A 46,407-nucleotide genomic window follows, 5' to 3' on the forward strand; every position below is an offset into this window, starting at 1 on the left:
AGAACCCCCGCCCGAAAGGCGGGGGTTTTTGCATTTGCAGCGCAGAAATGCGCGATCTCAGCGAATGTCAGGACGGCCGATCGATCAGATCGGATCCCGGAGTCCTGCAGTTTGCCGATTTGCAGGCATGTCGCAGTTCAACCGATCTGCGATCCATGTCCTGCGACGACACGCCAGCCGCTGCCCGATCGGCGCCACAGGCGCGTGTAGGCGAACGTGCCGTTGAATGCGGTGCCGTCGAAACAACCGGCAAGCATGGCCTTCGTCGTGGTGAGGATCATCTCGCCGATCGCTTTTGCCTGCGTTTCCCGAATATCGAGTGTGTCGAGACGCAGCAGTTTCGCGCGATGGGCGGTCAGATCGTCGTGCTTCGAGATGACCTGCCCACTCGGAACGGTGAAGACCAACTCGTCATCCAGCAACGTGTCCAGTGCGTCGACGCCGTTGGCGAGCATTGCCGCTCGAAGTGCGGTTTCATAGGGTTCGATGACTGCACGAACGGTATCCATATCGGGGCCTCGCATCAGTTCGAAGGATCAGGATTCCACGGATGGTCGGCGGGCGTGCCGCGGTGCCGACAAACGGTACGGTGGTTGCGGGTTCGCAGCCGAATCGACTGCATGGCCGTCGAACGAGCAACAATCGCCGCCTCAAGCAGAGGAACACGGTTCTTCCATACCTTGCATGACGGCCGCACCCGTCAGCGCGCTCGCACCGAGCGTGGCGCCCGCGCCGCAATTCAATGCTCCGCCTGCGCCCCGTTGACTTCCCGCCGAAACGCCCCCGGGCTCGTCCCCGTCCATTTCCGGAACGCACGATGAAACGCGCTGGGCTCGGTAAAACCGAGTTCCGCCGCGATTTCCGCGACGCTGAGCGTGTGTCCGCGCAGCAGCGACTGGGCCAGCGCGCCGCGCAGTTCGTCCTTGATCGACGCGAAGCTCTGCCCCTCGCTGCGCAGGCGTCGCCGCAGCGTCGCGGGCGTCGTGCCGAGGCGCACGGCCAGCGTGTCGAAGTCCGGCCACTCGCTGGCTGGCAGCGCCTTCAGGCGTGCGCGCGTCTTCGCCACCCAGCCGGTGTCGTGTCGATAGCGCACGAGCAGGTTGCCGGGCGCGCCGCGCAGGAAGGTCTTCAGCGCCTGCGCGGAGCGGATCGTCGGCAGCGCGAGGTACGTGGCGTTGAACGCGAGCCGGCTGTCGGGACGGTCGAAATGCACGGGCACACCGAAGAACTGGTGGTAGTCAGCGCGCTGGTCGGGGCTCGGGCACGCGAAATCGATGCGCTGCAGCGGAATGCGCCGGCCGATCAGCCAGCAGGCGACGCCGAGCAGGATCAGCCAGAACGTCCGGTAAGCGAACGCCGAATACGGTGCGCCTGCCTGCGTGAGGACGATCTGCGCCTGGCCGTCGGCGACCACGAGCTCGCCGTGCGGTTCGTCGAGCACGACACGCAGGAACTGCAGCGCACGCCGCAGCGCCTTCTCGAGCGTGCCCGCGTGCAGCACGGCATGGCACAGCAGCGTGAAGCTGCCGCGCCGCATCGGGCGGGCCGCGAGCCCGAAGAATTCGTCATCGATCGCGCTGGCGATCGCCAGCCACAACCGGCCGTACTGCTGCGGCGTGACGGGCTCGCGCACGGCGGCCGGCAGGCCGGCGGCATGCAGCACGGCCTCGGTCGACATCCGCCGCCGGCGCAGGCTCTCGAGCGCATCCTCGACGAAACCCGGCGAGATCATCTGTGGCCCCATTTTTTCATGCCCTCCAGACATGGCAAAAGCGATCACGATTCTAGATTCTGTTTGTCATTGATTGCAATGTGACGGCTGTCTACCATCATCGATATACCCCCGGTTCGCCGGCGGTCATAACGAACAGGAGACACGCATGCGTGATGGAGCAACCGCCCGGGTGGTGCCGGCCTACGCCGACGCCGTGGCCGGCTTCCGTATCGAGACTGCCGCCGCACAGCTGCACGGCGACCTGGAGCAGGGCCTGAACGCCTGCGTGGAATGCTGCGACCGGCATGCGGCGGCGGATCCGGATGCGATCGCGCTCGACTGGATCGACGTCGGCGGCCGGCACCGCAGCTTCACGTTCGCGCAGATGCAGGCGCTGTCGGCGCGGGTCGCGAACCTGCTGGTCGAGGAGGGCGTGAAGCCGGGCGACGTGGTCGCCGGCCTGTTGCCGCGCACGCCCGAACTCGTCGCGACGATCCTCGGCACGTGGCGCGCAGGCGCCGTCTATCAGCCGCTCTTCACCGCGTTCGGACCGAAGGCGATCGAGCACCGGCTGCGCATGAGCGATGCGCGTCTGGTCGTCACCAACATCGCGAATCGCGCGAAGCTCGACGAGATCGTGGATTGCCCGCGGGTCGCGACGGTGCGCGAGGCGGGCGACGCGCTGCCGGCGCGCGACATCGATTTCCGTGCGGCGCTCGACGCACAGTCCGCGCTATTCGAACCGGTGCCGCGCAAGGGCACCGACCTGTTCATGATGATGTCGACGTCGGGCACGACGGGCCTGCCGAAGGGCGTGCCGGTGCCGCTGCGCGCGCTGCTCGCGTTCGGCGCATACATGCGCGACGCGGTGGACCTGCGCGCCGGCGATCGTTTCTGGAACATCGCCGATCCGGGCTGGGCATACGGCCTCTACTACGCGATCACGGGCCCGCTGCTGCTCGGCCACGCCACGACGCTGTACGAGGGCGGCTTCACGGTCGACAGCACCTACGACGTGATCGAACGGCTCGGCATCACGAGCCTCGCCGGTTCGCCGACCGCGTACCGGATGCTGATGGCGGCCGGCACGGAAGCGGCATCGCGCCTGAAAGGGCAGCTGCGGGTCGTCAGCAGCGCGGGCGAACCGCTGAATCCGGAAGTCGTGCGGTGGTTCCACGCGGCGCTCGGTGCGCCGATCTACGATCACTACGGCCAGACCGAGCTCGGCATGGTCGTGAACAATCATCACGGGCTCGCGCACGTCGTCCATGCCGGTTCGGCCGGCCTCGCGATGCCCGGCTATCGCGTCGCGGTGCTCGACGACACCGGTCGCGAACTCGGCCCCGGCGAGCCCGGCAACCTCGCGATCGACATCGCGCGCTCGCCGCTGCTGTGGTTCTCCGGCTACTGGCAGCAGGACACGCCGGCCATCGCGGGCGGCTACTACCGGACCGGCGACAACGTCGAGCTCGAGGCGGACGGCACCGTGAGCTTCATCGGCCGCGCGGACGACGTGATCACGTCGTCCGGCTACCGGATCGGCCCGTTCGACGTGGAAAGCGCGTTGATCGAGCATCCGGCCGTCAGCGAGGCCGCGGTGATCGGTGTGCCGGACCCGGAGCGCACGGAGATCGTCAAGGCGTTCGTCGTGCTGTCGAAGGGCTTCGACGGCACGCCGGCGCTGGCCGACGAACTCAGCCAGCACGTGAAGCGACGGCTGTCGGCCCACGCCTATCCGCGCGCGATCGAGTTCGTCGACGCGCTGCCGAAAACCCCGAGCGGCAAGATCCAGCGCTTCGTGCTGCGCAAGATGGAAGCTGAGAAGGTCGCTCAATCCTGACTATCGAATACTGACTACGGACTGCGAATGAACATCAAGGATCGCGTTTTTCTGATTACGGGCGCCGGTTCGGGCCTCGGTGCCGCGGTGGCGCGCATGGTGGTCGCCGAAGGCGGCAACGCCGTGCTGCTGGACGTCAATGAAGACGCCGGCGCGAGCCTCGCGCACGAACTCGGCACATCCGCACGCTTCGTGAAGACCGACGTGACGAGCGAAGCCGACGGGCAGGCCGCCGTTGCCGCCGCGCGCGCCGCGTTCGGCCGCATCGATGCGCTCGTGAATTGCGCGGGCGTCGCACCGGGCGAGAAGGTGGTCGGCCGCGAAGGCCCGCATTCGCTCGAGCGCTTCGCGCGTGCGGTATCGATCAACCTGGTCGGCACGTTCAATATGATCCGGCTGGCGGCGGATGCGATGTCGAAACAGGACGCCGACGCGGAAGGCGAGCGTGGCGTGATCGTCAACACCGCGTCGGTCGCGGCGTTCGACGGACAGATCGGGCAGGCCGCGTATGCGGCATCGAAGAGCGGCGTGGTGGGCATGACGCTGCCGATCGCGCGCGAGCTCGCGCGGTTCGGCATTCGCGTGGTGACGATCGCGCCGGGCATCTTCGCGACGCCGATGATGGCCGGCATGCCGCAGGACGTGCAGGACGCGCTCGGCAAGAGCGTGCCCTTCCCGCCGCGGCTCGGCCGCCCCGACGAATTCGCGGCGCTGGTGCGCCACGTCGCCGAGAATACGATGCTGAACGGCGAAGTCATCCGTCTCGATGGCGCACTGCGCATGGCACCGCGCTGACACTGGAGGAATGCAATCATGACGACACAGGATCCGATCGTAATCGTCGGCGCGGCACGCACGCCGATGGGTGGTTTTCAGGGCGACCTGGCCGCGGCCAGCGCGAGCGAGCTCGGCGCGGTGGCGATCCGCGCGGCGCTCGAGCGCGCGAACGTGCCCGCGGAGCGCATCGATGAAATCGTGTTCGGCTGCGTGCTGCCGGCCGGCCAGGGTCAGGCGCCGGCGCGGCAGGCCGCGCTGAAGGCCGGCTTGCCGCTGGGTACCGGCGCGACCACGGTCAACAAGATGTGCGGCTCCGGGATGAAGGCCGCGATGTTCGCGCACGACCTGCTGCTGGCCGGATCGGCGGACGTGGCGGTCGCGGGCGGGATGGAGAGCATGACGAATGCGCCGTACCTGCTGCCGAAGGCGCGCGCGGGAATGCGCATGGGGCACGGCCAGGTGCTCGACCACATGTTCCTCGACGGTCTCGAGGATGCGTACGACAAGGGCCGGCTGATGGGCACGTTCGCGGAGGATTGCGCGCAGGCCTACCAGTTCACGCGCGAGGAGCAGGACGCGTTCGCGATCGCGTCGCTGACGCGCGCGCAACGCGCGATCGCGGAAGGGCGCTTCGTGTCGGAGATCGCGCCGGTGACGGTGAAGGCCGGCAAGACGGAAGCCGTCGTGTCGATCGACGAGCAGCCGGGCAAAGCGAAGCTCGACAAGATTCCGACGCTCAAGCCGGCGTTCCGCGAAGGCGGCACGGTGACGGCCGCCAATTCGTCGTCGATTTCCGACGGTGCGGCCGCGCTCGTGATGATGCGCCGCTCGGAAGCGGACCGGCTCGGCCTCGCGCCGAAGGCGGTGATCGTCGGGCATTCGACCTACGCGAACAAGCCGGGGCTGTTCGCGACGGCGCCGATCGGCGCGATCCGCAAGCTGTCGGAGAAAACCGGCTGGAACCTGCGCGACGTCGACCTGTTCGAGATCAACGAAGCGTTCGCGGTGGTTGCGATGGCCGCGATGCGCGATCTCGACCTGTCGCACGACAAGGTGAACGTGCACGGCGGCGCGTGCGCGCTCGGCCATCCGATCGGCGCATCGGGCGCACGCGTGATGGTGACGCTGCTGGCCGCGCTCGAAGCGTATGGGCTCAAGCGCGGCGTCGCATCGCTGTGCATCGGCGGCGGCGAGGCGACGGCGATCGCGATCGAGCGCGTCGCGTAACGCGCGCCGGGAGGACGCAGGCGGTCTGGTCCGGGGCCATACCGCCGCATCGGCGAAGCGCGTCACGCGCGCTTCGCCGAACCCGCCGTCATTCGACCGTTTCGCCTTTCGCCTGCAGGTCGGCGTGATAGGACGAGCGCACCATCGGCCCCGATGCGACCTGGCTGAACCCGAGCGCAAGCGCGCGCTGCCGCAACTGCGCGAATTCCGCGGGTGGAACGAAGCGCTTCACGGGCAGGTGGTGGCGGGTCGGCTGCAGATACTGGCCGAGGGTCAGCATGTCGACACCATGCGCGCGCAAGTCGCGCATCACCTGTTCGACCTCGTCGATCTCTTCGCCGAGGCCCAGCATCAGGCCCGACTTGGTCGGCACGTTCGGCGCCGCGGACCTGAATGCCTGCAGCAGGCCCAGCGAGTGCCGGTAGTCGGCGCCCGGCCGCGCCTCGCGATACAAGCGCGGCACGGTTTCCAGATTATGGTTGAACACGTCCGGCGGGGACGCCGCGAGCAGGTTCAGCGCGACCTCGTGCCTGCCGCGAAAATCCGGCGTCAGCGCCTCGATCCGGAGTGCCGGGTCGATCCCGCGTGCGGCGCCGATGCAGGCCGCAAAGTGTGCGGCGCCGCCGTCGCGCAGGTCGTCGCGATCGACCGACGTGATCACCACGTACTTGAGCTTCATCGCTGCGATCGTTTCGGCGAGTCGTGCCGGCTCGTCCGGATCGAGCGGAAGCGGGCGGCCGTGCCCGACATCGCAGAACGGACAACGCCGTGTACAGATGGCGCCCATGATCATGAAGGTCGCCGTGCCGTGAGCGAAGCACTCGCCGAGATTCGGGCAACCGGCTTCCTCGCATACCGTATGCAGCTTCTGCTCGCGCAGGACCTTCTTGAGCGCCATCACCTCGCGCGAGCCGGGAAAGGCGGCACGAATCCATTCAGGCTTGCGCGGCATGTCGGCCGGTTCGGTCGCGACGATCCTCACGGGGATGCGAGCCATTTTTTCGGCGGCGGAGAGCCGGGTTCCGGCGGCCATCGGCGTGCTGCGGGTATTCGTGTTCGCCATGGCTTACCCGCGGTAGTAGCGTTGCGCGACGAACGGGGTTCTCGCGACTTCCATCGGAACCGGTTTGCCGCGGACGATCGCATGCAGTGCCGTGCCCGGTGTCGCGAATTCGGCCGCGACATGGCCGATGGCCACCGGGCCGCCGTACGTCGGACCGAAGCCGCCGCTCGTCACCGTGCCGATCGAGCGCCCGTCGGCGTCGACGATGTCGGCGCCCTCGCGCACCGGCACCCGGTCTTTCACGACGAAGCCGACGCGTCTTCTTTTCACGCCCTCGGCGATCTGCCGCGCGACGACATCCGCGCCGGGATAGCCGCCGGCGCGTGCACCGCCAGGGCGTCGCACTTTCGAGAGGGCCCACAGCAGCCCGCCTTCGATCGGCGTGGTGCCGGTGTCGATGTCGTGGCCGTACAGGCACAGGCCGGCTTCGAGACGCAGCGAATCGCGCGCGCCGAGACCAATCGGCTCGACGGCAGGGTCGGCCAGCAGCAGGCGTGCGAGCGCTTCCGCCCGATCGGCCGGCACGGAGATCTCGTAGCCGTCCTCGCCGGTGTAGCCGGAGCGGCTGACCATGCACGCCGCGCCGGCCAGCTCGACACGCGTGCTTTGCATGAAGACCAGTTCGGCCAGGCGGGGCGCCAGGCGCGCCAGAATCGACGCGGCGGCCGGCCCTTGCAGGGCGAGCAGCGCGCGGTCGGCCAGCTCGACGACGTTACAGCGGTGGCCGATCCGTTCCCTCAGATGGCGGAGGTCGCGGTCCTTGCACGCGGCGTTGACGACCGCGATCAGCTCGGCGTCGCCGAGGCGGGTGATCATCAGGTCGTCGAGAATGCCGCCTTGCTCGTTCGTGAACAACGCGTAGCGCTGCATGCCCGGCGGGAGGTCGATCACGTCGACCGGCACCAGCGTTTCGAGCGCGGCGGCGGCATCCGGGCCCGACAGCAGCACCTGTCCCATGTGCGAGACATCGAACAGCCCGGCCTGCTCGCGCGTATGAAGATGCTCTTTGAGTATGCCGAGCGGGTACTGGACGGGCATTTCGTACCCGGCGAACGGAACCATCTTCGCGCCGAGCTCGACGTGAAGGTCGTGAAGTGGAGTACGAGAAAGTGGGTTCGTCATCGTTGTTCCGGATCAACAGGATTTTAGGAGATCGCGCGCGGCACAGCTTCGGAGTACGGAATGAACGACTGGAACGATCCCGTATCCGGAGGCGTGTCCCGTTCTCCGGAGCGACGTCGAAGTCGCTCCCGAAGAACGGTCAGGCAATGGCCCGAGCGGCCGTTACTTGCCGTATACCGGGAATGCGCCGCACAGTTCGGCGACGTGTCGCCGAACGCGGTCGATGACCGACGGGTTCTCGATATCGGCCAGGATGTCGCAGATCCAGCCGGCCACCGCGCGCGCTTCCGCTTCCCTGAAACCGCGGCTCGTCACGGCAGGCGTGCCGATGCGAATGCCGCTGGTGACGAACGGGCTCTGCGGGTCGTCGGGCACCGCGTTCTTGTTCACGGTGATGTGCGCGCGGCCCAGCGCCGCATCGGCCGCCTTGCCGGTCAGCCCCTGGCGGATCAGGCTGACGAGGAACAGGTGATTGTCCGTTCCGCCGGAGACGATGTCGAAGCAGCGTGTGACGAACGTATCGGCCATGGCCCGGGCGTTCGCGACCACCTGCTGCTGATGGATCCGGAACCCGGGCGACAGCGCTTCCTTGAACGCAACGGCCTTGGCGGCGATGACATGCATCAGCGGGCCGCCCTGGATGCCGGGGAACACGACGGAATTGAGCTTCTTCTCGATCTCCGGGTTCGTCCGGGCGAGAATCAGGCCCCCGCGCGGGCCGCGCAACGTCTTGTGGGTCGTCGTGGTGACGACGTCCGCGTGCGGCAGCGGATTCGGGTACGCGCCGGCCGCCACCAGGCCCGCGACGTGAGCCATGTCGACGAACAGGTATGCGCCGACGGCGTCGGCGATCTGCCGGAAGCGCGCCCAGTCCACCACGCGGGAATAGGCGGAGAAGCCGGCCGTGATCAGTTTCGGCCGGTGCGCGATCGCCAGCGCCTCGACCTGGTCGTAATCGATCTCGCCGGTTTTCGCGTTCAGGCCATACTGCACCGCACGGTAGAGCTTGCCCGAGAAATTCACATGCGCGCCATGCGTCAGGTGACCGCCGTGCGCGAGGCTCATGCCGAGAATCGTGTCGTGCGGCTCGAGCAGTGCCATGTAGACGGCGGCATTGGCCTGGCTGCCGGAATGAGGCTGCACGTTCGCGTAGTCGGCACCGAACAGCGCCTTTGCGCGATCGATCGCCAACTGTTCGACAACGTCGACGAATTCACAGCCGCCGTAGTAGCGCTTGCCCGGATAGCCCTCGGCATACTTGTTGGTCAGCACCGAGCCTTGCGCCTGCAGCACGCGCGGGCTCGTGTAGTTTTCCGAAGCGATGAGCTCGATATGGTCTTCCTGGCGAACGCGCTCGCGTTCCATCGCCGTCCACAGTTCGTCATCGAAGCCTTCGATCCGCATGTCTTTGCTGAACATTTTTCCTTCTCCTGGTATCGGTGCGGCGCGCACGTCGGGTGCGCGGCCGCTCAAGCAGGGTTGAGTGTCGTTACGAGTGGGTCGGCCGGCGCGTCACGATCGATACGCTTCCATCGGCGGACACGAACACACGAGGTTGCGGTCGCCGTAGACGTTGTCGACCCGCGAAACCGGCGGCCAGTACTTGCCGCCTGCCGTCGCCGCGACGCCGAGCGGATAGACGGCCTGTTCGCGCGAATACGCGTGAGGCCAGTCGCCCACGAGTTCGGCCGCCGTGTGCGGCGCGTGCTTGAGCGGATTGTCTTCGGCATCCAGCGTGCCCGTTTCCACGGCTGCGATTTCGGCGCGGATCGCGATCATCGCGTCGATGAACCGGTCGAGTTCGGCCTTCGATTCCGATTCGGTCGGCTCGATCATCAGCGTGCCGGCGACCGGGAAGCTCATCGTCGGCGCGTGGAAGCCGAAATCGATCAGGCGCTTGGCGACGTCGTCGACGCTGATGCCGCTGCTGTCCTTCAACGGCCGCAGGTCGATGATGCATTCGTGCGCGACGCGGCCGTTCGGCCCCGTATAGAGAATCGGGTAGTGTGGCGAGAGGCGCGCGGCGATGTAGTTGGCGTTGAGGATCGCCACCTCGGTTGCACGCTGCAACCCGCGCGACCCCATCAACGTGATGTAGGTCCAAGTGATCGGCAGGATGCTCGCGCTGCCGAGCGGCGCCGCGGACACCGCACCGATCCCCGGCACGCTGCCCTCCCGATGCCCGGGCAGGAACGGCGCGAGATGCGCCTTGACGCCGATCGGGCCGACGCCGGGGCCGCCGCCGCCGTGCGGGATGCAGAAGGTCTTGTGCAGGTTCAGGTGCGACACGTCGCCGCCGAACGCGCCCGGCTGGGCGAGCCCGACCAGCGCGTTCATGTTGGCGCCGTCGATGTAGACCTGGCCGCCGTGCGCATGGACGATGTCGCAGGCGTCGCGTACGCGGGCCTCGAACACGCCGTGGGTCGACGGATAGGTGATCATGATCGCGGCCAGCCGGCTGTCGTACCGGGCGGCCTTGGCGGCGAGGTCCTCGATGTCGACGTTGCCGTCATCGTCGCAATCGACGACGACGACCTGCATGCCGGCCATCTGTGCGGATGCCGGGTTCGTGCCGTGCGCCGACGACGGAATCAGGCAGATGTCGCGCCGTGCCTCGCCGCGGCTCGCGTGATACGCGCGGATCGCGAGCAGGCCCGCGTATTCGCCTTGCGAGCCCGCATTCGGCTGCAGCGACACCGCGTCGTATCCGGTGATCGTGCACAGCATTGCCTCGAGTTCCCGCGCCAGCACGCGATAGCCGTCGGCCTGTTCGGCCGGTGCGAACGGATGCAGCCGGGCGAACGCCGGCCACGTGATCGGTATCATTTCCACGGTGGCGTTCAGCTTCATCGTGCAGCTGCCGAGCGGAATCATCGTGCGGTCGAGCGCGAGATCCTGGTCGGCGAGCCGGCGCAGGTAGCGCAGCATTTGCGTTTCCGAATGGTGGCTGTTGAACGCCGGGTGCGTGAGGAAGGCGCTCCGGCGCAGCAGCGGGGCAGGCAACGCATCGGCGGTGGCGGCGTCGACGGCCGCGAAGTCGGGAACGGCGCGCCCTTCGGAGAAGATCGACCAGAGCGTGACGATATCGTCGGACGTGGTCGTCTCGTCGAGCGAGATGCCGATCCGGCGCGCGTCGATGGTGCGCAGGTTGACCCGGCGGGCCCGTGCCGCCGCGTGCACGGCATCGGTGCGACTGCCGCTGTCGACGGCGATGGTGTCGAAGCAGTATTCGGTTGGCACGGCATGGCCGAGCCGGCGCAGGCCCGCGGCCAGGATCGCGGTGAGGCGGTGGATGCGGCGCGCGATCGCGGTCAGTCCGTGCGGGCCGTGATAGGCCGCGTAGAAGCCGGCGATATTGGCGAGCAGTACTTGCGCGGTGCAGATGTTGCTGGTGGCCTTCTCGCGCCGGATGTGCTGTTCGCGCGTCTGCATCGCGAGGCGCAGCGCCGGGCGGCCGTGCGCGTCGATCGACATGCCGACCAGTCGTCCCGGCATCGTGCGCTTGAACGTGTCGCGCGTCGCGAAATAACCGGCGTGCGGGCCGCCGTAACCCAGCGGCACGCCGAAGCGCTGCGTGGTGCCGACCGCCACGTCGGCGCCGAATTCGCCCGGCGGCGCGAGCAGGGTCAGCGCGAGCAGGTCGGCGGCGACCACGGCCAGCGCGCCGTTCGCATGCAGGGTGCCGACCACGTCGCGGTAATCGTGGATGTCGCCGAAGGTGCCCGGATATTGCAGCAGCGCGGCGAAACAGCCGGTGGCGGACAGATCGCGGCGCGGATCTCCGACGACGATCTCGATGCCGAGCGGCTCCGCGCGCGTGCGAACGATCTCGATCGTCTGCGGATGGCAATCATGTGCGACGAAGAAGATCCGGCTGTCCGACCGGGCGAGGCGCCGGCAGAACGTCATCGCCTCGGCGGCCGCGGTGCCTTCGTCGAGCATCGACGCGTTGGCGATCTCGAGGCCGGTCAGGTCGGCGATCATGGTCTGGAAGTTGAGCAGCGCCTCCAGGCGGCCTTGCGAGATTTCCGGCTGGTACGGCGTGTAGGCCGTGTACCAGGCCGGATTTTCCAGCACGTTGCGCTGAATGACCGGCGGCGTGTGGGTGTCGTGGTATCCCATGCCGATGAACGAGCGGAACACCTGGTTGCGGCCTGCCAGTGCAGCCAGCCGGTCCAGCGCGTCGGCTTCGGTGCAGCCGGGAGGCAGGGCGAGCGGCGCATCGCTGCGGATCGCCGCGGGGACGACCTGCTTCACCAGCTCGTCGACGGAGTCCACGCCGAGCACGGCCAGCATCGCGGCCTGTTCGTCTGCATCGGGGCCGATGTGGCGGCGGACGAACGACTCGCGCTGCGCGACGGAATCGAATGCGTTCATGGCCGTCTCCGTCATTCGCCGATATAGGCGCGATACGCGGCGGCGTCCATCAACCCGGTCAGCTGCTCCGGGCTGTCGATGCGCATCCTGAAGAACCAGCCGTCGCATTCCGCCGAATCGTTGACGAGGCTCGGCGTGTCGCCCAGGGCGGCGTTCGCTTCCAGCACGGTGCCGGACACCGGCATCTTGACCTCGCCGGCGGCCTTGACCGATTCGACGGTGGCGGCCTCGTCGTACTGGGCAAAGGCGTCGCCTTCGTTTGGCAGTGCGACATAAACCAGATCGCCCAGCTGCGATTGCGCGTGGTCGGTAATGCCGACGGTGGCGCTGCCGTCGTCTTCGACGCGCAGCCATTCATGGGATTCGGTGTATCGGACCTCGCTCATATGCTCTCTTCCTGACAGGGTTGCGTTGAGTGATGCGGCACACGCAAGCCGGAAGTGCACGGGCGGGAGGATGATCGACGAGTCGGCATCCGGACGAGACCGGGGCATTCCAGGCTGCGTGCCTGATGCCCCCTCTGTCCGTTTGCCTGAGAGATTGCGCGCCCCGGCGGGGCGCTTCTCCTTCGGCGAGGCTTGGTCGACGACCAGAGGCCTACTCTCCAGAGCGCTAATCGATGCGTCAGTCCTTTTGCCTGAGAGTTTCTGGGGCGATTCCCCTTCGGCGCCGCCGGACGGCGGTCTCTCCTGACACATCCCGATAGCTGGCGACAATCTAGTCGCACGCCCGCGGCGGTGTCAACACCTCGTTCGACTGCCCATGCGGCGAGGCAGATGCCGCGGCACGGCGCAGGCGCGCCGAAAACGGCGCGCGGCATGGCGGAGCAAGGCCGCGCCGCGATCGCGGCCGGTCGATACTTCGGTGGAGACCGAAATGAATATCCGATATCGACTATCTGTCCGCCGGCGGGGGGCGGTTGCCCGACTGGGCCATCAGGTCGTCGAGGAACGCGCGAAGCACGGTCGGCTGTGCGGCGCCGCGACGCGTGATCGACGAGAACGGCCACGCGGACGTGAGCTGTTCCGCGGCGAGCTGGCGCATCTGGCCGGCGTCGACCCACTGTCTCGCGTAGTGCCGCGGCAGAAAGCCGATATACGCGCCCGTCAGGATCAGGATCGCCTGTGCCTCGACATTGTCGACGGTCGCGGCCGCGCTGCCGCTCTCGAGCAATTGCAGGTCGCGCTGCTGCAGGAACGCGCGCGCGACCACCTGGCTTTGCCGGACGCGCTCGATCAGCGCGTCGCCGGTGGCGTCGGTCGAGAACAGCGGATGGTAGCGGCTGCAGTAGAGGCCGTCGGGCTCCTCGTACAGCTGCGTGTAGGACAGGCCGGCGACGGTGAGCGGGAAGTGGCCGATCGCGAGGTGCAGCCGCCCGTCGAGCACGCGCTCCTCGAGCTCGGCCGGCGTGCCGATGTAGATGTCGAGCTGGACGTCGTGACCGCGCGAGACGAACCGGCGCAGCGCGAGCGGCAGGATGCTGTCGGTGTCGGTGACCGTGTTGTCGATGATGCCGAGATGAAGCCGGCCCGAGATGCGCTGCTTGAGCGCATGTGTGTCCATGCAGAACGCTTCCACCGCGAGCGCGAGGCGCTGCGCGGATTCGTAGGTTGCGACGCCGTGTTCCGTCAGACGAAAGCCGCTGCGGCCGCGTTCGCACAATTTGACGCCGAGGCGCGTTTCGAGGCTGGTCATCTGCTCGCTGATGGTCGACTGGCTCACGTTCAGCGCGGCCTGCGCGGCGGAGAAACCGCCGCATTTCACGATGGTCATGAAAATCCTGAGCAGTTTCAGGTCGATGTCCTGCAGCTGTTTCACGTTCCGTTCTCCTCCGTCCGTCACATCGGAATATCCGATATGGACATCTGATGCCTGCTATTTTTCCGGAAAAAATTTTTGCCCATAGTGACCGCAAAGGCAAGCGCATGGACGGCCGTGCGCCCGAAGACGAATCCGCATACGGATGGAGACGGAGACAATGCAGAACAACAGCTATGAAAAGGGCAGGCTCAACCTGCCGTTCGTCGGTCACTGCACCTTTGCGAAGGCGCCGGTGTGTCTCGACTGGGAGAACATCGACGCGGACGTCGCGATCCTGGGTGCGCCCAACGACATGGGCACCCAGTGGCGCTCGGGCGCGCGCTTCGGCCCGCGCGGCATTCGCGAGGCGTCGACGCTGTTTTCGTTCGGGCACGCGGGCGCCTACGATCACGAAGACGACGTGCTCTACCTGACCGAGGACCAGGTTCGCATGGTGGACGTCGGCGATGCGGACATCGTGCACACCGACATGGCCACGAGCAACGCGAACATCGAACTGGCCGTGCGCAAGATTCTCGCCGGCGGGGCGATGCCGGTAGTGCTCGGCGGCGATCATTCGGTGCATGCGCCGGTGATCAAGGCGTTCGAAGGCCGCGGGCCGATTCACATCGTGCATTTCGATGCGCACCTCGACTTCGTCGACGAACGCCACGGCGTGCGATACGGACACGGCAACCCGCTGCGCCGGGCCTCCGAGATGGACCATATCGCCGGCATGACGCAGCTCGGCATCCGCAACGTCTCGTCATCCAACCGCAGCGACTATGACGCGGCCCGCGCCGCGGGTTCCAACATCCTGTCCGTGCGCGATGTCCGGCGCCTCGGCACCGACGGCGTGCTCGAGCAGATTCCGCAGCGCGGCGCCTACTACATCACGATCGACATCGACGGCTTCGATCCGTCGATCGCGCCGGGAACCGGCACGCCGAGCCACGGCGGTTTCCAGTACTACGAAGTGCTCGAGATCATCCAGGCGCTCGCGAAGCGCAGCCATGGAAGCATCGTCGGCATGGACCTGGTGGAAGTGGCGCCGGCTTACGATCCGACCGGCACGACGTCGATCCTGGCCGCGCAACTGCTGATGAACAGCATCGGTTTCATTTTCCACGCGCGCAGCCTGGCCCGCGCCCGCTGAGACGTTCATTTCAGGAATCGGGCGCGACGTCTCGCGGGACGCCCGAAGTCACTACCGTACGGCCCGGGGGACCTCGCCGAGAGGCGCCGGGCAGGCTATCAAGGAAGATCAACATGGATGCCGTAGTCGCGCAATATCTCGATCGTCACGATGTTTCCCAGGCGACCCGCAACTTTCTCGCCAAGCCGATGAAGATGTTCATCGGCGGCGCGTGGGTGGACGGCAGCGACGGCCAGTTCAGCGCCGTCACCGAGCCGTCGACCGAGGGCGTCATCACGCAGATTCCGTTCGCGACGCCGGCCGATCTCGACCGTGCCGTCGCCGCCGCCCGCCACCAGTTCGATCACGGCGAATGGCGCCGCCTCAAGCCGCTGGAGCGCGAGCGGCTGCTGCACCGGCTGGCCGACCTGATCGAGGCGCACGCGGACGAACTCGCGGAGATCGAGTCGATCGACATGGGCAAGTCCGTCGCGCAGGCCCGCGCGATCGACATCCAGGGCACGGTCGACACGTTCCGCTATTTCGCCGGCTGGGCATCCAAGCTGCACGGCCGCACGGTCGAGCCGTCGTTGCCGGGCAACTATCTGGCTTATACGCGCAAGGAGCCGATCGGTGTCGTGGGCGCGATCGTGCCGTGGAACTATCCGCTGCAGACCATGGCCTGGAAGCTGGCGGCCGCGCTGGCGGTCGGCTGCACGACGGTCGTGAAGCCGGCCGAACTCACGTCGCTGTCGACGCTGCGCTTTGCCGAACTGGTGCAGGAAGCCGGCATTCCGGACGGGGTGGTCAACATCGTGACCGGTCGCGGCAGCGTGATCGGCGCCGCGATGGCGAGCCACCCGGGCATCGACAAGCTGACCTTCACGGGTTCGACGCCGGTCGGGCGCGACGTCGGGCAGAACGCGGTGCGGCACATCAAGCGCGTGACGCTCGAACTCGGCGGGAAGTCCCCGGTCATCGTGCTGGACGACGCCGATATCGATGCCGCCGCGCAGGCCGTGGCCAACGGCGTGTTCTTCAACTCCGGCCAGGTGTGCGACGCGGGCACGCGGGCCTACATCCACCGCGACATCCATGACCGTTTCCTCGCGGCGCTCGCCGACTACACGGCGACGTTGAAGATCGCCCCCGGGCTGGATCGCGATTGCTTCATCAGCCCGCTCGTGTCGGCCAGGCAAAAGGACACGGTCCTGTCGTACATCGAATCCGGCATCCGGGAAGGCGCCGAATGCTACTACGGCGGCCGCGCCCATGTGGGCCCGGGGCACTTCGTCGAACCGACGATCTTCGCGCATTGCCGTCCCGACATGCGGATCGTCCGCGAGGAAATCTTCGGCCCGGTGCTCGTGACCGCGCCGTTCGACACGCTCGACGAGGCCGTGGCGCTCGCGAACGATTCGTCGTTCGGCCTGGCCGCCGCGATCTACTCGAACGACCTGGGCCGCGTGCACGGCCTGATTCCGCGGTTGCAGGCGGGCACGGTCTATGTGAATGCGCACAGCACCATCGATCCGGCGCTGCCGTTCGGCGGGTTCAAGACGTCCGGGTTCGGCAAGGACCTCGGGCCGGAACAGCTCGACTATCTGATGGAGACCAAGTCAGTCTGCATCACGCTTCCCTGACCGGTTGCACGTGATGTGCCGCCTTCGGCCAGCATGCACGGCAAAAGCCTGCAGCCGGCCGAAGGCGGCCTGATTCCGATGCGAAATCTTCTCGACCCGTTCGTCCGGACCGGTCCGGGGAATTCGCTCTGCTTAGCCCTTTGCGATCATGGGGTACGACATGCAGGCAGAAACAAACGTATTGAAGGCGCCGCGCGGCGACCACGGTGCCATCGAGGCGCACTCGATCGACTTCGTCCCGGAAAGCGAGCGTACCGACCGGCTGGCCAGCCAGGGGCCGTTCTGGTTCGTCGGGAACTTCACGTTCTTCACGATGACGATCGGCTTCGTCGGGCCGAGCGTCGGTCTCGATTCGTTCTGGACCACCGTCTCGGGCACGCTCGGCATCATGTTCGGCACGCTGTTCATGGCGTTCCACGGCTCGCAGGGACCGCATCTCGGCTTGCCGCAGATGATCCAGTCGCGCGCGCAGTTCGGTTATCGCGGCGTCGTGCTCGTGCTGCTGGCGACGTTGTTCGTCTTCGCGGGCTTCAACATCGTCAACCTGGTATTGATGATGCAGGGCCTCAGGACGCTGTTCCATTGGGATCCGCTGCAGGTCGCGCTGGTCGTGACGGTGCCGGCCACGATCCTCGCGATCCTCGGACACGACTGGATGCACCGGACGTTCAAATGGTCGTTGTATCTTTCGCTGCCGCTTTACGGCCTCGTGACGCTGGCGGTGCTGGCCGGCTGGATCCATGACGCGCCGGCGGCGGCCGGTGCGCCGGTCGCGAAGCTGGGCTTCAACTGGACCGGCTTCATCGCGCAGTTCGCGGCGGCGGCCAGCTACAACATCGCGTATGCGCCGTACGTGTCGGACTATTCGCGCTACCTGCCGAAGAACACGCCGAGCGGCAGGCTGATCGCCGCGGTGTTCGTCGGGGCATCGCTGTCCGGCGCGTGGATGATCGCGGTGGGCGGATGGCTCGGTGCGCACCTGCATGCGACCGATGTGCTCGTCGCGCTCCACGGCGTCGGTGCCGGAATCGCGCCGCAGCTGGGCACGGCGGTCGTGGCCATCACGATCGTCGCGTTCCTGCCGGTGATCGCGATGAACATCTACAGCGCGAAGCTGACGGCCATCACCAGCGTGGACTCGTTCCGGAAGGTGGAGCCGACCGCGAAGGCACGGATCGCGGCGATCGTCTTCGTCGTGCTGCTGCAGTTCGGCGTGGCGATGCGCATCTACGCGTCCGGTTCCGGCCTGTCGGTGCTCAACATCTATCTGGTGGTGATGCTGTATTTCCTGGTGCCGTGGACGGCAGTCAACCTGACCGACTACTTCTTCGTGCGCAAGGGGCGTTACGCGGTGCCGCATTTCTTTCGCCCGCGCGACAGCCTGTACGGGAACTGGGGCGGACGCGGCCTGCTTTCGTACCTGATCGGGTTCGTGTCGATGGTGCCGTTCTTCTGCATCTTCGACGGCGACCGCGAGGTCTATGTCGGCCCGCTCGCGAAGGCGATGGGCAGTGTCGACCTGGCCTGGCTGGTGGGGCTGATCGTCTCGGCGCTCGCGTACTACGTGCTGTGCCGGTCGCTCGACCTGCGGCGCGAGGAAGCGGAAATCGCGCACATCGAAGCGCACATGCCGGAGTTCACCACCGGCGAGAAAAAGCGCGGCTGACCCGGCACGCCAGGATCATTCATCGAGCAGGATAATCAAGATGACTAAATACTACGACTACATCATTGTGGGCGCCGGGTCGGCGGGATGCGTGCTGGCGAACCGCCTGACCGAGGATTCGAACGTCAGCGTGCTGGTTCTGGAGTACGGCGGAAGCGATCGCAGCGTGATCATCCAGATGCCGAGCGCGTTCTCGATGCCGATGAACACGAAGCGGTTCAACTGGCACTACGAGACGGCGCCGGAACGGAACCTGGACGGACGCCGCCTGCATTGCCCGCGCGGCAAGGTGCTCGGCGGCTCGTCGTCGATCAACGGGCTGGTCTACATTCGCGGGCATGCGTGCGATTTCGACGAATGGGAATCGCTCGGCGCGCGCGACTGGGGATACCGCAACTGCCTGCCGTATTTCCGCAAGGCCGAGAGCTACAAGTTCGGCGGCGACGAATATCGCGGCGCGGACGGCCCGCTGAGCACCAACAACGGCAACAACATGCAGAACCCGCTGTACGGCGCATGGGTGGAAGCGGGGGCCGAGGCCGGCTACATCAAGACCGACGACTGCAACGGCTACATGCAGGAAGGGTTCGGCGCGATGCACATGACGGTCAAGAACGGCGTTCGGTGGTCGACCGCGAACGCGTACCTGCGCCCGGCGATGCAGCGACCCAACCTGACCGTCCTCACCCATGCGATGACGCGCCGGATCGTGATGGAAGGCAAACGCGCGGTCGGCGTGGTCTACGAGCAGGGCGGCGTCCAGCACACGGTGCGCTGCACGCGCGAAGTGCTGGTGTCGTCGGGGCCGATCGGCTCGCCGCATCTGCTGCAGCGCTCGGGGATCGGGCCGGCCGACGTGTTGAACAAGGCAGGGATCGAGGTCGTGCACGACCTGCCGGGCGTCGGCGAGAATCTTCAGGATCACTCGGAAATCTACATTCAGTACGAGTGCAAGGAGCCGGTGTCGCTCAACGGCAAGATGGGGCTGCTCGGCAAGGCGATGATCGGCCTGCGCTGGCTGCTGTTCAAGGACGGGTTGGGTGCCAGCAACCATTTCGAGGCAGGCGGGTTCATCCGTTCCGAAGCAGGGCTGCGCTGGCCCGACATCCAGTTCCACTTCCTGCCGGCGGCGATGCGTTACGACGGCGACAAGCCGTACAAGGGGCACGGCTTCATGGTGCTCACGGGGCCGAACAAGCCCAAGAGCCGCGGGCACGTTCGGGTTCGCTCCGCCGATCCGTACGAGCATCCGGAGATCCGGTTCAACTATCTCGACCGCGAGGAAGATCGCGAGGGGTTCCGTCGCTGCGTGCGCCTCACGCGCGAGATCGTCGGGCAGCCGGCCATGGATCGCTTCCGCGGCGTGGAGCTGGCACCCGGCCCGGACGTGACGACGGACGACGAGATCGATGCGTTCGTGCGTGCCAACATGGAAAGCACGATGCATCCGTGCGGCTCGTGCCGGATGGGCGAGGACGCGATGGCCGTGGTGGATTCGGAATTGCGCGTGCGCGGCGTTCAGGGCCTGCGCGTCATCGATTCGTCGGTGTTTCCGACCGAGCCGAACGGGAACCTGAACGCGCCGACCATCATGCTGGCCGAGCGGGCGGCCGATCTGGTGCGCGGGCGGAAGACGCTCGCGCCGTCCGATGCGTCGGTCGGCTTCGTCGAGAACTGGGAAGCGCAGCAGCGCACGGGCGTTCCCAAGCGCAAGGTGGCCGCTTAAGCGCGGCGCACGGCGGCGCGCGTTCGGCGGTCACGTCACCGATCGCGCGCCGCCTCCGGCGACACCGCGCCGCACGCGCGGATCACGAGCTGCACGACCTCTTCGGTCGTCTCGGCGAAAGCCTTCTGCGTGAGCGCACGCTTGCCGCTCAGCGCGCGGATCTGCGCATCGAAATCCGCATAGTGCTGGGTGGTCGCCCAGATCAGGTACATCAATGCGTGCGGATCGATCGGCGCGAGCAGGCCGCGCGCGATCCAGCCTTCGATCACCTTCACGCGCGTGTCGAACCACGGCTTCACGCGCTCCGACAGGATGTCCTGCATGTGCGCGGCGCCGTGGATGATCTCGTTGGCCCAGACCTTCGAGCCGAGCGGGCGCCGTCGCGACAGATCCATCTTCGCGCGCACGTAGCTGGCGATCGCTTCGACCGGATCGTCGCCGGTCTCGAACGATCCGGCCGCGCGGTGCCAGTCTTCGAACAGGTCGTCGAGCACACGGCGGTACAGCGCAAGCTTCGTCGGGAAGTAGTAATGCAGGTTCGCCTTCGGCAGGCCCGCGCGCTCCGCGATCATCGCGGTGCTCGCGCCGTCGAGCCCGCGCTCCGCGAACACGGCTTCCGCGCAGGCCAGCAGATGCGCTTCGTTGGACTCGCGGATGTGTGCCTTGCGTCGCCGCAAAGGCGTGCCCGTTTCGTCGTCGCCGATGGTGTCGGCGGCCGCCTGGTCATGTCTCATCGTTGCCCTCGCGCGGCATGCATGCCGCGTTGGGCTTCATTCTAGCCGCTGGTTCGCATCGAACGCACGCGCTGGCCCACATCGGCGCGCGCGGTGCTGCGATGCGGTGGCACGTTTCTCGCTCGATCGATTCACGCAAGAAAGACATTGCGCTGCGCATTTTGATCGTCTAAAACCTGTCCAATCGGACAGGATTCGACGAGCGGCGGAACGTAGTGCCAACCCTGACGCCGTTTGATCGGACGAATCGCGCGAACGATGCGCATTTGCACCTCGCAGGTGCGGGTTTGCCCCGACGGCTGCAATGCGCGCACCGGCATCGGCCGGGATGACGGCATGACCGACCCCACAGGAGCGATACGAATGGACACGGTATCGGAAACAGTGAAGCGGGCAGGATTCGACACGTCGATCAAGGTCGACGGCAGGCGGTTGTGGGACAGCCTGATGGAGGTCGCGAAGATCGGCGCCACGCCGAAAGGCGGCGTCTGCCGCCTCGCGCTGACCGATCTCGACAAGGCCGGCCGCGACCTGATCGTCGGCTGGGCGAAAGCCGCCGGCTGCACGGTGACGGTCGATACGATGGGCAACGTGTTCATGCGCCGCGCGGGCCGCGTGGCCGACGCGGCGCCGGTCGTCACCGGGTCGCACGCGGACTCGCAGCCGACGGGCGGCCGCTTCGACGGCATCTACGGCGTGCTCGGCGGTCTCGAAGTGATTCGCACGCTGAACGATCGCGGCATCGAGACCGAACACCCGGTCGAGGTCGTGATCTGGACCAACGAGGAAGGCTCGCGCTTCGCGCCGGCGATGGTGGCGTCGGGCGTGTTCGCCGGCGTGTTTACGCTCGAGTACGGGCTGTCGCGCAAGGACGTCGACGGCAAGACGATCGGCGAGGAACTCGCGCGCATCGGCTACGCGGGCGACGTGCCGTGCGGCGGCCGCAAGCTGCACGCGGCGTTCGAGCTGCATATCGAGCAGGGGCCGATTCTCGAGGCCGAGTGCAAGACGATCGGCGTCGTGACGGACGCGCAGGGGCAGCGCTGGTACGAGATCACGTTCACCGGCCAGGAAGCGCACGCGGGGCCGACGCCGATGCCGCGCCGCCGCGACGCGCTGCTCGGGGCGTCGCGCGTGGTGGATCTCGTCAACCGGATCGGCCTCGATCACGCGCCGTTCGGCTGCGCGACGGTCGGGATGATGCAGGTTCACCCGAACTCGCGCAACGTGATTCCGGGCCGCGTGTTCTTCACCGTCGATTTCCGTCATCCGGACGACGCCGTGCTCGCGAAGATGGACGCTGCGCTGCGCGACGGCGTCGCGCGCATCGCGGGCGAGATCGGGCTCGAAACCGAGCTCGAGCAGATTTTCTACTACGAGCCGGTCGCGTTCGATCCGGCCTGCGTGGCGGCCGTGCGCGACGCGGCCGAGCGCTTCGGCTACTCGCATCGCGACATCGTGTCGGGTGCGGGGCACGACGCGTGCTACCTGGCGCAGGTGGCGCCGACGTCGATGGTGTTCGTACCCTGCGTCGACGGCATCAGCCACAACGAGATCGAGGACGCGACGCCTGCGTGGATCGAGGCCGGCGCGAACGTGCTGCTGCACGCGATGCTGTCGCGTGCCTGCGAGCCGGCTTCATGACGGACGGGATATAGCGCGGCCGGCAGGCTGCGCACTGCGTGATATTGGCATTCCAAAGCATGACCGCCCCGACTGTGCAATCGCAGCCGGCGGGGACGGCTTTGTCTCCACCCAGTCGAAGGAACGCGTATGACCACCCAGCCAACCGGCGATATCGCCGCGCATCGCCTGTCGTCCACGCAACTCTCGTGTGAATTCGCCGATATCGCGCCGCTGCTCGATCCGACTGCCGCCGCGGCCGCCGCCAGCCGCTGCCACTACTGCTACGACGCGCCGTGCGTGCAGGCCTGCCCGACGCAGATCGACATCCCGGGCTTCATCCGCAAGATCGGCAACGGCAACCTGAAGGGCGCCGCGACCGACATCCTGTCCGCGAATCCGCTCGGCGGGATCTGCGCACGCGTGTGCCCGACCGAGATCCTGTGCGAAGGCGCGTGCGTGCGCAATCACCAGGATGCGCAGCCGGTCGCGATCGGCGCGCTGCAGCGGCATGCGACCGACTGGGCGATGGCGAGCGGCGCGGTGCGCTTCACGCGTGCGCCCGATACGGGGCGGCACGTCGCGGTGGTCGGCGCGGGGCCGGCCGGGCTCGCGTGCGCGCACCGGCTCACGCTCGCCGGGCATCGCGTCACGCTGTTCGATGCGCGACCGAAGGCGGGCGGCCTGAACGAATACGGGATCGCCGCGTACAAGACCGTCGACTATTTCGCGCAGCGCGAAGTCGAGTGGTTGCTGTCGGTCGGCGGCATCGCGCTGGAGACGGGCGTCGCGCTCGGCCGCGACGTGACGCTCGACGCGCTGCGCGAGCGGCACGACGCGGTGTTTCTCGCGATGGGCCTCGGCGGCGTGCGCACGCTCGCGATCGACGGCGAGCAATTGACCGGCGTGATGAATGCGGTCGACTTCATCGAGCAGGTGCGGCAGGCCGACGCGCTGGAGAACGTGCCGGTCGGGCGGCGCGTGGTCGTGATCGGCGGCGGCAACACGGCGATCGACGCGTCCGTGCAGAGCCGCAAGCTCGGCGCGCAGCGCGTGACGATGGTGTACCGGCGCGGCGTGGACGCGATGAGCGCGACCTGGGCCGAACGTGAGTTCGCGCAGAAGTGCGGCGTCACGCTCGTCACGCACGCAAAACCGGTGCGCATCGCGGGCGCGAACGAGCACGTGACGGGCGTCGAATTCGAGGCCGCGTCGGGTGAGCGCTTCACCGTCGATGCGGACATGGTGCTGAAGGCGATCGGCCAGACGCTGGTGCCGGACGGTGTCGCGGCCACGCTGCTGACCGAGGACGGGTCGCGCATCGCGGTCGACGCGGACGGGCGCACGGCCTTGCCCGACGTGTGGGCCGGCGGCGATTGCGCGGCGACGGGCGGCATCGACCTGACGGTGCAGGCCGTGCAGGACGGCAAGCGCGCGGCGGCGGCGATCGACGCGGCGCTCGCGCAGCGCGACGCCCGGGCCGCGTGAGCGCGCGATACGCACCTGCGCCGCGGACCTCGCGCGCACCACGATAAACGCTCTCACCGACACGGAGCCGAACATGGCCGACCTTCGCTGCACCATCGCAGGCATCACTTCGCCGAATCCGTTCTGGCTGGCCTCCGCGCCGCCGACCGACAAGGCATACAACGTCAACCGCGCATTCGAGGCGGGCTGGGGCGGCGTCGTGTGGAAGACGCTCGGGCTCGATCCGCACGTCGTCAACGTCAGCTCGCGCTACGGCGCGGTGCAGTGGAACGGCCAGCGGATCGCCGGGCTGAACAACATCGAACTGATCACCGACCGGCCGCTCGACGTGAACCTGAAGGAGATCGCGCAGGTGAAGCGCGACTGGCCCGACCGCGCGCTGATCGTGTCGCTGATGGTGCCGTGCAACGAGCGCGACTGGAAATGGATCCTGCCGCTCGTCGAGGATACGGGCGCCGATGCGGTCGAGCTGAACTTCGGCTGCCCGCACGGGATGAGCGAGCGCGGGATGGGCGCGGCGGTCGGCCAGGTGCCGGAATACGTCGAGATGGTCACGCGCTGGGTCAAGGAAGGCACGAAGCTGCCGTGTCTCGTGAAGCTCACGCCGAACATCAGCGACATCCGGATGGGCTCGCGCGCCGCGTACAAGGGCGGCGCGGACGGCGTGTCGCTGATCAACACGATCAACTCGATCGTCGCGGTGGATCTCGACCAGATGGCGCCGATGCCGACCGTCGACGGCAAGGGCACGCACGGCGGTTATTGCGGCCCGGCGGTCAAGCCGATCGCGCTGAACATGGTCGCCGAGATCGCGCGCGACCCGGAGACGCCGAACCTGCCGATCTCCGGCATCGGCGGGATTTCGTCGTGGCGCGACGCGGCCGAGTTCATGGTGCTCGGCGCCGGCAGCGTGCAGGTGTGCACCGCCGCGATGCATTACGGATTCCGGATCGTGTCGGATCTCGTCGACGGGCTGTCGAACTGGATGGACGAGAAGGGCTACGCGACGCTCGACGACATACGCGGCCGCGCGGTACCGAACGTCACCGACTGGAAATACCTGAACCTGAAGTACGACATCAAGGCGCGCATCGACCAGGACCGCTGCATCCAGTGCGGGCTGTGCCATATCGCATGCGAGGACACGTCGCATCAGGCGATCACCGCCGTGAAGGACGGCGTGCGGCATTTCGAAGTGGTGGACGCGGCGTGCGTCGGGTGCAATCTTTGCATACATGTGTGTCCGGTCGAGCAATGCATCACGATGGAGCGCGTCGATGCGGGCGACTACGCGAACTGGACCACGCATCCGAACAACCCGGCGCGGGCTGATGCGGGTGCGAGCCCGGCGGAACCCGCAAAACACGAGAAGCACGCGAAGGCGGCCTGACCGACGTCCGGCGGCGCGGTATCGCCCGCGCTGCCGCTTGTGTCCTGTTCTGCCGGCATCGCACGATGCCGGCGTCGACGTTTACGTGGAGCGCATTCGATGAAACCAGCAGCGATTCCCGCCGAACCCGACAGCGCCGCGGCGCCGGCCGGCAGCCTGTACAACGACGACCTCGCGCCGACGACGGCGGCGCAGCGCACGTGGCGCTGGTATCACTTCGCGGCGCTGTGGGTCGGGATGGTGATGAACATCGCGTCGTACATGCTCGCGGCCGGGCTGATCCAGGAAGGCATGTCGCCGTGGCAGGCGGTGCTGACGGTGCTGCTCGGCAACCTGATCGTGCTCGTGCCGATGCTGTTGATCGGTCATGCGGGTGCGAAGCACGGGATTCCGTACGCGGTGCTCGTGCGTGCGTCGTTCGGCACGCAGGGCGCGAAGCTGCCCGCGCTGTTGCGCGCGATCGTCGCGTGCGGCTGGTACGGCATCCAGACGTGGCTCGGCGGCAGCGCGATCTACACGCTGCTGAACATCCTGACCGGCAACGCGCTGCACGGCGCCGCGCTGCCGCTCGTCGGCATCTCGCTCGGGCAGCTCGCGTGCTTCATCGTGTTCTGGGCGCTGCAGCTGTACTTCATCCTGCACGGCACCGATTCGATCCGCTGGCTCGAAAGCTGGTCCGCGCCGATCAAGGTCGTGATGTGCGTCGCGCTCGTGTGGTGGGCGACGTCGCAGGCGGGCGGCGTCGGCTCGATGCTGTCGGCGCCGTCGCAGTTCGTCGCGGGCGGCAAGAAGGCCGGGCTGTTCTGGGCGACGTTCTGGCCGGGCCTGACCGCGATGGTCGGCTTCTGGGCGACGCTCGCGTTGAACATTCCCGACTTCACGCGCTTCGCGCATTCGCAGCGCGACCAGATGATCGGGCAGTCGATCGGGCTGCCGCTGCCGATGGCGCTGCTGTCGGTGGTGTCGGTCGTCGTGACGTCGGCCACCGTCGTGATCTACGGCAACGCGATCTGGGATCCGATCGACCTGACGAGCCGGATGACCGGCATCGGCGTGGGCATCGCGCTCGTGATCCTCACGCTTGACACGATGTGCTGCAACCTCGCGGCGAACCTCGTCGGCCCCGCATACGATTTCTCGAGCCTGTGGCCGAAGGCGATCTCGTATCGCGCCGGCGGGATGATCACCGCGACGATCGCGATCGTGATGATGCCGTGGAAGATCCTCGCGACGACGGACGGCTACATCTTCACCTGGCTCGTCGGCTATTCGGCGCTGCTCGGGCCGGTCGCGGGCATCCTGATGGTCGACTACTTCCTGATTCGCGGCACGCGGCTCGACACGCGCGCGCTGTTCGACGAGCGCGGCGACTTCAGCTATGCGCGCGGCTGGAACCCGGCCGCACTGGCGGCGCTCGCCGTCGGCGTGCTGCCGAACCTGCCCGGCTTCCTGCACACCGCATTCCCGGCGTCGTTTCCGAACGTGCCGGCGTTCTTCAACACGCTTTACACGTATGCGTGGTTCGTCGGCCTCGTGCTGGCGTCCGGCGTGTACGGCACCTGGATGAAGTGGCGTGCGGCGCAGCGCGCGCAGATCGCGAACGCGTGATGCGCGAACGCATGCGGCACCCGACAGTCAACGAGGAGGCAACGACATGGCAATCCTGATTCGCGGCGGCACCGTGGTCGATGCGGACCGCACCTATCGCGCGGACGTACTGTGTGCCGACCCGCAGGACGGCGGCACGATCCTGCAGATCGCGGAGACGATCGACGCGCCGGCCGGCGCGACGGTGGTCGATGCGCACGACCAGTACGTGATGCCGGGCGGCATCGATCCGCATACGCACATGGAACTGCCGTTCATGGGCACGACGGCCAGCGACGATTTCTATTCGGGTACGGCCGCGGGGCTCTCGGGCGGCACGACGAGCATCATCGACTTCGTGATCCCGAGCCCGAAGCAGCCGCTGATGGACGCGTTTCACGAATGGCGCGGCTGGGCCGAGAAGGCGGCCGCCGACTACGGCTTCCACGTGGCCGTCACGTGGTGGGACGAATCGGTGCACCGCGACATGGGCACGCTCGTGCGCGAGCACGGCGTGTCGAGCTTCAAGCACTTCATGGCGTACAAGAACGCGATCATGGCCGACGACGAGGTGCTCGTGAACAGCTTCTCGCGTTCGCTCGAACTCGGCGCGCTGCCGACCGTGCACGCGGAGAACGGCGAGCTCGTGTTCCAGTTGCAGAAGGCGCTGCTCGCGCGCGGGATGACGGGGCCGGAGGCGCATCCGCTGTCGCGCCCGCCGGAGGTCGAAGGCGAGGCCGCGAACCGTGCGATCCGCATCGCGCAGGTGCTCGGCGTGCCGGTGTATATCGTGCACGTGTCGTCGAAGGACGCGGTCGATGCGATCACGCGCGCGCGCAGCGAGGGGCTGCGCGTGTTCGGCGAGGTGCTGCCGGGCCATCTGGTGATCGACGAGGCCGTGTATCGCGACCCGGACTGGACGCGTGCGGCCGCGCACGTGATGAGCCCGCCGTTCCGCTCGGCCGCGCATCGCGAAGCGCTGTGGCGCGGGCTGCAGGCCGGGCAGCTGCATACGACGGCGACCGATCACTGCGTGTTCTGCGCGTCGCAGAAGGCGATGGGCCGCGAGGACTTCACGAAGATCCCGAACGGCTGCGGCGGCGTCGAGGACCGTATGTCGGTGCTGTGGCATCACGGCGTGAATCAAGGCCGCATCACGCCGAACGAGTTCGTGCGGATCACGTCGACGAACGCCGCGCAGATCTTCAACCTGTATCCGCGCAAGGGGGCGGTGCAGGTCGGCGCCGATGCGGACCTGGTCGTATGGGACCCGGCCGCGACGAAGACGATCTCGGTGAAGACGCATCACCAGCAGGTCGACTTCAACGTGTTCGAAGGGATGACGGTGCAGGGCGTCGCGACCCACACGCTCACGCGCGGCGCGCTCGCGTGGGCCGACGGCGAGCTGCGTGCGGTGCGCGGTGCGGGCCGTTACCTGAAGCGGCCGCCCGCGGCCGGCTACTACGAGGCCGCGCGCATCGCGAACCGGCTGCGCGAGCCGCATCCGGTCGAGCGCGCCGGCTGAACGCGCACGAAACCGGCTCGAGGCCGGTTCGCAACGGGTTCGCAACGGGCACGCGCGCTGCGCAATCAGCGCGCGTCGCCCGTGTTTGCCTCGCGGATCGGAATCACGGTGCGCGCGCCGCACTGGCGCAGCAGGTCACGCAGTTCGTTGATGACCGGAAACACCTCGTGGTTCCAGTCGGCGCCTTGCCGGTCGTGCGCTTCCTGCTCGCGCTCGACGATCCAGCGATCCTCGCGGAAGATCCGCTCGGTGAACCAGACGAGCAGCGGCCACGCGAGATCGAGCGCGAACGGAATGCCCGGCTTGTGGATCGACAGCAGTCCGAACGTGCGGTTGGTGCGCTGTTGCGCGTCGAGCGGCACGTAGACGATCCACAGGTCCATCACGAGCGTGCCTTCGCTCGAGCGGATCTGCAGCGTCTGGTACGGGTAGCCCGTGCGCACCGTCATCACGCTCTTGTCGGCCTGGTCGGTCGGTTTCTTGCTGGCGCCGAACACGAGCGCCTCGCCGACCGGCTGCTTGCCTTCCATACGCGCGAACGTGTAGTCGACCTCGACCCAGTCGTCGCCGCGCCGGCGGCCGACGCTGCGTGCGCGCATCTGTCCCATCTGCTTGCGATGCAGGAACTGATGGTTCATGTCCATCAGGTTCTCGTGCATGAACGAGTAGTGGCACTTGACCTCGCGGCCGAAGCGGCGCGTCTTGTACGCGGGATCGTCCGCCGATTCCAGCGCGGGGAACGGGCGTTCGTCCGCGAGCGTCGCGTCGCCGGGGAACACGAAGATCAGCCCGTGCGCCTCGCGGCACGGATACGCGCGCACGCCGTTGGGCAGGCGCTCGCGGCCGAGGTACGGCACGTCGACACAGCGGCCGCTGTCGCACGCGTAGGTCCAGCCGTGGTAGCAGCAGCGCAGCGTTTCGCCGCTCACGACGCCCGCATGCAGCGGCACCTGGCGGTGCGCGCAACGATCTTCGAGCGCGTAGACGGCGCCGGATTCGGTGCGCACGAGCACGATCGGATCGCCGGCGAAGCGCACGCCGAGCGTCTTGCCGCGCTTGAGTTCGCGCGACCACGCGAGCGGATACCAGTGATCGGGATGGATGGGCACGCGGCGCAGGTCGCGCACGATCGAGCCGCCGGACGGTTCTTCGAGAGCACTGCTGTCAGACAAAGGCACTGCGCGCATGCGTGACGCCTCCTGGCTGGCTGGAGAGTTCCGAGCGCCGCGCGGTGCGCGGCGGGGGACTGATCTGGAGAAGTCTACGCGAAGTTTGCCCGCGAAGCTGACCCGATGCGGGTTTGCCCGGCCCGGACAGCATGCGTTTCGTTGATGCAGCGCAAACGCGGCCGGCGGCGCGGGCCGGCCGGGTCAGCGCGCACACCGGCCGCCGCGGCGCCGGCGGTCCCTCACAGGCCCGCGTCGCGCCACAGCACCGCGTCGGCGCGGTACAGCGCCGGAAAGCGCTGCTTCAGCCCGGCGACCTTCGGCAGGTCGTTGAACGCGATGTACGGCGCGTCGGGATGCAGCTCGAGGTAGTTCTGGTGATACGCCTCCGCCGGATAGAAGCCCTTGTACGGCTCGACGCGCGTGACGACGGGCGCCGGGAACGTGTGCGCGGTGCCCAGCTGCGCGATGTAGGCGGTCGCGACCGCGCGCTGCTGCGCGGTGGTCGGGAAGATCGCGGAGCGGTATTGCGGCCCTTCGTCGGGCCCCTGACGGTTGAGTTCGGTCGGGTCGTGCGCGACCGAGAAGAACACCTGCAGCAACCGGCCGTAGGTGACCTGCGTCGGGTCGTAGACGATGCGCACCGATTCCGCATGGCCCGTCAGCCCGCTGCCGACCAGCGCGTAGTGCGCGGTTTCGGAGGCGCCGCCCGCGTAGCCGGCCGTGACCTGCTTCACGCCCTTCACGTGCTCGAACACGCCCTGCACGCCCCAGAAGCAGCCGCCGGCGAGCACGGCCGTTTCCTCATGGGAGGCGCCCGGGGTTTCGTCGAGCGTCGGTGCGGGCACGGTGTGCATCGGTTCCGCGGAACTGACGACGCGCTGGTAGCCGAACACGGCGGCGGCCGCGATGGCGATCGCGCCGATGCGGCGCAGCATGGCCGCCCGCCGCCGCGGTGCGGAATCGCGAGTGGATGTCGGGATCATGAGTTGCTCCTTCGAAATGCGGGACGGAATAAGGTGGACGCGAGGTGGACGGGAGGCGGCGCGCGTGACGGCGTCCGCCACTGCGTGCGCGTTCAGCCGAACGTAAACGCATAGGCATCGACGCCGGGATCGAGAAACTCGATCGAGAACGTGCGGTCGGCGATCGCGCCCGGTTGCCGGACGAGCTGGTACAGGCGCTGGCCGGTGACGGTGCCGTAGCCCTGCGCATCGACGTCCGTGCCGTGTGCCGCGCCGGGCGCCGCGCCGTCGAGCGTCACGCGAAAGCGCACCGGCCTGCCGTTCGCGCCCGGGCCGAGCACGAGGTGCAGGTCGCGCGCATGGAAGCGGTAGACGATCCGGCCGGCCGGCGCGGCGAGCGTCGCGCGCTCGGCGCCGACCTGCCAGGTGCCGGCGAGGCCCCAGTCGTTCAGGTCGGGATGCGCGGGCGCGTCGTATCGGTGTGCCGCGTCGCGCACGACACCGCCCGGCGACGTGAAGTCGTCCGCGCGCGCATAGCCGACGTAGGTTTCGGGCGAGCGGACGTCCGCGCTGTCGGCCGCCGCGAGCGCGCCCTTCGCGGGGGCGCCGGCGAGCCCGAGCGGCACGTTCAGCGCTTCCGGGTGGCCGGCTTCGGCGAGCAGCGACTGGATCGCGCGTTCCGACTGCGCGTATTCGCCTTCGCCGAAGTGGTGGTGGCGGATCCGCCCTTGCGCGTCGACGAAGTAGTGCGCGGGCCAGTATTCGTTGCCGAACGCGCGCCAGATCGCATAGCCGTTGTCGATCGCGACCGGGTAGTCGATGCCCAGGTCGTGCACGGCCTTCTTCACGTTGCCGATGTCGCGCTCGAACGCGAACTCCGGTGCGTGCACGCCGATCACGACGAGGCCGTACGGCGCGTACTTGCGCGCCCAGGCGGTCGTGTACGGCAGCGTGCGCAGGCAGTTGATGCAGGAATACGTCCAGAAATCGACGATCACGACCTTGCCGCGCAGGCCGGCCGCGCTCAGCGGCGGCGAATTCAGCCACTGCACCGCGCCGTCGAGCGACGGCAGCGTGCCTTCGACGGGCAGCGCGGCCGGTGCCTGCGGCGCCGGCGTCGTGCCGGCGGTGCGCATCATCGCGGCGCCGGCCGCCGGTGCATCACCGGACGTCGCGGCCATCATTGCGCTGGCGCGCGCGGCACCGTTGCCGCCGGCGGTATCGCTGGTCGCGGACGTCGCCGCCGGCGCGCCATGCGAGCGGCCGCCGAGCCGGTCGACGAGCTTCGTCTCGAGGCCGCCCGTCGTGACGGTCGACAACTGCGCGAGCGCCCCCGTGTCGAGGCCGAGCGCGATCGCGCCGACGCCGGCCAGCAGCGCCGCGCCGATCCCGCGCTTGATCCATTCGCCGGCGCCGAGCGAGCGCTTCATCGCGGCGAACACCTTGCCGCCGATCACGAGCGCGACGCCGAGCGACGTCGCCGCGCCGGCCGCATACGCAACCAGCAGCAGCGTCGTGCCGACGCTCGCGCCGCGCAGCGCGGCGCCGGTCAGCACGAGCCCGAGGATCGGACCCGCGCACGGCGCCCACAGCAGGCCGGTCGCGACGCCGAGCAGCAGCGACGACGCGGGGCCGGCCGGGCGGCCGTCGCGCTGTGCGAACCCGGTGAGGCGGTTGCCGGCCGCGACGAGCGGGCGCGTCAGGTGCTCGGCGAAGCGCGGCAGCAGCAGCGTCAGGCCGAACACCGCGAGCAGCACGATGGCGAGCCAGCGGCCGGCCTGGTTGGCCTGCGCGACCCAGCCGCCGCCGACGGCGGCGAGCGTCGCGACGACGGCGAACGTGAGCGCCATGCCGATCAGCAGCGGCAGGCCGGTACGCACGAACGGCTGGTCGGCGCGCGCGAACACGAACGGCAGCACGGGCAGGATGCACGGGCTCAGGATCGTGAGCACGCCGCCGAGATAGGCGAGGACGATGAGCAGCATGGAGCGGTCTCCGGTCGTTCAGGAAGGCGGCGGCCCGTCAGGCGGCGGCCGGGTGGAAGGCGAGCGCGAGCCCGTTCATGCAGTAGCGCAGGCCGGTAGGCGGCGGGCCGTCGTCGAACACGTGGCCGAGATGGCCGCCGCAGCGGCGGCAGTGCACTTCGGTGCGCGACATCCCGTACGACGGATCGAGCGCGGTCGCGACCGCGTGGTCGAGCGGCTTCCAGAAGCTCGGCCAGCCGGTGTGGCTGTCGAACTTGGTATCCGACGAGAACAGCGCGAGGTCGCAGCCGGCGCACGCGAACGTGCCGTGGCGGTGCTCGCCGTTCAGCGGGCTGCTGTACGGCGGCTCGGTGCCGGCGTCGCGCAGCACCGTGTATTGGGCGGGCGTGAGGCGGCGGTGCCATTCGGCGTCGCTGCGGGTGATCTCGAACGGGGCGGCCGTCGGTCCGGCGGCGGGCGGCGCGGCGAACGCACGGCCGACCAGCGCACGGCGGCCCGTCGACGACAGTGCCGCGAGTGCCGCAAGGCCGGTCGCGCCGGCGAACAGCAGATGTCTGCGGGTGGGCATGATGGGCTCCTGGAAGCAGGTCCTGAAAACATGCGCACAGAGTAGGTGGCGGGCGGTGTCGAAGTCCTCACGGAAAGTTAAATGAATCGTGATATCTGGGGTGTTCCGTGGGGGGCGGTGGAATCCGTCGATGCTCCAACTGGGAAGAGCCTTCGAACGGGTGAGCCGCCGATATTTACCGAGCACCGGTTCACGCCACGATTTTTAGTGTTCGTCGAGTTGCGTGGCGAATCCGGACTTTGGCTTGCCGATCAAATCGGACTGGGAAACGAGCGTTGTTTGACTGCGGTCGCGAATCACACCGAGCGGCTGACGCATTGATAGACGGATGAGTTTGCAAGCTAGCGCGACCGGCGTGTGGTGCGCGTGTGGATGCGGAAGTTTGACAGTTTTTTACGTTGAAACTTCAGGGGGCGAGTTGGGCGTGCGCGGTTGTGCAGCGAAAGAGGGGCACGGTGCGCTCCGCCGAAGCGGTCCATGTCTAGGCAGGATCCGGCGCAATGAAGGGGAACATAGTAAGGGCTATGTTACCCTTCATTTCGGGACATCGAGCGAACTCCCCAGGCTCGTGGGGCTCACACAACTGAAGTTGGGTCTAGGCCCGGCTGCCGGTGGCGGGCAGAGGGGAGGCAGGAGACGCGGCACGAACCGATGCCGTAGTCTGCGCAGGTCGGCCGGGAAGATTCGGCTGGAGTAACAGTCACGTTGTCAGTGATAGCACCCGCACCGGCCCGAGAGTTGTGTGAGCGCTGGCCGGGCGGAAAACGTTCGCGATTGCTCTTGGCGAGCGTGGCTGCGACAGGTGTAAGCCGGAGTTCATTGGTGGGCTGCCCGCCGCAGGCAGTGGTGGGGCGGAGGCCAGCGATTTGCGTGTGTGCAGCGGGATGAGGTAGGGTGCAGCTTTGACTTTGTTGCCGAGGCTGTTCATGAACAAGCAGGAACTCATTGACGCGGTCGCAGCGGGCGCGGGCGTCAGCAAAACCGACGCGAGCAAAACCGTCCAGGCGGTCCTGGATGCGATCACGGACGCGGTGAGTCGCGGTGAATCGGTACAGCTGATCGGTTTCGGCGCGTTTTCGCAGGGGCAGCGCACTGCCCGCACGGGACGTAATCCGACGACGGGCGCGGAGATTGCCATCCCGGCCGCGAATACTGTGAAGTTCACCGCCGGCAAGGCGTTCAAGGACGTGGTGAACGCACTGTGACGCAGCGCGAGGTCGGGCAGGCCGCTTATGCGGGACTGCACCGTGAAATTGCTGATGTCGTCGCGTCGGCGCGCGAAGCGACGGCTCGCACGGTGAACGCCCTGATGACGGCGACATATTGGGAGATCGGGCGACGAATCGTTGAGTTCGAGCAGGGCGGGGAGGGACGGGCCGCTTATGGCGAGGCGGTGATCCGCCGTTTGGGCGCCGATCTGTCAGAGCGATTCGGTCGCGGCTTCGGATGGCGCAATCTCGCACAGATGCGCGCCTTTTACTTGACGTGGCCTGCGGATCGGATTGTGCAGACACTGTCTGCACAATCCACGCCCGCCCGGATTGTCCCGACAGCGTCTGCAAAATCAACCAAGGCGGCGGTGAAGGCGCCGCCGGGCGTGGCGTTTGAGCCAAATTCTATCGCTCAGGCTTTTCCGTTGCCCTGGTCCGCCTACGTTCGTCTCCTCGCGGTGAAAGCGCAAGCTGCTCGCGACTTTTACGAGGCTGAAGCGCTGCGTGAAGGCTGGTCTGTGCGGCAGCTTGACCGTCAGATCAGCAGTCAGCTCTATGAGCGGCTGGTGCTGTCACGCAACAAGGCGTCCTTGCTCGGAAAGGCGGCTGTAGCGCAACCCGGCGATCTTCTATCGCCCGAGGAAGCGATCCGCGATCCGTTCGTCCTCGAATTTCTTGACATGAAGGACGAATATTCGGAGTCGGATCTCGAAGCGGCCTTGATCCAGCACTTGGCGGACTTTCTCCTCGAGCTCGGCGATGACTTTGCGTTCATAGGTCGGCAGCGGCGTTTATACCTCCGGGAATACTTCGCTTCGTTGATGTCTCGTCTCGGGGTTCACTGGCAATTACATCCTTTGCTCTCGGAGCACCATCAAGCCTTCTTTGACAGTTCGGCCGCGAAAATTGACCGGCTACGCAGGGAGGGGGCTACGTACATCGGCGGAATCGACTTCTTCCGCAAAGTGTTCCAACACCGAAGCGGTATCACCGTCAACACCATCCATGGCGTCAAGGGTGCCGAGTTCGACGTAGTGATAGCGTTCGGCCTGCTGCAGGGAATGGTCCCCCATTTCAGCGAAGAGGCAGGGGCAGATGGGGGAGTCAACAGCGCCAAAAAGTTGCTTTACGTTATTGGCTCAAGGGCGCGCAGACATCTTTATTTGATCTCTGAGCAGCAACGCATGAGAGGTGGAGGGCGCGGCCCGTACGCAGCAACCGACGCGCTTGCCGCATGCGTGTTCGATTACGACGTCGTGTAGCCCAATTCCTAGACGAGTATTGACCGTAGAAAAGACACTCTTGAATAATTTTCGCACAGCCACTCTCGAAGACATTCGTAGCGCAACCGGGTCAACGTATTGCTATACCTATGACGAACTCCCGCGCCAGGCAGAATTGGCGATGATCCAGTCATACTGCATCAATCGCCGTTCGCTCTTTGCGCCTATAGCCAAATCGTTCGACGTCGATGCAAATAGCCACTGGATACTGCGCCACTATCTAGCGATAAAATTTGCAACCGCCGCGAATATGCTCGCTGGCTCAGCAGCATACGCTTACGAACACAACTTAATGCTCGGTGTTCCATATTTCAACTATTATTCAGTTCTGAACGCATGCAGAGCTTTCCTCCTCACCTCTCCCCAAGTTGTGTGGCAAGGTGAAAAGACGGTCAAGATGACCCACCAGAACATCCTCAATCGCACCGCAGACTACATGCGCTCGCTCGATCCAGAACGAATGCCAGAATGGCGCACACAGCTCGAGGAGCTTCGCGAGCACCGGGAGCTCTTCTCGTACCGCTTTCCCCTCTCAGGACCGGAACTGGCTGGCAATCGTGCGCTCGATGTGGAGGCAGCGACCTCATTGGGCCGTCTGATCGCGGAGCTCGCTTCATTGAATAGCGAATGTCTCGATGCAGCGTTGCGCAAGTATTCGTCGATGGAACTGTCGGTTCGATCCATCGATGATCATGATTGGGCGACGGTATATGCGCTCGCCGGCGTTCCGAAACGGGATCCCTCAGATCAGTTACGCTTGAGAAAATTTGTACAGGGATGGAGGACTGTCGCGCCACTCGAGGTAATGACCACGGATGGTCTCTTGGACGATGTTTACGGGACATGGTGTGATCCTGAGGATCGTCCCGGCATGTTTGACCCCGACGATACGAGCAAGCTCATTTTGAATCTCTAACTGGACTGTCAAACGGAATTGTGCGCAGGCGATAATTAACAGTTAAGCAAAAATTTTGTTGGAATACTAACCCATCAGAAGCAACCAGCGATGTTGTCGACAGTCTGGCGACGCTCTCCGAGTGATCGCAAAGGCAGATCATATCGCTGTATCGAATGACCGATGTCCTTTCGAAGTGGATGTTGACGGCAAACTGGACGGAATGACCTGGTTGGGGTCGTCAGCTGCCATCGGCGTCCGTAGCCTGCAACGATGCGGCGCAGCCTCCATTGTCGGTCCGGGTTCGGCCAGGAGCGGTCGTACGGCACCCACTTTCGAACGACCGCTTTCGCCCTACCACTCGTTCTGCGGCGGCACACTCACGGGCTCTTTGGCGCCGACGAATGGTCCGCCGCCTGCTTTCTTTTCGTGCGGGATGCGCCTCGCTTCTTAGGCGTTCCCGCATTATTGATCTCATTTGCAAATCTCAAAATAGTCATCGCCAACGTATGGACTCCTTTACTGCCGCCAGCGAGGACCGCTGCTGTGAGTAACGCATCAAGTCCAGTAAAGATCCTCAATTGCATCCAGGAGACAAATTCACTCGGCTGTGGCGGGTCGACGAAATAACGAAGCGCCCGAAACCCAGCGAACGCGACGCAGAGGCCGAGACAAAGATTAAATATCAATGCGTATTGCGACGTCCGCAGCTTGTGCAACCGGAGTTCTCTTTCTGCGGTCAGAACGCGCTCCTTCGCGTCCGGGACATCTTTCTCCGAACGCACGCCAGCTTCATACAAGTTGATTAACCCTGCTTTTGCGACCGCGAGACTGTCGCGAAGCAGAATCTTGCTCTTGCGCATTGTCAACGACAGCAAAACCTCGGATGCGCGCTCCATAACAACAGAGAGCCCAAAAATCGCAAGCGCGAAGTTACCGACCTTCTTTAAGGCCTCAGGGTTTGGTGGTGCGACGGCCGTGACGACGAAATTCGGCAGCCAAAGCATTAAGAGACGGTTTCAAAAAGACGCGTAGCTACTGTTAACTTTTCTCTCGACCTGTTAACCTGAGCCGTCGTGACAACCGGATCAGGGAGATGGGCAAGCCGATCATTGACGACGAGTTGTGGAAACTAATCGAGCCACTTCTACCACCTGCCAAGCCCCGTCGGTTCAAGTACCCGGGCCGCAAGCCCGTGCCGAATCGTGCAGCGCTGACGGGCATTCTGTTCGTGCTGAAGACCGGCATTCGCTGGCGCGATCTTCCTGCGGAAATGGGATGTGGCTCGGGCGTGAGTTGCTGGCGTCGGCTGCGGGACTGGCAAGAGGCTGGCGTGTGGGACGCATTGCACGCGTTGCTGCTGACCAAACTACGCGCGGCAAACCAGATTGACTTCTCACGTGTGGTCGTCGACTCCTCGTCGATTCGAGCGGTTGGGGCGGGCGAAAAACTGGCCCGAACCCCACCGATCGAGCGCGACCCGGTTCCAAACACCACCTCGCCACCGACGCCAACGGCACACCGATCGCGGCAATCTTGACCGGAGCCAACCGCAATGACGTCACGCAACTGATCCCCCTGATCGAGGCGATCGCGCCGATCAAAGGCGTTCGCGGTCGGCCACTGAGCAGGCCCAAACGCGTCTATGCGGATCGAGGCTACGATCACGACAAGTACCGGCGCATCCTGCACGAGCGAGGCATTCCCACCAGCATTGCTCGACGCGGACAACCACACGGCAGCGGGCTTGGGAAGGTTCGATGGGTCGTTGAGCGCACGCATGCCTGGATGCACCACTTTCGACGTCTCCGTATCCGATTCGAACGGCGTGCCGACATTCATGAAGCGTTCCTCAAACTCGGTTGCTCCATGATCTGCTGGAACATTTTGCAGCGGACTCAGCAGCCTTTATGAAACCGTCTCTAAGGCAATCGTAAGGCCAATGACTAAGGGCCAAGCCGAGACCCTTCGATCGAGCGCGTTGTCTTGCATTGCTTTGCTCATGTTGTTTCCACCTCGAGACGAGAAAGAATGTCCGGCGGGACCTCACGCAGAGTGAGTCGAAATATAGTACGTCGCCAAAGCTAATGCGACATGTCAGTGGTGATGCCCGCGTGAACGGACATTGCATGACCGGCCCTTGACGACCGCTTCGGGTCGTTCAGAGTCGTTCGCGTTGCTCCACAACCGCCATTCGTGGTCACGTGCCGATCCTGACGCCGGGATGAACGCGCCAACAAGATAGGGAACCTTATCACTATGCTGCGATTGCCTGCTCAAAACTCAGATTTCGCACAATGCATGACTGCCACTGCCGGCGTCGCAGGGGAGTTGACGCAGGTCTTCGTGAGTCGCGGCCGATGAAAACTTTTCATTGCAAACGGTGGCGCGTTCAATTCGGTCTACGTTTGTCACGCGAATTACTCCACCACCTTGAAAAGGCGGTTCTTGTTGATCATGCCGACTTTCGTCTGTTTGCCGTCGTCGTCAGCAGCGGGCCGCAGATGCCGATCGTCGAGCGTCGGCCCCGTATAGCGGCTGCGCGGCCGGATCACCTTGCCGACGCGCAGCTGTTCGATGCAGTGTGCGAGCAGTCCGACGCTGCGCGCGATCGAGAACAGCCCGAACGCCGCATCGCGCGGCAACTGAAGCTGCACCGACAGCATTGCGAGCGCGACATCGATGGTCGGCCGCTGGCCGGTGAGCGTCGTGACCTTGTCGACGAAGTGCGCGAGTTCCGTCGGCGGATCGAGCCGCGCAAGCAGCGCGGCCGCGCGCGGATCGCCGTCGGGGTAAAGATGATGGCCGAAACCGGGAATCGGGATTGCGGACTTCAGGTGATGATCGACGACGCGCTCGGCACCCAATCGTTGCACATCGTCGAACACTGCGCGCACGCGTCCCGACGCGTCGCCGTGCAGCGGTCCCGACAACGTCGCGAGCCCCGTCAGCAGGCAGCCCGCGAGCGACGCGCCGGTCGATGCGGTGATGCGCGCGGCGAATGCCGAACTCGTGATCTCATGATCGGCGACCAGCACCATCGCGCGGCGCAGCAGGTCTGCGCCATGGCTGTCGAGGCCCCAGCCGGCCGCGAGCCGCTGATGGGTGTGAAGCGGGCTTGCGCCGGCGTCGTCGTGCGCGCCGAACGCGCGCGACACGATCGCAACGAGCTGCCCGGCCTCGATGTGCAGCGCGCTGTCGAGCCGGCCGAGCGTCGAATGGCCAAACGCGGCCAGCGTCGCGAGCATCGTGAACGCACATTGCCGGTCACGCTCGCCGGGCGGCAGCACGATCACCGGCGCGTCGAACGACACCGGCGCGGTGGCCTGCCAGAGCAGCGAAGCCGTTTCCTCGAGCGTCGCGGTATCTGCGAGTTCAATGCTGTCGCGGCCGCGATACCATGCGCGACCCTTCGAGAACGTGGTGATGCCGCTGTAAATGCACGGCTCGGCGCCAAAGATCGTGCTGGCCGCGAGCGCCGCTCGCTTGCGGCCGACCTGCTTCTTGCGACACAGCGCGACCACATCCTCGGCCCGATACAGGCTCTTGCGCGGATCGTCGGGATCCTGCATCACGGCAATGCTGCCGCGGCTGGCGTACGCGTAGACGGTCTGCGCCCGCACGCCGAGCCGCCGCGCCGCTTCCGTCAGGGTGATCCAGTTCTGCATGGGGAGTCGTGATGAGGATGCGGCCGGTTCGCGGCCGCTTGCGCCGACTATAGACCGGGTTCAGTTGAATGTCATCTCGGCCGGGCGCCGTTCGAGCACCTCGACGAGGATGTCGCCGGGCGCGCGCACGAAACAGCCGCGCACGCCGGGGCGGATCCGCGTGACGGGCTGGACGATCTCCGCGCCGTTGTCGACCAGATGTGCGTAAGCCGCGTCCAGATCCTCGACCAGCACGCCCAAGTGGTCGATCCCTTGCATGCGCGCGCCGTCCGGCACGATCGCCGGACGCGCGTCCGGCAGCGCCGTGATGAAGAGGTTGATTGCCCCGATCCGCAGGTCGACGCGGCCGGGGCGCCGCACGATTTCGGCGTTCAGGCAGCGCGCGAACCACGCGGCGGTGGCCTCGGCATCAGCCGAGCAGAGTTGCAGGTGATCCCATCTGAATTCGATCATGGTCGTGTGCGGTACGTGCAGTGGAGCGTAAAAGGGGGCGAACCGGGTCAGAGCTCGATACGCGACAGCTTGCCGAGCAGCACCGAGTACGACAGCGTGCCGAGGAGGCAGATCGCACCCATCAGGTTCAGCGCCCAGAAAAAGTTGCCGGTGTGCTGCGCCACGTAGCCGATCATCAGCGGCGTGGTGACAGCTGCGATATTTGCTGCGAGGCTCGTGATGCTGCTGGTGAGCCCGACATAGCGTTTCGGCGCGATCTCGGACACCGCCGCCCACGACATCGAGCCGATTCCCTGTGCGAAGAACGCGACGGTTAGGATCGCGATCACCAGCGTGTTCGACTGCACGAAATTGACGAGCACGATCGATGCGCCGAGGAAGGTGCCGATCACGAGGGGCGCCTTGCGCGACGACGACATTGATACGCCGCGCCGGATGCAGAGATCGGACAAATAGCCCGCGATAAGGATCCCGAGCGTCGCGCCGATGAACGGCATCGCCTGGAAGAAACCGACCTTGATCATCGACATGTGCCGTTCCTCGACAAGGTAGGTCATGAACCAGGTCGTGAAGAACACCAGCAGCGTGTTGTTGCAGAACTTGCCGAGACAGATCGCGAGGATCTGCCGATAGCCCAGCAGGCGCAGCGCCATGCGCCAGTCGAACCGGTCGCGCGCCGTCACTACCGGCTGCCCTTCGGTGATGTACTGCAGCTCGGCCGCGTTGACGCGTGGATGGCGCGACGGATCGCGATAGAGCCGGTACCAGACGACGCTGAACAGAATGCCGAACGCGCCGGTCGCGAAGAACACGGCGCGCCAGCCGAATGCCGACGAGATCCACAGCAATAGCCCGGTGAAGAGCGGCGTGCCGATGTACTGACCCATCACGTACACGCTCGTCGCGAAGCCGCGCTCCTGGACCGGGAACCACATCGTCACCGCGCGCGCGTTCGACGGAAACGCGGGCGCTTCGAGCGCGCCCATCGCTAGCCGAGAGCCGAGCAGCATGTGGTAGCCATGCGCGAGCCCTTGCGTCAGCGTGGCCAGCGACCAACCGACGAGCGATAGCGCATACGCGACGCGCGAGCCGAGCAGGTCGGCGAGAGCGCCAGCCGGCAGCAGCGCGATCGAGTAGGCGAGGCCGAACACGGCGAACAGCTCGCCCATCTGCACGCGGGTAAGCGCGAGATCCTTCGACAACGCCGGCGCGACGATACCGAGCGCCGAGCGATCGACGTAGTTGAGGACGGTGGCCACCAGCAGCATCGACAGCACGCCGTAGCGCACCCGCGATCGCCTGGCGGCGCCTGCGTGCGCGTCGAACTCGCGCATGACCGAAACCTGTTCTTCAGCGGTTTTCAATGTTGTCTCCTGTTTTGTGATGGTTGTGCTGGTGCACCTGCCGTGTGCGCCGGCGCGCTTCCGGTCAGCCGCGTCCGACGAAGGGCATCGCGCTTGCCATGATCGTCATGTTCAGAATGTTCGCTTCGAGCGGCAGGCTCGCCATCTGCACGATCGCGTTCGCGACGTGCGCAACGTCGACGCGCGGCTCGGGCGCGATGCGGCCATCGGCCTGCAGCACGCCGTTGTTCATCCGCTCGGTCAGCGACGTGGCGGCGTTGCCGATATCGATCTGGCCGCAGGCGATGTTGAACGGTCGACCGTCGAGGGCAAGCGAACGCGTGATGCCGAGGACCGCGTGCTTCGTGGCCGTGTACGCGATCGTGTTCGGGCGCGGCGTGTGCGCGGAGATCGAACCGTTGTTGATGATGCGGCCGCCTTGCGGCGTCTGGCGCTTCATCTGGCGCCACGCGGCGCGGGCGCACAGGAACACGCCGGTCAGGTTGGTGGCGACCACGTCGTTCCAGAACTCAAGCGAATAATCGTCGAGCGGCACGGCGCCTGCGTTGCGGCCCGCGTTGTTGAACAGCACGTCGAGGCGGCCGAAGTCATGCGCAATTCGCGTGAAGCTCGCATCGACCGATGCCTCGTCGGAAACGTCGGTCGGAATGACCGCGGCCACGCCGCCTGCCCGCTCGACGATCTCCTGCGTCGCGAGTAGTGGATCAATGCGCCGGCCGAGCAGCGCGACGCTGAAACCGGCTTGCGCGAGCGCTACCGCCGCTGCCTGTCCGATTCCGGTGCCGGCGCCCGTCACTGCCGCGATTCTTTTCTCTGCCTGCATTTTCACGCCCTCGTCTTCAGTCCGTTGAACATGCAAAAAGCATTGCGCGGCGACGATTTCGCAGCAATCTTGATTCTTTCAATCAACATCAACCGCCCCGTCCCGACGGGCTGGCGTCAGGGTTTTCCTGAGCTCGCGACTGCGCCGTTCGCGCGCCGGCACGGCATCGCGTATAGCAGAGGACATGATCGGAATCGGTCGATTATCCGGTCGCTCAATGCCGCGCGGACATGTTGATCGAACCAATCAATATTGACCTGCGCCGACTGCGCTTCGTAGGCTGTGTTCCGTTTTCCGACCCAAGGACGAGACCATGCCTGACAACAATCGCACCCGCCTGTTGGTTGCGCGACGCGTTCCCGCCGCAGTCGCCGCACGCGCAGAATCCGAATTCAACGCGTATGTAACGGACGCCGACATGGACGCGTCGTCCGTCGTCGAGTTCTGCAATCGCTACGAGACGCCGGCGGTGCTGATCGGCAAGAAATCGGGGCTGCAGGCCGAGCACATCGCAGCATTGCCACCGAGCGTGAAGATCATCGCGAACGCGAGCGCCGGGTACGACCACATGGATGTCGCCGCCGCACGCGCACGCGGAATCGCGGTCAGCAACGCCCCCGATGCGCTGACCGACTGCACGGCCGATTTCACGATGCTGCTGGTGCTGGCCGCGTGCCGGCGTGCATCGGAGTACGAGCGTATCGTGCGCTCGGGGTGGGGAAAGTCGTTCGGCATGACCGACATGCTCGGTACGCGCGTGAACGGCAAGACGCTCGGAATCGTCGGTTTCGGGCGGATCGGCCGTGCGGTCGCGCAGCGCGCGCGCGGCTTTGGGATGAAGATCGTCTATACCGACCGACGTCCCGCACCGCCCGAGATCGAGGCCGGCGCGCGCTATTGCGCGGATCTCGACACGCTGCTCCCGCAGTGCGACATCCTCACGCTGCACGTGCCCGGCGGCGGCACGCCGTTGATGACACGCCGCGAATTCGGCTTGCTGCGCGAAGGTGCCGTGTTCGTGAATGCGGCACGCGGCAGTCTCGTCGACGAGGATGCGCTTTACGATGCGTTGACGTCGCATCGGCTGTTCGCCGCGGGGCTCGACGTTTACCGGAGCGAACCCAATATCGATCCGCGCTTTGCCGCGCTCGACAACGTGTTTCTGTCGCCGCACATGGCGAGCGCGACCGTCGAGACGCGCGACCAGATGGGGTTTACCGCGCTCGACAACGTCGCGGCGGTGCTTGACGGGAAGGGGGCGCCGAACGCGCTGTGATGCCGGCGGGCGCGAGCGCTCGCCCATGCCGGGGTGTCCGATGACGGAACCCCCGGCTTCAACCGCGTCGTTACTTCAACACCCCCTCCGCCACCAGCACCTCATGCGCGGCCTTGAACGCGCTGAGACGATGCGGAATACCCGAATAGGCGGTCGCATGCAGCAGGGTCGTTTTTGTTACGTCCAGGGGGGTGACGACGGACGCCCTAACGTCGAGTTGCGATAGGGCTTCCGCCTAGGTCTCGCGTGATGCGCCAAACCATGCCGCCGCTCGGGCCTGTCAGGAATTTTGTGTTTAAGGCATAACATGCTCCCAAGGAGAGTTTATGCCTCGCAATCCGAAAGCCCAGCCGCGGCTCTGCCGGCGATTCCGGCCGAGTTGCTCGAGCAGTTCGGCAACGGTCCGATGACGGCCGAAGCCATCAACGCCGCGACGCTGGCGTGTTGATTTCCACTGAATCTTGACCCACCGGGGATGCGGACAAAATCTTGGACTACTTTGGAGGTAGTCCATGTATTCATACGAAGACCGCGTTCGGGCGGTCGAGCTGTACCTGAAACTCGGAAAGCGCGTCAAGGCGACAATCCGCCAGTTGGGTTACCCGACGAAGAATTCTCTCAAGGCGTGGTGCGAGGAATTCGAGAAGAGTGGCGATCTGCAGAAAGAGTATGTTCGCGTAAAGCCAAAGTACTCAGAAGAACAGAAGAACCTGGCACTTGAGCATTACGTCAATCACGGGCGCAGCTTCAGCTTCACCCTCAGGGCATTAGGCTATCCCTGTCGCCAGATACTGACGGCGTGGGTTCGCGAGCGCTATCCGGAAACCAGGAAACGCGTGGTTGGCAAGGCAGGCCGACCGGCCGTGTCATTGGCGACCAGGCAGCTCGCGGTGTACGAACTGTGCACACGGGAAGGAAGTGCACAGGCGGTGGCGCAAAAGCTGGACGTCGACAGGGTGTCGCTGTACAACTGGAAGAACCAGTTACTCGGCCGAGGGGCCCCTGCATCCATGAAGCGCGACAAGGGATCACCATCAGAGACGGATCGGGACGAACTGGAGCGGCAGGTCGAAGAGCTCCGGCGCGACATTCGCAATCTGAAGCTTGAACACGACCTGTTGAAGAAGGCGAATGAACTCGTAAAAAAAGACCTGGGCGTCGACCTGCCACTCCTGAGCAATCGGGAGAAGACGAAACTGGTTGACGCCCTGAGAGAAGAATACGGTTTGACTGAGCTGCTTGAGCGGTTGGACCTGGCGCGCAGCTCCTATTTTTATCATCGGTCGCCCATACGGGTTGCCGACAAATATGCAGATGTCCGTCGTACCGTTGCAGAGATCTTCGAGGACAATCACCGATCCTACGGCTATCGTCGGGTGCAAGCAGCGCTTAGCAGGCAACGAGTGTTTCTATCGGAGAAAGTCGTGCGTCGCCTCATGAAACAAGGCGGCCTCCACGCAGCAAGGCCCAAGCGGCGCCGATATCGCTCTTATATCGGGGAAATCAGCCCTGCCCCAGATAACATCATCAATCGCGATTTCCACGCGAACGCCCCCAACGAAAAGTGGGTGACGGATATTTCCGAGTTCCAGATTCCTGCGGGGAAGGTATATCTATCGCCCATGATCGACTGCTTCGATGGGATGGTAGTCAGCTGGTCGATTGGCACAAGCCCCGACGCAGAGCTCGTGAATTCCATGTTAGATGCGGCTATCGAGACCGTGACCGAGGACGACGAGACGCCGATCGTGCATTCCGATCGGGGTGGCCACTACCGTTGGCCTGGCTGGCTATCGCGGGTTGCGACGGCTAAGCTGATCCGCTCCATGTCGCGTAAAGCCTGTTCACCGGACAACGCGGCCTGTGAGGGATTCGTCGGCAGGCTAAAGACCGAGATGTTCTATCCAGGAGACTGGCGTTCGACGACCATCGCGGAGTTCGTTGAGGTACTGGACGCCTACGTTCGCTGGTACAACGAGAAACGGATCAAGGGCTCCCTTGGCTATCTCAGCCCCATCGAGTACCGTGAAAGCCTTGGGTTAGCAACGTAAATCAGTCCAAGAAAATAGCCGCATCCCCACCCGAGACAGCGTAGTACATCTATTCCGGTGTGGATAACTCCTCACTGCCTGCTGCTTTTGCTGCTCTCTTTCTGGTTGCCTTCGCCTTGGCAGAACTGGACTTGAAGCGCCAGGATTCATTGCCTGTTTCGACGATGTGGCAGTGATGGGTGACGCGGTCCCGCAGCGCCGTCGTCATCTTTGCGTCCCCGAACACGGTCGCCCACTCACCGAAGCTGAGGTTGGTGGTGAT

39 protein-coding genes, 1 pseudogene and 1 riboswitch are annotated in these 46,407 nt (G+C 65.9%); of the genes and pseudogenes, 19 read left to right on the forward strand and 21 right to left on the reverse strand.

The window, feature by feature from the left end; translation table 11 throughout:
* Positions 1 to 137: 137 nt before the first annotated feature.
* Positions 138 to 509, reverse strand: a complete 372-nt coding sequence (locus tag U4Z64_RS34770) for a nuclear transport factor 2 family protein (protein WP_321822404.1) — start codon at positions 507 to 509, stop codon at positions 138 to 140.
* Between the two features lie 230 nt (positions 510 to 739).
* The gene (locus U4Z64_RS34775) at positions 740 to 1,744 is read right to left on the reverse strand and encodes an AraC family transcriptional regulator (RefSeq protein ID WP_321822405.1); all 1,005 of its coding nucleotides are present in this window, start codon (positions 1,742 to 1,744) and stop codon (positions 740 to 742) included.
* A 136-nt stretch (positions 1,745 to 1,880) separates the two neighbouring features.
* Between U4Z64_RS34775 and U4Z64_RS34780 the strand changes: the two genes are divergently transcribed.
* The 3 genes from U4Z64_RS34780 to U4Z64_RS34790 are packed head-to-tail and all read left to right on the forward strand — an operon-like array spanning position 1,881 to position 5,558.
* On the forward strand, positions 1,881 to 3,554 hold the full coding sequence (locus tag U4Z64_RS34780) for an acyl-CoA synthetase (protein WP_321822406.1): 1,674 nt from the start codon (positions 1,881 to 1,883) through the stop codon (positions 3,552 to 3,554).
* 27 nt (positions 3,555 to 3,581) lie between these two features.
* The gene (locus tag U4Z64_RS34785) at positions 3,582 to 4,349 is read left to right on the forward strand and encodes a 3-hydroxyacyl-CoA dehydrogenase (protein WP_124488497.1); all 768 of its coding nucleotides are present in this window, start codon (positions 3,582 to 3,584) and stop codon (positions 4,347 to 4,349) included.
* An 18-nt stretch (positions 4,350 to 4,367) separates the two neighbouring features.
* Positions 4,368 to 5,558 (forward strand): acetyl-CoA C-acetyltransferase, encoded by a 1,191-nt coding sequence (locus U4Z64_RS34790; RefSeq protein WP_124523171.1) that lies wholly within the window; start codon positions 4,368 to 4,370, stop codon positions 5,556 to 5,558.
* 88 nt (positions 5,559 to 5,646) lie between these two features.
* Here the strand turns inward: U4Z64_RS34790 and lipA are convergent, their stop codons facing one another.
* From lipA to U4Z64_RS34820, 6 genes are all read right to left on the reverse strand, one after another.
* Positions 5,647 to 6,621, reverse strand: a complete 975-nt coding sequence (gene lipA, locus U4Z64_RS34795; protein WP_415750624.1) for a lipoyl synthase — start codon at positions 6,619 to 6,621, stop codon at positions 5,647 to 5,649.
* Between the two features lie 3 nt (positions 6,622 to 6,624).
* Complete coding sequence (gene gcvT, locus U4Z64_RS34800) at positions 6,625 to 7,743, reverse strand: glycine cleavage system aminomethyltransferase GcvT (protein ID WP_321822407.1); 1,119 nt, start codon at positions 7,741 to 7,743, stop codon at positions 6,625 to 6,627.
* Between the two features lie 162 nt (positions 7,744 to 7,905).
* Positions 7,906 to 9,162, reverse strand: coding sequence for a serine hydroxymethyltransferase (gene glyA, locus U4Z64_RS34805; RefSeq protein ID WP_321822408.1), 1,257 nt, complete (start codon positions 9,160 to 9,162; stop codon positions 7,906 to 7,908).
* 93 nt (positions 9,163 to 9,255) lie between these two features.
* A complete protein-coding gene (gcvP, locus tag U4Z64_RS34810) occupies positions 9,256 to 12,135 on the reverse strand; it encodes an aminomethyl-transferring glycine dehydrogenase (RefSeq protein WP_415750625.1) in 2,880 nt (959 codons plus the stop codon).
* Positions 12,132 to 12,614 (reverse strand): glycine cleavage system protein GcvH, encoded by a 483-nt coding sequence (gcvH, locus tag U4Z64_RS34815; protein ID WP_321804205.1) that lies wholly within the window; start codon positions 12,612 to 12,614, stop codon positions 12,132 to 12,134. The genes gcvP and gcvH overlap by 4 nt, the downstream gene beginning before the upstream one ends.
* 121 nt (positions 12,615 to 12,735) lie before the next feature.
* Positions 12,736 to 12,822: riboswitch (glycine riboswitch) on the reverse strand.
* Between the two features lie 192 nt (positions 12,823 to 13,014).
* Complete coding sequence (locus U4Z64_RS34820; protein WP_059534474.1) at positions 13,015 to 13,938, reverse strand: LysR family transcriptional regulator; 924 nt, start codon at positions 13,936 to 13,938, stop codon at positions 13,015 to 13,017.
* 160 nt (positions 13,939 to 14,098) lie between these two features.
* Between U4Z64_RS34820 and speB the strand changes: the two genes are divergently transcribed.
* The 4 genes from speB (at position 14,099) to betA (ending at position 20,090) form a co-directional block, all read left to right on the forward strand.
* The gene (gene speB, locus U4Z64_RS34825) at positions 14,099 to 15,076 is read left to right on the forward strand and encodes an agmatinase (protein WP_124488504.1); all 978 of its coding nucleotides are present in this window, start codon (positions 14,099 to 14,101) and stop codon (positions 15,074 to 15,076) included.
* 113 nt (positions 15,077 to 15,189) lie between these two features.
* On the forward strand, positions 15,190 to 16,698 hold the full coding sequence (locus U4Z64_RS34830; RefSeq protein ID WP_321822410.1) for an aldehyde dehydrogenase family protein: 1,509 nt from the start codon (positions 15,190 to 15,192) through the stop codon (positions 16,696 to 16,698).
* 160 nt (positions 16,699 to 16,858) lie between these two features.
* Positions 16,859 to 18,364 (forward strand): purine-cytosine permease family protein, encoded by a 1,506-nt coding sequence (locus U4Z64_RS34835; RefSeq protein WP_221622576.1) that lies wholly within the window; start codon positions 16,859 to 16,861, stop codon positions 18,362 to 18,364.
* A gap of 40 nt (positions 18,365 to 18,404) precedes the next feature.
* A complete protein-coding gene (betA, locus tag U4Z64_RS34840; protein WP_321804213.1) occupies positions 18,405 to 20,090 on the forward strand; it encodes a choline dehydrogenase in 1,686 nt (561 codons plus the stop codon).
* A 35-nt stretch (positions 20,091 to 20,125) separates the two neighbouring features.
* Here the strand turns inward: betA and U4Z64_RS34845 are convergent, their stop codons facing one another.
* Positions 20,126 to 20,824 (reverse strand): TetR/AcrR family transcriptional regulator, encoded by a 699-nt coding sequence (locus U4Z64_RS34845; protein ID WP_124488508.1) that lies wholly within the window; start codon positions 20,822 to 20,824, stop codon positions 20,126 to 20,128.
* Positions 20,825 to 20,955: 131 nt separating this feature from the next.
* A complete protein-coding gene (locus U4Z64_RS34850; protein ID WP_185640908.1) occupies positions 20,956 to 21,162 on the reverse strand; it encodes a hypothetical protein in 207 nt (68 codons plus the stop codon).
* Between the two features lie 25 nt (positions 21,163 to 21,187).
* On the opposite strand from U4Z64_RS34850, the gene U4Z64_RS34855 reads away from it, so the two are divergent.
* From U4Z64_RS34855 to hydA, 5 genes are all read left to right on the forward strand, one after another.
* Entirely contained in the window at positions 21,188 to 22,468 is a 1,281-nt protein-coding gene (locus U4Z64_RS34855) for a Zn-dependent hydrolase (RefSeq protein WP_321822411.1), read from the forward strand.
* 129 nt (positions 22,469 to 22,597) lie between these two features.
* Positions 22,598 to 23,935 (forward strand): NAD(P)-dependent oxidoreductase, encoded by a 1,338-nt coding sequence (locus tag U4Z64_RS34860; RefSeq protein WP_321822412.1) that lies wholly within the window; start codon positions 22,598 to 22,600, stop codon positions 23,933 to 23,935.
* Between the two features lie 73 nt (positions 23,936 to 24,008).
* Positions 24,009 to 25,325, forward strand: coding sequence for an NAD-dependent dihydropyrimidine dehydrogenase subunit PreA (preA, locus tag U4Z64_RS34865; RefSeq protein ID WP_321822413.1), 1,317 nt, complete (start codon positions 24,009 to 24,011; stop codon positions 25,323 to 25,325).
* 99 nt (positions 25,326 to 25,424) lie between these two features.
* Positions 25,425 to 26,933 carry an NCS1 family nucleobase:cation symporter-1 gene (locus U4Z64_RS34870; RefSeq protein ID WP_124523616.1) on the forward strand — a complete coding sequence of 503 codons (1,509 nt, stop codon included), beginning with the start codon at positions 25,425 to 25,427 and terminating at the stop codon, positions 26,931 to 26,933.
* Between the two features lie 46 nt (positions 26,934 to 26,979).
* Positions 26,980 to 28,437, forward strand: a complete 1,458-nt coding sequence (gene hydA, locus U4Z64_RS34875) for a dihydropyrimidinase (protein ID WP_257775808.1) — start codon at positions 26,980 to 26,982, stop codon at positions 28,435 to 28,437.
* Positions 28,438 to 28,502: 65 nt separating this feature from the next.
* Here hydA and U4Z64_RS34880 read toward each other — a convergent pair whose 3' ends face one another.
* From U4Z64_RS34880 to msrB, 4 genes are all read right to left on the reverse strand, one after another.
* Positions 28,503 to 29,624, reverse strand: a complete 1,122-nt coding sequence (locus U4Z64_RS34880; RefSeq protein WP_321822414.1) for an aromatic ring-hydroxylating dioxygenase subunit alpha — start codon at positions 29,622 to 29,624, stop codon at positions 28,503 to 28,505.
* 221 nt (positions 29,625 to 29,845) lie between these two features.
* Positions 29,846 to 30,589, reverse strand: a complete 744-nt coding sequence (gene msrA, locus U4Z64_RS34885) for a peptide-methionine (S)-S-oxide reductase MsrA (protein WP_321822415.1) — start codon at positions 30,587 to 30,589, stop codon at positions 29,846 to 29,848.
* A gap of 92 nt (positions 30,590 to 30,681) precedes the next feature.
* Positions 30,682 to 32,553 (reverse strand): cytochrome c biogenesis protein DipZ, encoded by a 1,872-nt coding sequence (locus tag U4Z64_RS34890; RefSeq protein WP_321822416.1) that lies wholly within the window; start codon positions 32,551 to 32,553, stop codon positions 30,682 to 30,684.
* 37 nt (positions 32,554 to 32,590) lie between these two features.
* Positions 32,591 to 33,121 (reverse strand): peptide-methionine (R)-S-oxide reductase MsrB, encoded by a 531-nt coding sequence (msrB, locus tag U4Z64_RS34895; RefSeq protein ID WP_124523624.1) that lies wholly within the window; start codon positions 33,119 to 33,121, stop codon positions 32,591 to 32,593.
* Between the two features lie 81 nt (positions 33,122 to 33,202).
* Between msrB and U4Z64_RS34900 the strand changes: the two genes are divergently transcribed.
* The 4 genes from U4Z64_RS34900 to U4Z64_RS34915 all read left to right on the forward strand — a co-directional run bounded on the left by U4Z64_RS34900 (position 33,203) and on the right by U4Z64_RS34915 (position 36,531).
* On the forward strand, positions 33,203 to 33,442 hold the full coding sequence (locus U4Z64_RS34900; RefSeq protein WP_321822417.1) for a hypothetical protein: 240 nt from the start codon (positions 33,203 to 33,205) through the stop codon (positions 33,440 to 33,442).
* 605 nt (positions 33,443 to 34,047) lie between these two features.
* Entirely contained in the window at positions 34,048 to 34,326 is a 279-nt protein-coding gene (locus U4Z64_RS34905) for an HU family DNA-binding protein (protein WP_059448531.1), read from the forward strand.
* Entirely contained in the window at positions 34,323 to 35,594 is a 1,272-nt protein-coding gene (locus U4Z64_RS34910; protein ID WP_321822418.1) for a PDDEXK nuclease domain-containing protein, read from the forward strand. The genes U4Z64_RS34905 and U4Z64_RS34910 overlap by 4 nt, the downstream gene beginning before the upstream one ends.
* A 40-nt stretch (positions 35,595 to 35,634) precedes the next feature.
* A complete protein-coding gene (locus U4Z64_RS34915; RefSeq protein WP_321822419.1) occupies positions 35,635 to 36,531 on the forward strand; it encodes a hypothetical protein in 897 nt (298 codons plus the stop codon).
* A gap of 359 nt (positions 36,532 to 36,890) precedes the next feature.
* On the opposite strand, the gene U4Z64_RS34920 is transcribed toward U4Z64_RS34915, so the two are convergent.
* Positions 36,891 to 37,517, reverse strand: a complete 627-nt coding sequence (locus tag U4Z64_RS34920) for a hypothetical protein (RefSeq protein WP_321822420.1) — start codon at positions 37,515 to 37,517, stop codon at positions 36,891 to 36,893.
* Positions 37,518 to 37,606: 89 nt separating this feature from the next.
* On the opposite strand from U4Z64_RS34920, the gene U4Z64_RS34925 reads away from it, so the two are divergent.
* Positions 37,607 to 38,424 (forward strand): IS5 family transposase gene (locus U4Z64_RS34925; RefSeq protein WP_102889801.1). Its coding sequence is split into 2 segments (ribosomal slippage): positions 37,607 to 37,955 and positions 37,955 to 38,424, totalling 819 coding nucleotides; the frame shifts between segments, so codons are not numbered across the junction.
* 506 nt (positions 38,425 to 38,930) lie between these two features.
* Here the strand turns inward: U4Z64_RS34925 and U4Z64_RS34930 are convergent.
* The 4 genes from U4Z64_RS34930 to U4Z64_RS34945 form a co-directional block, all read right to left on the reverse strand.
* Complete coding sequence (locus tag U4Z64_RS34930) at positions 38,931 to 40,178, reverse strand: citrate synthase family protein (protein ID WP_104767677.1); 1,248 nt, start codon at positions 40,176 to 40,178, stop codon at positions 38,931 to 38,933.
* 60 nt (positions 40,179 to 40,238) lie between these two features.
* Positions 40,239 to 40,631 carry a VOC family protein gene (locus U4Z64_RS34935; protein WP_321822421.1) on the reverse strand — a complete coding sequence of 131 codons (393 nt, stop codon included), beginning with the start codon at positions 40,629 to 40,631 and terminating at the stop codon, positions 40,239 to 40,241.
* A gap of 47 nt (positions 40,632 to 40,678) precedes the next feature.
* Positions 40,679 to 41,965, reverse strand: a complete 1,287-nt coding sequence (locus U4Z64_RS34940; RefSeq protein ID WP_062911590.1) for an MFS transporter — start codon at positions 41,963 to 41,965, stop codon at positions 40,679 to 40,681.
* 94 nt (positions 41,966 to 42,059) lie between these two features.
* The gene (locus U4Z64_RS34945; protein ID WP_321822422.1) at positions 42,060 to 42,818 is read right to left on the reverse strand and encodes an SDR family oxidoreductase; all 759 of its coding nucleotides are present in this window, start codon (positions 42,816 to 42,818) and stop codon (positions 42,060 to 42,062) included.
* Positions 42,819 to 43,131: 313 nt separating this feature from the next.
* On the opposite strand from U4Z64_RS34945, the gene U4Z64_RS34950 reads away from it, so the two are divergent.
* Positions 43,132 to 44,094, forward strand: a complete 963-nt coding sequence (locus U4Z64_RS34950; protein ID WP_124489426.1) for a 2-hydroxyacid dehydrogenase — start codon at positions 43,132 to 43,134, stop codon at positions 44,092 to 44,094.
* A gap of 70 nt (positions 44,095 to 44,164) precedes the next feature.
* Here U4Z64_RS34950 and U4Z64_RS34955 read toward each other — a convergent pair.
* Positions 44,165 to 44,269, reverse strand: a pseudogene (locus U4Z64_RS34955) (gamma carboxymuconolactone decarboxylase); the annotation flags it as partial.
* Positions 44,270 to 44,606: 337 nt separating this feature from the next.
* On the opposite strand from U4Z64_RS34955, the gene U4Z64_RS34960 reads away from it, so the two are divergent.
* Positions 44,607 to 46,145 carry an IS3-like element ISBmu11 family transposase gene (locus U4Z64_RS34960; protein WP_321822423.1) on the forward strand — a complete coding sequence of 513 codons (1,539 nt, stop codon included), beginning with the start codon at positions 44,607 to 44,609 and terminating at the stop codon, positions 46,143 to 46,145.
* A 49-nt stretch (positions 46,146 to 46,194) separates the two neighbouring features.
* Here U4Z64_RS34960 and U4Z64_RS34965 read toward each other — a convergent pair.
* Positions 46,195 to 46,407, reverse strand: a 213-nt coding sequence (locus tag U4Z64_RS34965) for an ATP-binding protein (protein WP_321822424.1), incomplete at its 5' end; no start/stop codon positions are given.

Origin of the sequence: Burkholderia sp. BCC1996 (assembly GCF_905339955.1) — a bacterium.
Classification (GTDB): domain Bacteria; phylum Pseudomonadota; class Gammaproteobacteria; order Burkholderiales; family Burkholderiaceae; genus Burkholderia.

Bases quoted from the DNA above. Each gene is read 5' to 3' on its own strand.
- U4Z64_RS34770 (WP_321822404.1), bottom strand. From the start codon at position 509: ATGGATACCGTTCGTGCAGTCATCGAACCCTATGAAACCGCACTTCGA.
- U4Z64_RS34775 (WP_321822405.1), bottom strand. From the start codon at position 1,744: ATGGGGCCACAGATGATCTCGCCGGGTTTCGTCGAGGATGCGCTCGAG.
- U4Z64_RS34780 (WP_321822406.1), top strand. From the start codon at position 1,881: ATGCGTGATGGAGCAACCGCCCGGGTGGTGCCGGCCTACGCCGACGCC.
- U4Z64_RS34785 (WP_124488497.1), top strand. From the start codon at position 3,582: ATGAACATCAAGGATCGCGTTTTTCTGATTACGGGCGCCGGTTCGGGC.
- U4Z64_RS34790 (WP_124523171.1), top strand. From the start codon at position 4,368: ATGACGACACAGGATCCGATCGTAATCGTCGGCGCGGCACGCACGCCG.
- lipA (WP_415750624.1), bottom strand. From the start codon at position 6,621: ATGGCGAACACGAATACCCGCAGCACGCCGATGGCCGCCGGAACCCGG.
- gcvT (WP_321822407.1), bottom strand. From the start codon at position 7,743: ATGACGAACCCACTTTCTCGTACTCCACTTCACGACCTTCACGTCGAG.
- glyA (WP_321822408.1), bottom strand. From the start codon at position 9,162: ATGTTCAGCAAAGACATGCGGATCGAAGGCTTCGATGACGAACTGTGG.
- gcvP (WP_415750625.1), bottom strand. From the start codon at position 12,135: ATGACGGAGACGGCCATGAACGCATTCGATTCCGTCGCGCAGCGCGAG.
- gcvH (WP_321804205.1), bottom strand. From the start codon at position 12,614: ATGCCCCGGTCTCGTCCGGATGCCGACTCGTCGATCATCCTCCCGCCC.
- speB (WP_124488504.1), top strand. From the start codon at position 14,099: ATGCAGAACAACAGCTATGAAAAGGGCAGGCTCAACCTGCCGTTCGTC.
- U4Z64_RS34830 (WP_321822410.1), top strand. From the start codon at position 15,190: ATGGATGCCGTAGTCGCGCAATATCTCGATCGTCACGATGTTTCCCAG.
- U4Z64_RS34835 (WP_221622576.1), top strand. From the start codon at position 16,859: ATGCAGGCAGAAACAAACGTATTGAAGGCGCCGCGCGGCGACCACGGT.
- betA (WP_321804213.1), top strand. From the start codon at position 18,405: ATGACTAAATACTACGACTACATCATTGTGGGCGCCGGGTCGGCGGGA.
- U4Z64_RS34845 (WP_124488508.1), bottom strand. From the start codon at position 20,824: ATGAGACATGACCAGGCGGCCGCCGACACCATCGGCGACGACGAAACG.
- U4Z64_RS34850 (WP_185640908.1), bottom strand. From the start codon at position 21,162: ATGCCGTCATCCCGGCCGATGCCGGTGCGCGCATTGCAGCCGTCGGGG.
- U4Z64_RS34855 (WP_321822411.1), top strand. From the start codon at position 21,188: ATGGACACGGTATCGGAAACAGTGAAGCGGGCAGGATTCGACACGTCG.
- U4Z64_RS34860 (WP_321822412.1), top strand. From the start codon at position 22,598: ATGACCACCCAGCCAACCGGCGATATCGCCGCGCATCGCCTGTCGTCC.
- preA (WP_321822413.1), top strand. From the start codon at position 24,009: ATGGCCGACCTTCGCTGCACCATCGCAGGCATCACTTCGCCGAATCCG.
- U4Z64_RS34870 (WP_124523616.1), top strand. From the start codon at position 25,425: ATGAAACCAGCAGCGATTCCCGCCGAACCCGACAGCGCCGCGGCGCCG.
- hydA (WP_257775808.1), top strand. From the start codon at position 26,980: ATGGCAATCCTGATTCGCGGCGGCACCGTGGTCGATGCGGACCGCACC.
- U4Z64_RS34880 (WP_321822414.1), bottom strand. From the start codon at position 29,624: ATGCGCGCAGTGCCTTTGTCTGACAGCAGTGCTCTCGAAGAACCGTCC.
- msrA (WP_321822415.1), bottom strand. From the start codon at position 30,589: ATGATCCCGACATCCACTCGCGATTCCGCACCGCGGCGGCGGGCGGCC.
- U4Z64_RS34890 (WP_321822416.1), bottom strand. From the start codon at position 32,553: ATGCTGCTCATCGTCCTCGCCTATCTCGGCGGCGTGCTCACGATCCTG.
- msrB (WP_124523624.1), bottom strand. From the start codon at position 33,121: ATGCCCACCCGCAGACATCTGCTGTTCGCCGGCGCGACCGGCCTTGCG.
- U4Z64_RS34900 (WP_321822417.1), top strand. From the start codon at position 33,203: ATGAATCGTGATATCTGGGGTGTTCCGTGGGGGGCGGTGGAATCCGTC.
- U4Z64_RS34905 (WP_059448531.1), top strand. From the start codon at position 34,048: ATGAACAAGCAGGAACTCATTGACGCGGTCGCAGCGGGCGCGGGCGTC.
- U4Z64_RS34920 (WP_321822420.1), bottom strand. From the start codon at position 37,517: ATGCTTTGGCTGCCGAATTTCGTCGTCACGGCCGTCGCACCACCAAAC.
- U4Z64_RS34930 (WP_104767677.1), bottom strand. From the start codon at position 40,178: ATGCAGAACTGGATCACCCTGACGGAAGCGGCGCGGCGGCTCGGCGTG.
- U4Z64_RS34935 (WP_321822421.1), bottom strand. From the start codon at position 40,631: ATGATCGAATTCAGATGGGATCACCTGCAACTCTGCTCGGCTGATGCC.
- U4Z64_RS34940 (WP_062911590.1), bottom strand. From the start codon at position 41,965: ATGCGCGAGTTCGACGCGCACGCAGGCGCCGCCAGGCGATCGCGGGTG.
- U4Z64_RS34945 (WP_321822422.1), bottom strand. From the start codon at position 42,818: ATGCAGGCAGAGAAAAGAATCGCGGCAGTGACGGGCGCCGGCACCGGA.
- U4Z64_RS34950 (WP_124489426.1), top strand. From the start codon at position 43,132: ATGCCTGACAACAATCGCACCCGCCTGTTGGTTGCGCGACGCGTTCCC.
- U4Z64_RS34960 (WP_321822423.1), top strand. From the start codon at position 44,607: ATGTATTCATACGAAGACCGCGTTCGGGCGGTCGAGCTGTACCTGAAA.